Source organism: Caballeronia grimmiae (genome assembly GCF_000698555.1).
GTDB lineage: Bacteria > Pseudomonadota > Gammaproteobacteria > Burkholderiales > Burkholderiaceae > Caballeronia > Caballeronia grimmiae.
Genome location: NZ_JFHE01000008.1, coordinates 1 through 57,671, shown reverse-complemented (window position 1 = coordinate 57,671; position 57,671 = coordinate 1). Strand labels below are relative to the sequence as shown.

48 protein-coding genes and 1 pseudogene are annotated in these 57,671 nt (G+C 61.3%); 27 read left to right on the top strand and 22 right to left on the bottom strand.

What is annotated here, in order from left to right; translation table 11 throughout:
• Positions 1-127 precede the first annotated feature (127 nt).
• The 6 genes from BG57_RS11465 to ehuR all read right to left on the bottom strand — a co-directional run bounded on the left by BG57_RS11465 (position 128) and on the right by ehuR (position 6,315).
• Positions 128-607 carry an Lrp/AsnC family transcriptional regulator gene (locus BG57_RS11465; RefSeq protein ID WP_035963142.1) on the bottom strand — a complete coding sequence of 160 codons (480 nt, stop codon included), beginning with the start codon at positions 605-607 and terminating at the stop codon, positions 128-130.
• Positions 604-1,635, bottom strand: a complete 1,032-nt coding sequence (gene doeB, locus BG57_RS11460; protein WP_035963140.1) for a N(2)-acetyl-L-2,4-diaminobutanoate deacetylase DoeB — start codon at positions 1,633-1,635, stop codon at positions 604-606. Before doeB ends, BG57_RS11465 begins: the two co-directional genes overlap by 4 nt.
• A gap of 4 nt (positions 1,636-1,639) precedes the next feature.
• Positions 1,640-2,857 carry an ectoine hydrolase DoeA gene (doeA, locus tag BG57_RS11455; RefSeq protein WP_035963138.1) on the bottom strand — a complete coding sequence of 406 codons (1,218 nt, stop codon included), beginning with the start codon at positions 2,855-2,857 and terminating at the stop codon, positions 1,640-1,642.
• Between the two features lie 11 nt (positions 2,858-2,868).
• A complete protein-coding gene (locus BG57_RS11450) occupies positions 2,869-3,873 on the bottom strand; it encodes a cyclodeaminase (protein WP_035963136.1) in 1,005 nt (334 codons plus the stop codon).
• Between the two features lie 5 nt (positions 3,874-3,878).
• Entirely contained in the window at positions 3,879-4,841 is a 963-nt protein-coding gene (gene eutB, locus BG57_RS11445) for a hydroxyectoine utilization dehydratase EutB (RefSeq protein WP_035963133.1), read from the bottom strand.
• A gap of 76 nt (positions 4,842-4,917) precedes the next feature.
• On the bottom strand, positions 4,918-6,315 hold the full coding sequence (ehuR, locus tag BG57_RS11440; RefSeq protein ID WP_035963131.1) for a MocR-like ectoine utilization transcription factor EhuR: 1,398 nt from the start codon (positions 6,313-6,315) through the stop codon (positions 4,918-4,920).
• Between the two features lie 233 nt (positions 6,316-6,548).
• Between ehuR and ehuB the strand changes: the two genes are divergently transcribed.
• The 11 genes from ehuB to BG57_RS11385 all read left to right on the top strand — a co-directional run bounded on the left by ehuB (position 6,549) and on the right by BG57_RS11385 (position 18,111).
• Entirely contained in the window at positions 6,549-7,403 is an 855-nt protein-coding gene (gene ehuB, locus BG57_RS11435; protein ID WP_035963130.1) for an ectoine/hydroxyectoine ABC transporter substrate-binding protein EhuB, read from the top strand.
• 50 nt (positions 7,404-7,453) lie between these two features.
• Positions 7,454-8,137: an ectoine/hydroxyectoine ABC transporter permease subunit EhuC gene (gene ehuC, locus BG57_RS11430; RefSeq protein WP_174447210.1), complete on the top strand. Its 684-nt coding sequence runs from the start codon at positions 7,454-7,456 to the stop codon at positions 8,135-8,137.
• Positions 8,134-8,802, top strand: coding sequence for an ectoine/hydroxyectoine ABC transporter permease subunit EhuD (gene ehuD, locus BG57_RS11425; RefSeq protein ID WP_035963126.1), 669 nt, complete (start codon positions 8,134-8,136; stop codon positions 8,800-8,802). Before ehuC ends, ehuD begins: the two co-directional genes overlap by 4 nt.
• A gap of 73 nt (positions 8,803-8,875) precedes the next feature.
• Positions 8,876-9,700: an ectoine/hydroxyectoine ABC transporter ATP-binding protein EhuA gene (gene ehuA, locus BG57_RS11420; protein ID WP_035963296.1), complete on the top strand. Its 825-nt coding sequence runs from the start codon at positions 8,876-8,878 to the stop codon at positions 9,698-9,700.
• A gap of 194 nt (positions 9,701-9,894) precedes the next feature.
• The gene (locus tag BG57_RS11415) at positions 9,895-10,347 is read left to right on the top strand and encodes a monooxygenase family protein (RefSeq protein ID WP_035963123.1); all 453 of its coding nucleotides are present in this window, start codon (positions 9,895-9,897) and stop codon (positions 10,345-10,347) included.
• Positions 10,348-10,995: 648 nt separating this feature from the next.
• A complete protein-coding gene (locus BG57_RS11410) occupies positions 10,996-12,357 on the top strand; it encodes a lysine N(6)-hydroxylase/L-ornithine N(5)-oxygenase family protein (RefSeq protein ID WP_052005736.1) in 1,362 nt (453 codons plus the stop codon).
• Positions 12,354-13,583: an MFS transporter gene (locus BG57_RS11405; protein ID WP_035963122.1), complete on the top strand. Its 1,230-nt coding sequence runs from the start codon at positions 12,354-12,356 to the stop codon at positions 13,581-13,583. Before BG57_RS11410 ends, BG57_RS11405 begins: the two co-directional genes overlap by 4 nt.
• Positions 13,573-14,175 carry a GNAT family N-acetyltransferase gene (locus BG57_RS11400; RefSeq protein ID WP_229753930.1) on the top strand — a complete coding sequence of 201 codons (603 nt, stop codon included), beginning with the start codon at positions 13,573-13,575 and terminating at the stop codon, positions 14,173-14,175. Before BG57_RS11405 ends, BG57_RS11400 begins: the two co-directional genes overlap by 11 nt.
• Positions 14,176-14,195: 20 nt before the next feature.
• Entirely contained in the window at positions 14,196-16,088 is a 1,893-nt protein-coding gene (locus tag BG57_RS11395; RefSeq protein ID WP_075583117.1) for an IucA/IucC family protein, read from the top strand.
• Complete coding sequence (locus tag BG57_RS11390) at positions 16,085-16,879, top strand: siderophore ferric iron reductase (protein ID WP_052005735.1); 795 nt, start codon at positions 16,085-16,087, stop codon at positions 16,877-16,879. Before BG57_RS11395 ends, BG57_RS11390 begins: the two co-directional genes overlap by 4 nt.
• A gap of 38 nt (positions 16,880-16,917) precedes the next feature.
• Positions 16,918-18,111, top strand: coding sequence for an aromatic ring-hydroxylating oxygenase subunit alpha (locus BG57_RS11385; RefSeq protein WP_035963121.1), 1,194 nt, complete (start codon positions 16,918-16,920; stop codon positions 18,109-18,111).
• Between the two features lie 144 nt (positions 18,112-18,255).
• Here the strand turns inward: BG57_RS11385 and BG57_RS11380 are convergent, their stop codons facing one another.
• Positions 18,256-19,110, bottom strand: a complete 855-nt coding sequence (locus BG57_RS11380) for an oxidoreductase (RefSeq protein ID WP_035963120.1) — start codon at positions 19,108-19,110, stop codon at positions 18,256-18,258.
• Positions 19,111-19,741: 631 nt separating this feature from the next.
• Between BG57_RS11380 and BG57_RS11375 the strand changes: the two genes are divergently transcribed.
• Positions 19,742-20,857 carry a purine-nucleoside phosphorylase gene (locus BG57_RS11375; protein ID WP_081850875.1) on the top strand — a complete coding sequence of 372 codons (1,116 nt, stop codon included), beginning with the start codon at positions 19,742-19,744 and terminating at the stop codon, positions 20,855-20,857.
• A 5-nt stretch (positions 20,858-20,862) separates the two neighbouring features.
• Here the strand turns inward: BG57_RS11375 and BG57_RS11370 are convergent, their stop codons facing one another.
• Positions 20,863-21,141 carry a hypothetical protein gene (locus BG57_RS11370; protein WP_152562567.1) on the bottom strand — a complete coding sequence of 93 codons (279 nt, stop codon included), beginning with the start codon at positions 21,139-21,141 and terminating at the stop codon, positions 20,863-20,865.
• Positions 21,142-21,388: 247 nt separating this feature from the next.
• Here BG57_RS11370 and BG57_RS11365 point away from each other — a divergent pair, with 247 nt between their 5' ends.
• On the top strand, positions 21,389-22,495 hold the full coding sequence (locus BG57_RS11365; protein ID WP_035963118.1) for a hypothetical protein: 1,107 nt from the start codon (positions 21,389-21,391) through the stop codon (positions 22,493-22,495).
• Between the two features lie 83 nt (positions 22,496-22,578).
• Here the strand turns inward: BG57_RS11365 and BG57_RS11360 are convergent, their stop codons facing one another.
• From BG57_RS11360 to BG57_RS11350, 3 genes are all read right to left on the bottom strand, one after another.
• Positions 22,579-23,916 carry an MFS transporter gene (locus BG57_RS11360; RefSeq protein ID WP_035963116.1) on the bottom strand — a complete coding sequence of 446 codons (1,338 nt, stop codon included), beginning with the start codon at positions 23,914-23,916 and terminating at the stop codon, positions 22,579-22,581.
• 126 nt (positions 23,917-24,042) lie between these two features.
• A complete protein-coding gene (locus tag BG57_RS11355) occupies positions 24,043-26,553 on the bottom strand; it encodes a bifunctional diguanylate cyclase/phosphodiesterase (RefSeq protein WP_206539426.1) in 2,511 nt (836 codons plus the stop codon).
• Positions 26,543-26,758, bottom strand: a complete 216-nt coding sequence (locus BG57_RS11350; RefSeq protein WP_152562566.1) for a hypothetical protein — start codon at positions 26,756-26,758, stop codon at positions 26,543-26,545. The genes BG57_RS11355 and BG57_RS11350 overlap by 11 nt, the downstream gene beginning before the upstream one ends.
• A 41-nt stretch (positions 26,759-26,799) precedes the next feature.
• On the opposite strand from BG57_RS11350, the gene BG57_RS11345 reads away from it, so the two are divergent.
• The 3 genes from BG57_RS11345 to flhC all read left to right on the top strand — a co-directional run bounded on the left by BG57_RS11345 (position 26,800) and on the right by flhC (position 29,456).
• On the top strand, positions 26,800-27,606 hold the full coding sequence (locus tag BG57_RS11345; protein WP_035963111.1) for a PhzF family phenazine biosynthesis protein: 807 nt from the start codon (positions 26,800-26,802) through the stop codon (positions 27,604-27,606).
• Between the two features lie 960 nt (positions 27,607-28,566).
• Positions 28,567-28,869, top strand: a complete 303-nt coding sequence (locus BG57_RS11340) for a flagellar transcriptional regulator FlhD (protein ID WP_035963108.1) — start codon at positions 28,567-28,569, stop codon at positions 28,867-28,869.
• Between the two features lie 2 nt (positions 28,870-28,871).
• Positions 28,872-29,456 carry a flagellar transcriptional regulator FlhC gene (gene flhC, locus BG57_RS11335; protein WP_035963107.1) on the top strand — a complete coding sequence of 195 codons (585 nt, stop codon included), beginning with the start codon at positions 28,872-28,874 and terminating at the stop codon, positions 29,454-29,456.
• Positions 29,457-30,614: 1,158 nt separating this feature from the next.
• Here the strand turns inward: flhC and BG57_RS11330 are convergent.
• Positions 30,615-32,156, bottom strand: coding sequence for a methyl-accepting chemotaxis protein (locus tag BG57_RS11330; protein ID WP_035963104.1), 1,542 nt, complete (start codon positions 32,154-32,156; stop codon positions 30,615-30,617).
• A gap of 715 nt (positions 32,157-32,871) precedes the next feature.
• Here BG57_RS11330 and BG57_RS11325 point away from each other — a divergent pair.
• Complete coding sequence (locus tag BG57_RS11325; protein ID WP_052005734.1) at positions 32,872-34,107, top strand: RtcB family protein; 1,236 nt, start codon at positions 32,872-32,874, stop codon at positions 34,105-34,107.
• A 355-nt stretch (positions 34,108-34,462) separates the two neighbouring features.
• Positions 34,463-36,541, top strand: a complete 2,079-nt coding sequence (locus tag BG57_RS11320; protein WP_152562565.1) for a TonB-dependent siderophore receptor — start codon at positions 34,463-34,465, stop codon at positions 36,539-36,541.
• A 241-nt stretch (positions 36,542-36,782) separates the two neighbouring features.
• Here BG57_RS11320 and BG57_RS11315 read toward each other — a convergent pair whose 3' ends face one another.
• On the bottom strand, positions 36,783-37,403 hold the full coding sequence (locus BG57_RS11315) for a LysE/ArgO family amino acid transporter (RefSeq protein ID WP_035963099.1): 621 nt from the start codon (positions 37,401-37,403) through the stop codon (positions 36,783-36,785).
• A 112-nt stretch (positions 37,404-37,515) separates the two neighbouring features.
• Between BG57_RS11315 and BG57_RS11310 the strand changes: the two genes are divergently transcribed.
• Positions 37,516-38,406 (top strand): LysR family transcriptional regulator ArgP, encoded by an 891-nt coding sequence (locus BG57_RS11310; RefSeq protein ID WP_035963097.1) that lies wholly within the window; start codon positions 37,516-37,518, stop codon positions 38,404-38,406.
• Between the two features lie 36 nt (positions 38,407-38,442).
• Here BG57_RS11310 and BG57_RS11305 read toward each other — a convergent pair whose 3' ends face one another.
• Positions 38,443-41,931: an indolepyruvate ferredoxin oxidoreductase family protein gene (locus BG57_RS11305; RefSeq protein ID WP_052005732.1), complete on the bottom strand. Its 3,489-nt coding sequence runs from the start codon at positions 41,929-41,931 to the stop codon at positions 38,443-38,445.
• Positions 41,932-42,030: 99 nt separating this feature from the next.
• On the opposite strand from BG57_RS11305, the gene BG57_RS11300 reads away from it, so the two are divergent.
• The 4 genes from BG57_RS11300 to BG57_RS11285 all read left to right on the top strand — a co-directional run bounded on the left by BG57_RS11300 (position 42,031) and on the right by BG57_RS11285 (position 47,446).
• Positions 42,031-42,936 carry a LysR family transcriptional regulator gene (locus tag BG57_RS11300; protein ID WP_035963095.1) on the top strand — a complete coding sequence of 302 codons (906 nt, stop codon included), beginning with the start codon at positions 42,031-42,033 and terminating at the stop codon, positions 42,934-42,936.
• Between the two features lie 11 nt (positions 42,937-42,947).
• Complete coding sequence (locus BG57_RS11295; protein WP_035963094.1) at positions 42,948-43,838, top strand: LysR substrate-binding domain-containing protein; 891 nt, start codon at positions 42,948-42,950, stop codon at positions 43,836-43,838.
• Between the two features lie 95 nt (positions 43,839-43,933).
• Entirely contained in the window at positions 43,934-45,892 is a 1,959-nt protein-coding gene (locus BG57_RS11290; protein WP_035963093.1) for an aconitase family protein, read from the top strand.
• Between the two features lie 102 nt (positions 45,893-45,994).
• Positions 45,995-47,446: an MFS transporter gene (locus BG57_RS11285; protein ID WP_081850874.1), complete on the top strand. Its 1,452-nt coding sequence runs from the start codon at positions 45,995-45,997 to the stop codon at positions 47,444-47,446.
• A 29-nt stretch (positions 47,447-47,475) separates the two neighbouring features.
• On the opposite strand, the gene BG57_RS11280 is transcribed toward BG57_RS11285, so the two are convergent.
• Both BG57_RS11280 and BG57_RS11275 read right to left on the bottom strand, forming a co-directional pair.
• Positions 47,476-47,868 carry a cupin domain-containing protein gene (locus BG57_RS11280; protein WP_035963283.1) on the bottom strand — a complete coding sequence of 131 codons (393 nt, stop codon included), beginning with the start codon at positions 47,866-47,868 and terminating at the stop codon, positions 47,476-47,478.
• A gap of 2 nt (positions 47,869-47,870) precedes the next feature.
• Positions 47,871-48,464 carry a LysE family translocator gene (locus BG57_RS11275; RefSeq protein ID WP_035963282.1) on the bottom strand — a complete coding sequence of 198 codons (594 nt, stop codon included), beginning with the start codon at positions 48,462-48,464 and terminating at the stop codon, positions 47,871-47,873.
• Positions 48,465-48,564: 100 nt separating this feature from the next.
• On the opposite strand from BG57_RS11275, the gene BG57_RS11270 reads away from it, so the two are divergent.
• Positions 48,565-49,452 (top strand): LysR substrate-binding domain-containing protein, encoded by an 888-nt coding sequence (locus tag BG57_RS11270; RefSeq protein ID WP_035963092.1) that lies wholly within the window; start codon positions 48,565-48,567, stop codon positions 49,450-49,452.
• 175 nt (positions 49,453-49,627) lie between these two features.
• Here BG57_RS11270 and BG57_RS11265 read toward each other — a convergent pair whose 3' ends face one another.
• Both BG57_RS11265 and BG57_RS34300 read right to left on the bottom strand, forming a co-directional pair.
• A complete protein-coding gene (locus BG57_RS11265; protein WP_035963089.1) occupies positions 49,628-50,041 on the bottom strand; it encodes a hypothetical protein in 414 nt (137 codons plus the stop codon).
• Between the two features lie 968 nt (positions 50,042-51,009).
• A complete protein-coding gene (locus tag BG57_RS34300; RefSeq protein ID WP_160174723.1) occupies positions 51,010-51,213 on the bottom strand; it encodes a hypothetical protein in 204 nt (67 codons plus the stop codon).
• Between the two features lie 245 nt (positions 51,214-51,458).
• On the opposite strand from BG57_RS34300, the pseudogene BG57_RS34295 reads away from it, so the two are divergent.
• The 3 genes and pseudogenes from BG57_RS34295 to BG57_RS34120 all read left to right on the top strand — a co-directional run.
• Positions 51,459-51,686, top strand: a pseudogene (locus BG57_RS34295) (glycosyl hydrolase); the annotation flags it as partial.
• Positions 51,687-51,782: 96 nt separating this feature from the next.
• Entirely contained in the window at positions 51,783-51,905 is a 123-nt protein-coding gene (locus tag BG57_RS34125) for a hypothetical protein (protein WP_268238007.1), read from the top strand.
• A gap of 251 nt (positions 51,906-52,156) precedes the next feature.
• Positions 52,157-53,827: a methyl-accepting chemotaxis protein gene (locus BG57_RS34120; RefSeq protein WP_075583115.1), complete on the top strand. Its 1,671-nt coding sequence runs from the start codon at positions 52,157-52,159 to the stop codon at positions 53,825-53,827.
• Between the two features lie 70 nt (positions 53,828-53,897).
• Here the strand turns inward: BG57_RS34120 and BG57_RS11250 are convergent, their stop codons facing one another.
• The 4 genes from BG57_RS11250 to BG57_RS11235 all read right to left on the bottom strand — a co-directional run.
• Entirely contained in the window at positions 53,898-54,719 is an 822-nt protein-coding gene (locus tag BG57_RS11250) for a MipA/OmpV family protein (protein WP_229753928.1), read from the bottom strand.
• Positions 54,716-55,597, bottom strand: coding sequence for an alpha/beta hydrolase (locus tag BG57_RS11245; protein ID WP_035963088.1), 882 nt, complete (start codon positions 55,595-55,597; stop codon positions 54,716-54,718). Before BG57_RS11245 ends, BG57_RS11250 begins: the two co-directional genes overlap by 4 nt.
• A complete protein-coding gene (locus BG57_RS11240; RefSeq protein WP_035963087.1) occupies positions 55,594-56,394 on the bottom strand; it encodes a DUF4118 domain-containing protein in 801 nt (266 codons plus the stop codon). Before BG57_RS11240 ends, BG57_RS11245 begins: the two co-directional genes overlap by 4 nt.
• A 594-nt stretch (positions 56,395-56,988) precedes the next feature.
• The coding region (locus BG57_RS11235; protein ID WP_035963086.1) for a serine hydroxymethyltransferase at positions 56,989-57,671 on the bottom strand (683 nt) is incomplete at its 5' end.

Genomic DNA, 57,671 nt, shown 5'->3' with positions numbered 1-57,671 from the left:
TGAGGTCTCCGTCTGGAAGATGCGTTCGATGCATCCACTTTAGGCGTCGGGCGCACTGATTGTTTTTCGTTTCGCGCCTGTTCCGTTGAGGTTTTTTCTGTTTTATCGCGATTGGCTTGCCGATATTTCAGAGCGCTTCTTCAGCCCAATACGGCGGACCCTCGGCGACTTTCTTCACCACCTTCGTGACGATATAAGTGAAGTAACGTTCGATGCCGAGTTCCTCGACCAGCAAGGAATCGATGAAACGCTGATAGTGATCGATGTCCCGGGACACGACATGCAGCACGTAATCGACACCGCCTCCCGTCGCATAGCACTGCACGACTTCGGACGCCGCGTTGACCCGTTCTTCGAAGCGACGCATGTCTTGCGCCGTATGACGCGACAGCGTCACTTCGACGACGATGCGGCTGCCCTTGAACGCAGTCGTCCAGTCGATCTCCGCCCGATAGCCTTCGACAAGGCCGCTCTCTTCGAGCTTTTTCACGCGCTCCCACGCGGGCGAGACGGAGAGGTTGACCTCTTCGGCCAGACGCGACTTCGTAATGCGGCCATCGCGCGCGAGGATGCGCAGGATGGCGAGATCGTATCGGTCGAGCTTCATTGCGCCACGGAGACCGGAATATTGCACTCGAGGATATCGGCGACGACCGCGACCGTATCGCCCATTTGCACGAGACCGGGGAAGTGACGCGCCGCAAGCAATCCGGCGCGCTTCGCCGTGTATTCGACGGGCGCCGCGCCCGAGCGCGTGATGTCATGGATGCGCGCCAGCACTTCGCCCGCTTGCACCATGTCGCCCAGATTGCAGCACATCTCGAGCAGGCCCGTGTGTTCGCTTGTCGTATAGCACGAGCCATCGGGCATATCGAGTAGCGTGCTCGTGCGCGCTTCGCCACTGCGAGCCGTCTGCTTGTCGACGATGCCCGCATGCGCGAGGAACCCGTAGACGCCGCGTTCTGCAATGGCAATGCTGCGCGCCGTCGACGAACCGCCGCCGCCCAGTTCAGTCGAGACGAAGACCTTGCCCGCATCTTCGGCGGCGCTGTCATAGAGACCGATGCTGTCGAGTTCGAGCATGCGCATCGAGTACGGCGCGCCGAATGCGCGCATCGCGGCTTCGCAACGCGCCTGCTGTGACGAGTCATTCAACACGTGAACCGCGGCAAACGGCAGAAAGTCCAGCGTGCGGCCCCCCGCGTGGATGTCGAGCACATAATCGGCGAGCGGCAGCAGGTGACGCTGAAAGTAATCGGCAATCTTCTGCGTCACGGTGCCATCGGGCTTGCCGGGAAAGCTGCGATTCAGATTGCCCGCGTCGATCGGTGATGTGCGCGTGCCTGCACGAAACGCGGGATAGTTCATGTACGGCACGATGATCACCCTGCCGCTCACCTCCTCTTCCTTCAACGTCGATGCCAGCTTGGCCAGCGCGATGGGCCCTTCATACTCGTCGCCATGATTGCCTCCCGTGAGCAGCGCGGTCGGTCCTTCGCCGCGCTTGATCACGGTGACCGGAATCATCACCGCGCCCCACGCGGAATCGTCGCGCGAATACGGCAATTTCAGAAAGCCGTGCTGAACGCCGTTCGCGTCGAAGTCGACGGTCGGGCTGATCGGTGACGCGCGCATCGAGCTACTCCTTCACGAACAGTTGGCGAGGCGTATTGCAGAACGTCTCCACGCCTGTGTCCGTGATCAGGATGCTCTCCGTGATTTCGAGACCCCAGTCGTCGAGCCAGAGGCCCGGCATGAAGTGAAACGTCATACCGGGTTCGAGGACGGTCTTGTCCCCTGGACGCAGGCTCATCGTGCGCTCGCCCCAATCCGGCGGATAACTCGCGCCGATCGGATAACCGCAGCGGCTGTCTTTTTCGATGCCCGACTTACGCAGCACCGCGAAAAATGCATTGGCAATATCTTCTGTCCTGTTGCCGGGTTTCGCTGCAGCAAGGCCCGCTTCGATGCCCTCAACGACGGCTCTTTCCCCATTGATGAAATGCTGCGGCGGCTTGCCGAGATAGACTGTTCGCGACTGGGGACAGTGATAGCGCTTGAAGCATCCCGCGATCTCGAAGAAAGTGCCCGCATTCGCCGTGAATCTGGAGTCGTCCCAGGTGAGATGCGGCGCTGCTGCATCGGAACCGGTCGGCAGCAAGGGCACGATAGCCGGATAGTCGCCGCCGTATCCTTCGATACCGGTGATGCCTGCCTCATAGATATGCGCGACAAGATCGCTTTTTCTCATGCCCGGCTCGACCTTGTCGAGAATGCGCGCATGCATCTTTTCGACAATCCGCGCCGCAATGCGCATGTATTCGATCTCGCGCGGCGACTTCACTGCTCGCTGCCAGTTCACGAGCGCGGTGGCATCGACGAAGCTCGCTTCGGGAAGATGCTGCACAAGCGACGCATACGCCTTCGCGCTGAAATAATAGTTGTCCATTTCCACGCCGATGCGCAGCGCGTTCCAGCCACGCGCGGCGATGACTTCGCTCGACAGATAGTCCATCGGATGACGCACCGTCGACTGCACGTAGTGATCAGGATAACCGATGATATTGTCATGCCCCATGAACACCGTGCGTTTCGCACCGTTCGCATCCTGCCCGCGTCCGTACCAGAGCGGTTCGCCGTCCATCGCGAGCAGCACGCACTGATGCACGTAAAAAGACCAGCCGTCGTAACCGGTGAGCCACGCCATGTTGGTCGGATCGGTCACGATCAGCAGATCGATGCCCGCCTTCTCCATCGCGCGCCGCGTCTTCGCGATGCGCGCATCGTATTCGCCGCGCTCGAACGGCAAGCGCACCATCGGCGTCTCGCCTTCCCGTTGTTGCTTGATCTCGGACATCGTCCTCTCTCTCAGAGCGTCACGTCGTTGTGGAAAATGGTTCCTGCCCGTGCGGCACGCGCACGCTGCAGCGCAAGTGTCGCAATGGCGGTGTCCTGTGCCCCTGTGCCGGTGAGATCGCACAGCGTGATTTGTCCGTCGCTCGTGCGGCCCGGCGCTTGGTTAGCAATGACCTGTCCAAGCTCCGCAAACGACGCATCCGCGTCGACCACGCCAGCCTCGATGGCGTGATGCAGTTCGCCAAGCACGCGCGTTTGCTGAAGGCGATCGCAAACATAGAGCGCTTTTGTGAAGACATCGGGCGCGATCTCGTTCTTGTGCTCGGCATCCGAGCCCATCGCCGTGATGTACAAACCGGGACGCAGATCGCGTGCATGAATCAACGGCTCGCGGCTCGGCGTGGTCGTAATGACGATATCGGCGTACCGGAGCGCATCGCCTACACTGTCGGCCACTTCGCACGGCAGCCCCGTGCATTCGCGTGCGTATTGCAGCGCACGCTCGCGTTCGCGCGCCCATACCGTCACATGCTCGATGTCTCGCACGAGGCGCAAGGCATCGAGTTGCAAGCGCGCCTGCTCGCCCGCGCCGATGATCGCGACGCGCTTCGCATCGCGACGTGCGAGCCATCGTGCGGCCACTGCGCCCGCCGCCGCGGTGCGTACCGCCGTGAGATAACCGTTGTCTAGCAACACCGCTTCGGTCAGTCCCGTATGCGCGGACAGCACGAGCATCAAACCGTTCAGACTCGGAAGGCCCAGCGAAGGATTTTGAAAAAAACCCGGACTCACCTTGATTGCGAAACTCGAAAAGCGCGGCAAATAAGCGGTTTTTACGTCGACTTCGCCTGCGTGTTCCGGGATGTCGAGACGCAGGACCGGGGGCATGGCAACGGCTTCGGTCGCCAGCGAGCGGAACGCGGCCTCGACTTGCTCGATCGCGTCGTGATCGAGCGGCACCAGTTCGCGTAGTTGCGCTTGCGAGAGCAGCACAGTGGATTGATCAATGGCGGCCATGGAATTCACGCGTCTCCGATCAAACGGCGATGGGTGTCGATATCAATGTTGCAGCCGCTGACGACGATCACGATCGGTCCTTGCGAACGAACCGCGCCATCGAGCACCGCGGCCATGCCGACCGCCGCCGCGCCTTCCACGACGAGCCGCTCCTCGCGATACGCATGGGTGATGCCGCGTGCAATCGATACCTCGTCGAGCAACACGACGCGGTCGATCAGTTCGCGCGTCATGTCGAAGGTATGCCGGTTATCGAGGCCGATACCGCCGCCAAGCGAATCGGCAAGGGTTTCGAGTTCATCGACATGGACGGCTCTACCTGCTTCGAGACTGGCATGCATGGCCGCGCCGCGTTCCATCGATACGCCGACCATTTCGGTGGCGCGCGCAATGCTTTTGGCCGCGAATGCAACGCCGCTGAACAAGCCGCCGCCCGATAAAGGCACGACGATGGTCGCGACATCGGGCAGCGCTTCGAGGATCTCGATGCCGATAGTGGCCTGGCCTGCAATCACGCGCGGGTCATCGAACGGCGGCACGAATGCATAGCCTTCTTCGCGTACGAGACGTTGCGCCTCCACCTGCGCATCGTCCTGACTCTTGCCCACGATGACGACGCGCGCACCCAGCGCGGCTACGGCATCGACCTTGTTCCTTGGCACGAGCGAGGACATGCACACGGCCGCTTCGATACCGAGGGCGCGCGCCGCATAAGCGACTGCACGGCCATGATTGCCGGTCGACGCCGTCACGACGCGTTTGCAGCCTTCATCGGCCAGTTGCGCCAGCGCATTGGTCGCGCCTCGCAATTTGAAGCTGCCGGTCGGTTGAACGGTCTCGAGCTTGAGATAGACCGCAACGCCCGCCACCTTGCTGAGCGCCACCGATTGCAGGAGCGGCGTGACGAGCGCGCGGCCCGCAATGCGCTGGCGAGCGCGATAGACATCGGCAAGCGAGAGTCTGGACATGTGGGACTGAGTTGCTATTCGTTGATCAATGCAACTCAGTCTAATGTCCTAAAAAATCGATTTTGAATGTCCTAGTTCAATTGAAGTCGTGCACGTGCGGATATTGTCCGAACACCTCGCGCATCGTTTCCACGGCCCTGCGGAACGTGCGCTCGCCGACCTCCGCGCCGACGCACAATCGCACTGCGTTGGGCCGCTCAGCGCCGCGCACGAGAAAGGGATCGGGCGATGTGACCGCGATGTTCCGATTGCGCAGCTCACGCGTCATGCGCTCTGCTTCCCATTCTTCTGGCACCCGCAGCCATGCGGACAACGCATTCGGATGACTGCCGAGCACGTATTCGCCGAGCAACTCGCGCACGACGGCCTGCCGCGCCGCAAGACGTTCGCGCTGGATCTGCACGAGACGTTGCGCCGTGCCATCCATGATCCAGCGCGCGGTGACTTCCGCCATCGGCGATGTCGCCATCCAGCAGCTCACGCGCAGCACGCTTTCCGCGCGCAAGGCGAGACGGCGCGGCACGGTCATGAAGCCCGTGCGCAGGCCGCTCAGCACCGACTTGGTCATGCTCGTGCAATAGAACGCGAGGTCGGGAATATGGCTGGAGATCGGCGTTTGCGTTTTCGCGGGCAATGCTCCATACACATCGTCCTCGATGACATACACGCCATATCGCTCGGCGATTCGCGCGATGGCGCGGCGGCGCGAGTCGGGCATCAGGGCGACGGTAGGATTGTTCAGCGTCGGCGTGCAAACGAGTGCGCTGACGCGCTCGCTGTCGCAGACTTCCTCGAAATGTTCGGGACGTATGCCGTATTCATCGATTTCCAGACCCTTGAGCGTGAAGCCGAGCACGTTAGCCGAACCAATCACGCCGTGATCGGTGAGGCTTTCGCATAACACCGTATCGCCCGGACCGACAGTCGATGCCAGCGCCAGAAAAATGCCGTGCGCGGCGCCGTTGGTCACGAGCAAGGTGTCGGCGCTTGCGGGCATGTTGAGCGTCGCGAGCCATTCGACGCCCGCCTGACGGTGGTTCTCGAAGCCGGCGATGGGCCTGAACGCGCGAATCCAGGGTTGATCCTCGATGGTCGACAACGTCGCGCAGACCTTACGCCACATCGCATCGTGCTCCGGCGTATGAACGATGCGCGCGATCGAAAAATCCACGACGGAGCGCTCCGCCGTATCGAGCATGTAATTGGACATCGTCTCCGTCACGCGTGCCGTGACGAAGCTGCCGCGTCCGACTTCGCACCGGATGAGGCCCTGCCTCTCCAGTTCCTTATAGGCATTGGTGACCGTCTGCACGCTGATTTGCAGGTCCGCCGCCACGTCGCGCTGCGGCGGCAGGCGCGCGCCCGATGCAAGCGCGCCGCTCTCGATGTCCGCAGCCATCGCCTTGACGAGCCGCTTGTATTTCGATTGCACGCCCTGCCCCGTGCGCACCGCGTCGCGCCATCGTTCGTTCACCTTGTCGCTCTCCTGATGCTCATGTTCGCTTCGCCCATGCCCAATAGTGGCGCAAAAGCGCGTTCGAAAATAATTGTCCTAGAGCAATCGCAACACAAATATGGCTTTGTATTCTGCATCGTGGCTGCGTTGAAAGGCCGCTCAACGGCTTCAGCCATAAGGGTTTCTCCGGTGTCGCGGCGTCATGCGGCCTGATTCTCCGAGCAAAGACCAACCATACGAACGGGAACGATATGAAGACGAAGCGACTGTCTGGAATGCTGGTAGCGGCTTGCGTCGCGACGGCGAGTTTCACGGGCTATGCTGCAAGCGCAAGCGCCGAGACGACGCTGCAGCGCATTCAGCGCACGGGCGAGGTGCGCATCGGCTATGCAAACGAAACGCCGTTTGCCTATACGACGGCCGACGGCACCGTGACGGGCGAATCGCCTGAAATCGCCAAGAAGGTCTTTGCGAAGCTCGGTGTCAAGAAAGTGGATGCGGTGCTGACAGAATGGGGCGCCTTGATTCCGGGCCTCAAGGCGGGCCGTTTCGATGTCATCGCGGCCGGCATGTACATCACCCCGGAACGCTGCAAGCAGGTTGCCTTTGCCGATCCGCAGTACCAGATCCCCGACACGCTTCTGACCATGAAGGGCAACCCGAAGAATCTTCACAGCTATGCCGATGTCGCCAAACAACCGGACACCAAGCTCGCGGTGATGGCGGGAACGGCGGAACTCGGCTACGCGCGCGAGGCGGGCATCAAGGACGATCAGATTCTTCAGGTACCCGACACGACCGCGCAATTGCAGGCCGTGCGTGCACGCCGTGCGGATGCCGCCGTCGGAACCGCGCTGACGATGAAGGGTCTCGCCTCGAAGGGCGGCCCCCAGGTGGAAGCCATCAGCCAGTTCAATGACGATCCCAAACATACGGGCTATGGCGCGCTGGCCTTTCGCCCCGAAGACACCGACTTGCGCGATGCCGTCAACAAGGAACTGCATGCATGGCTCGGCACCGACGATCACTTGAAGACGGTCGGTCCGTTCGGCTTCGACAAGTCCAACGTGACCACCAAGAAAGCGCCTGAGCTCTGCGGCGGATAAACGTTTCAGTCGAGGCGCGCGCTGCATGCACCCATTAACGAGGACCCGTCATGAGTGACCTCAATGAGCTTCTACCCTTGATGATGAAGGGCACGCTCGTCACGATCCAGATCGCGATCTTCAGTATTCTTCTGGCGATCATCATGGCGTGCGTTGCAACCGTGGTGCGCACGGCGCCGTATCGAATCCTGAGATGGGCCGGCAACGCGTACGTCGAGATTTTTCGCGGCACATCGCTCCTGGTGCAGTTGTTCTGGCTATTCTTCGTGCTGCCCTTGCCGCCGTTCAATCTCCAACTGACGCCGTTCACGGTCGCGATCGTCGGTCTTGGCCTGCATTACGGCGCGTACGGTTCGGAGATTCTGCGCGGGGCGTTGCGTTCGGTGCCGGGCGGCCAGTATGAAGCGGCGCTCGCGCTGAACATGCCGGCGTCGGCAAGGCTGCGCCGGATCGTGCTGCCTCAGGCGATGATCTATGCATTGCCGCCCGCGACGAACCTGATGATCGAATTGCTAAAAGGGACGTCGCTCGTGTCGCTCATCACGCTGTCGGACCTCACCTTCCGCGCGCGCCAGCTCGACGAAGCGACCTTCAAGACCGCCGAAATCTTTGCGCTCACGCTGCTCATCTACTTCGTCCTGGCGCAGATCATCGCGACCGTGATGCGCTATTTCGAGCGGCGCGTCAGCAGCCATGTCGCCGTGCGTCGTGCCGTTCCGAGGGCTGCATCATGAGCACACTTAGCCAATTGTTCGATGTGAAGTATGCGCTGCATATCCTCCCCCAACTCGCACGCGCGGCGACCTACACCATCGGCATTACGCTGATCGGCTTCGCGATAGCGCTGGTTCTCGGGCTCGTGCTCGCCATTCTGCGGCGCAGTGACATCGCGCCTGTTGCGAAGATCACGGCCTTTTTCATCGAGTTCATACGCAGCACGCCGTTGCTGATTCAGGTGTATGTGCTGTTCTATGTCGCTCCACTTTATGGGCTGACGATGTCCGCTCTGACAGCAGGAACCATCGGCATTGCGGTTCACTACGCTTGTTATGTGTCGGAGGTGTATCGCGCGGGGCTCAACGGCGTGGCGCGTGGGCAGTGGGAAGCGTCGTGTGCGCTGTCGCTCTCGCCGTGGCGCACGTATAGCGGCGTCATTCTTCCGCAGGCGATACGTCCTGTGATTCCCGCGCTTGGCAACTATCTCGTCGCGATGTTCAAGGACACCCCTGTGCTGTCCGCAATCACCGTCGTCGAGTTGATGCAGCAAGCCAAGAATATTGGTTCGGAGACCTTCCGGTATCTGGAGCCGATCACCATGACCGGCATCTTCTTTCTCATCATCAGCGTGACCTTCGCCTCGGGCGTGCGTCACCTGGAACGACGCGTGCGCTTGCCATGATGCAGGACATCACGCGTGGTGAACACTCGAACCCGGCGGACGGCGCACGGAAATGGATCTTCAGGAGCAGCAGATGAAACGAGACCTCGACCCTGCACTGGGCGCGGCGGCCGCCGCCAATGCCGACACACCGATCGTGCGCTTTCGCAACGTGACGAAACGCTATGGCCCGCTGACCGTGCTCGATGGCCTCGACCTCGACGTCGCACGCAATGAGAAAGTGGCGATCATCGGGCCGAGCGGTTCGGGTAAATCGACGCTGCTGCGCGTGCTGATGACGCTCGACCCGCTGACCCATGGCGTCATCGAAGTGGATGGAGAACCGCTGACGCATGAGATACGTAATGGCAAGCTGATACCGGCGTCACCGCGGCATGTTCGCAAGGTGCGCAGCAAGATCGGCATGGTGTTTCAAAGCTTCAATCTCTTTCCGCATATGACGGCCTTGCAGAACACGATAGAAGCGCCGATCAGCGTGCTGGGTCTGTCGAAGAAGGAAGCCGCCGAACGGGCGCGCGAGCTGTTGTCGATGGTCGGTCTCGACGAGAAGTGCAATCACTATCCGTCGCAGCTATCGGGGGGACAGCAGCAGCGCGTCGCCATTGCACGTGCGCTTGCAATGCGTCCCAAGGTCATGCTCTTCGACGAAGTCACGTCTGCGCTCGATCCTGAGCTGTGTGGTGAAGTGCTCAATGTAATTCGCCGTCTCGGCGCGGAGCACGATCTGACGATGCTGATGGTCACGCATCAGATGGGGTTTGCCAAGGATTTTGCCGATCGCGTGTGCTTCTTTTCGCAAGGGAAAATTATTGAGCAAGCGCCGCCGCAGCAGTTCTTCTCTTCACCGCAGCATGAGCGGACACAACAGTTTTTGCGTGCGGTGACGGAGGCTTTGTAGACGCCGATCGTCGCGCATCGGCGTAATCGGCTTCACATACCGTATGTGAACGACTTCGAGCACGGCCTGGAACGAGCGACTAGTCGTTGCGCGAGAAGGATTGCTTTGCGCCGACGACGAAACCTCTCGCGACTGTCAACGTACAAGCGGATCATCGGCGACTATGCTTACAGCATCAACAGCAAGGAGCCGCCATGCAAGCGTCCGTCGTCCGCAGGTCCGTCGATCTCAGTGCCTATCCGAATCTCGTCGTCGTCTTATTGGGCTTCCGCGTGCGCCGGCTGCGAGGAATTGCGGCGATATCAGGCATCGGCAAAGGGCTGCGGCAGATCGAATCGAATCCGCCCGATGGCTTGCTCTCGAGTCAGCAAGTGTTCTTCGCGCTCAACCATATCGGTATTCGTCAGTACTGGCGCGATCTCGAGAGTCTCGAAGCATTCACTCGCAGCGAGCCCCATTCCCGCTGGTGGCGTGACTTCCTGCGCGATAGCCGCGGCGCAGGCTTCTGGCATGAAACGTATAGCCGGCAAGGAATGGAGGCGGTCTATATCGACATGCCCGAGCCCGCGGGCTTCGACCGCTTCGCGCCCGAACGCCAGCCGACCGGCCCTTTCATGAGCGCGCGGCAGCGGATGGGAGCGGACTAGGCATTCTGGAAACTTGGATCGCTCGCATTAAAGCACTGCGTTTTCCGAATGTGGTGCTTGTCGCCCGAAAGAGGTCGTCTCAGGTGGGATGCGAATGCGCTGGAGGTCGCTGACGGAACGCGTCGACTTCGCGCGCATGCGCCATAACCGACGTGAGCAATAGCATGATCTGGCGATGTTCGCGAAGCCTGCTCGCAGCGCACTCAATCGTTAATCGTCGACTCTTACCGGGCTCGGATGGTACATGTGACCAAGCATTCGGTCGCGTATCCCCTCAGTTATCACAGGGTCTTCGAGCGGGCCAGAAGAATTAATTAGTGGTGGATAACAGAGGGCTCAACCCCTCGGGCTTCGCGTCAGACGTGCGCTAAACCTTTGATCACGCAGACTTCGCGTGAACAAAGGTTGCCTGAGTGCCAGCGCTGGTTCAGCGCTCCCACTCGTCAAATAGCCGAACCGCTAACGAAACCCTCTTGCGTTTCGACACGGCGTTTCCTATCATCCTTAAAAGCGAATGATTCGCATTCACGCATAAGAGATACCGATTCGTGTCGACGACCAATGTGTCTCGACGCGCGCCCTTTTTCACCTTCGTCATCCATGAGGTAGCTGAACATGGCAACGTGCGGTCCAGATAAAACTCACTTCATGTCCGATCCGAGCGTACGAGCAAGCCGCCATGCGTCGCGCTCGCCTGTGCTCGACTTCGTCGCCATAGGCCTCGGGCCGTTCAATCTCAGTCTCGCCTGTCTCGCCGATCCGATACGCGATCTGCGCGGCGTATTCCTAGAACGCAACGAGGATTTCGACTGGCATCCCGGCATGCTGATCGACGACACCACGCTGCAGAACCCGTTTCTGGCCGATCTCGTGAGCCTTGCCGATCCCAAGAGCAAGTTCAGCTTTCTCAATTACTGCAAGCAAGAAGGCAAGCTATATGCGTATTACATTCGCGAGCGCTTCTACCTGAGCCGCGCTGAATACAACCGCTACTGCAAATGGGCGATACGCCAGCTAAAGAGCATTGCGTTCGGCTCGGACGTGCAGCGAATCGATTACGACGAGAACGACAGCCACTATGTAGTCACCGGCAAACATGTACGCAGCGGGGAACCCTTCGTTTATCGCGCGAAGCGGATCGTCATCGGCGTGGGGTCGGTACCGCAGTTGCCGGCCTGTTGCGAGCCCGTGCGGGATCGTTGTGTCCACAGCGCTCAGTACACCTCACAGAAGCCTCAAGTTCAGAAGAAGCGTTCCATCGCCGTGATCGGGAGTGGACAAAGCGCCGCCGAAATATTTTATGACCTGTTGAAAGAGAGCGACGAGCACGGCTATTCGCTAACGTGGATCACCCGCTCGCCCCGCTTCTTCCAGATGGAAAACACCAAGCTCACGCTTGAAATGATCTCGCCGGACTATATCGACTACTTCTTCAACCTGTCGGACAGCGTGCGCGAAAGCATCATCGCGAAGCAGGACAGTCTTTACAAGGGCGTCAACGCATCGCTCATCAATCAGATTTACGACCGTCTCGACGACCGTCGCAGCCGCGGCCACACGAACGCCCGGCTCATCACCAATTCCGAGCTTACTGGTTGTCACTACGACGAAAACGATTGCTATCACCTGCGCTTCGTTCAGCGCGATGAAGGCGTCCAGTACACGCACGTCACCGATGGCGCGGTGTTCGCTACCGGCTATACGCAGAACGTGCCGCGCTTCATCGACGGCATTCGCAGCCGCATTCGCTGGGATGAAAAAGGACGCTATCGGCTCTCGCGCAACTATGCGATCGACCTGAACGAGCGCGAAATATTCGTGCAAAACGCAGGCCTCTACAGCCACGGTCTGACGAACCCGGACCTTGGCATGAGCTGCTATCGCAACTCGTGCATCTTGCGCGAAATTACCGGCGTCGAGCACTACAAGATCGAGCGACGCATCGCATTGCAGGACTTCTCCGTGCCGGACACCGACGCGTTCGTGAAGTCGCCGCTGGAGGCGCAATGAATCTGCGCAATACCATCATCGCGATGACGACGTTCGCCGTCGTAAGCGATGCGATCCTCATTCCGTTCTATCCGCAGTTCTTCGCCGCCCGATATGGCGTGACGAGTCCCTTGCACGCGGGCGCTTACGTGGCGTTCATCTCCATCGTCGTCATGTTGACGCTGCCGCTATGGGCACGCATTGCGAAGCGGCTGGACGCCATGCATCTGCTGGTCTACACGCAATGCGCGGCGGGCGTACTCTCGCTGGCAAGCTATCTTGCTCCGACGGTCGCGCACTTCTGGGTCCTCTCGCTCGCCATGTTCATGTGCAAGAGCAGCTACCTGCTGATGTATCCCTACATGATGCGGCTCGAAGCAAAAGAGTCACATGCGCATACCATCGGCGTGCTGTCCGCCGTCGTGCATTTCGGCGCAATTGCAGGCGCCGCGGCTGGCGGCTTCGTCATGCAGGTGTGGAGCGCGCATGCGTGCATCTTCGCGATGGCCGCTGGCGATTTCGTTCAGATGGCTATCTGCATGAGCCTCATCCGCTCGCATCGCATCGCGCGACGCTGCCGCTTCGCCGACGAAGCGCGGGACGCATCCGTGCGCCCGAGTCTGCGCAAGCGACTGCCGATCCTGCGCCTTGCGTTGCTCATGCTCGTATTCGACTTCTGCGTGTATCTGGTCCGCCCGTTCATGTCCTCGTATTGGCAGTCGGTCACCGGCGGACAGGGCGAACTCGTTCCCGGTCTCGTGTTCGCGATTCCAGGCATGGTTGCGCTGGTGGCCCTGCGCCTCAACAAGCGCATCGCGCAACGCGGCAAGCGGCTGCCGGATCACCTGATTGCAAATCTGCTGATCTGCGCGACCGGCATGCTGTTGCAAGGCATCGAGGCGCCGCTATGGATCATCGTGGGCCGCGTGATGTTCGGCTGGGCGCTGTTCCAGATCGTCGTCAAGCTCGACGTCACCATGTTCTCGTTGAGCACGCCCGCGTCTTATGCGTCGGACTATAGCGTCGTCAACTTCTTCCAGAACGTCGGCGTGCTGCTCGCGTCCTTCGCAGCGGGCGCGATCGTCGACGAGACAGGTCTGCGCGCGCCGTTCTTCGTTGCAGCGGCGGGCCTTGCGGCGACCACGCTCATCAGCGTGTACCTACTCGGCCGCCCGCGTACGGATGCGCCCGCATCCATTCATACCGACCAGCTTTCCGACACAGGAGTCCGCGCCCGTGCGAACTGATATTGCCGCTCACGAAATCGCCCTGCTCGATGCAACGTGCGAGATACCCGACGCTCATATCGATGGCTTCGACATCCGCCCGCTCGACGCGCAACACGACGCCCCGACGCTGCATCGGTGGTTCATCGAGGATCGTGCCGCGTTCTGGAACATGCGCGACTGGAGCGTCGCGCAAGTGGCGGCGTTCTATCAGGATATCGTCGATTCGAATCATGCCGATGCCTGGCTCGCGCATCGGCATGGCAAGGCCGCGTTTCTCATCGAAACGTATGACCCGGCGCACGAAGAGGTCGGCGAGCATTACATCCCCGAGCGGGGCGACCTCGGCATGCATCTGTTCGTCGGCCCGGCAGCGACGCCGATTCCGGGCTATACGCGTCGTGTATTCCGCGCCGTGATGAGGTTCCTGTTCAGCCACCTTCACGCGCAGCGCATCGTCGTCGAACCGGATGCCGGGAATACTCGCATCCATGCGCTCAATCGTTCCGCCGGATTCGTCTACTGGAAAAACGTGGCGTTCCGCGACAAGACCGCATCGCTCGCATTCTGCACCCGCGACGATTTCTATCGCGTTATCAATACGGATCACTAATCAACAAGGAATATATTCTTATGACCATCGACACTCGCGCCACGATGCAACACACGCTTCTTCAGCCCGCCGATGCCGCGCATCATCTTACGCCCGAGGTTTGGGAGCGAGCGAACCGCATGCTGATTCGCAAGGCCATCGCCGAATACGCTCACGAATTGATCGTCGAACCACGCCGTCTTGCCGATGAAGCCAGCGACGGTTATGCGCGGTATGAACTCGAATCGGACGACGGTACGCGCGTCTATCGGTTCGAAGCGCGTCTGCTGGCGTTGCGTCACTGGAGCATTCGCGCAGAAAGCATCGTCTGCACGCAGGAGGGCGTGCCGCAAGCCCTCGACGCACTCGCGTTCATTCTCGATGTGAAGGCGCGTCTGGGTATCCGGGAAGACAACCTTCCCATTTATCTCGATGAAATCAGCAGCACGCTCTACGGTGCGGCCTATAAGCAAGTGAAGGATGGACCCGATACGCCTGCGCTACTTAGCGCCGATTTTCAGGCAATCGAAACCGCGATGAGCGAAGGCCATCCCGGCTTCGTCGCGAACAACGGACGGCTCGGCTTCGACGCGGGCGACTATCGCGCGTTCGCGCCAGAGGCGGCGTCGCCGATCCAGCTCGTATGGCTCGCGGTGCACAAGGACAACGCCGCGTTTCACAGCGCGAAAGATATCGACTATGACCGGCTGATGGACGAAGAGCTCGGCGGCGCGGCCATCTCGCACTTTCACGGCATCATCGAAGCCCACGGTGGCAACCCCGACGACTATCACCTGATGCCCGCGCATCCGTGGCAGTGGTTCAACAAGCTCTCGATCGCTTTTGCGTCGTATGTGGCGACGAATCGCATTATCTGTCTCGGCTATGGCGACGACCGCTATCTCGCGCAACAGTCCATCCGCACGTTCTTCAACGTATCGGACAGGTCGAAGCGTTATGTGAAGACCTCCCTCTCCATTCTCAACATGGGCTTCATGCGCGGCCTTTCGCCTTACTACATGTCGGGCACGCCGGCGATCAACGACTTCATCAAAGGCATGGTCGAAGCCGATCCTTACTTGCGCGGCAAGGGCTTCACGATCCTGCGCGAGGTGGCGTCGCTCGGCTTCAGGAATCGCTACTACGAGGCGGCCGTTCAGACGGATAGCCCTTACAAGAAGATGTTTTCCGCGCTGTGGCGCGAGAATCCGCTCTCGCTCGTCTCCGATGGACAGCGCCTGATGACGATGGCCGCGCTCCTTCACACCGACCGCGAAGGCCGCGCGCTGCTGCCTGCGCTGATCGAGGCCTCCGGACTCGGCGGGCCAGCGTGGATCGAGCGTTATCTGGATGCCTATCTCGCGCCGCTCGTGCATTGCTTCTATGCTCACGATCTGGTCTTCATGCCTCACGGCGAGAACCTGATTCTGGTGATGGAGAACAACGTGCCGGTGCGCGCGATCATGAAGGACATCGCCGAGGAATCCGCAATTCTCAACAAGGACGCGAACCTGCCCGCCAACGTGCAGCGCCTTGCCGTCGATGTGCCCGAGAACGTCAAGCTGCTCGCGATTTTTATCGATGTCTTCGACGGCTTTTTCCGCTACGTGAACCAGATTCTCGTCGAGCACCGGGTGTGCAGCGAAGACGACTTCTGGAACGCAGTGGCGCGTTGTGTCGCGCGCTATCAGGACGAACATCCGCAACTTGCGGCGAAGTTCGCCAAGTACGACCTCTTCGCGCCCGAGTTTCTGCATTCGTGCCTGAACCGCCTTCAGCTCGGCAACAACCTGCAGATGGTGAATCTCGCCGATCCCGCTGCTAATCTGAAGATGGCGGGCAACCTGCGCAATCCGCTTGCCGGACGTCGCGCCGCGCTGAGTGCAAGGCCGACTGCGGTGGCTCATGCGAACGCGGAATCCGTCGACGCATGAGCAAGCGCACGAACTGCACGTTGGAGAATCTGCTCGATGTCGCGGCGCGACTCGTACCGGGGCTGAGCGGTATCGTCGACGACACCGCACGGAGCGAAGGCGTCGGCGATCACGTGCATGTTCGTGGCGGACCACATGCGCCGAACCGCGCCGCGCTTGACGCGCTGCTCGCTTACTGGGCGAACGCATATCCCGAAGCGGGACGTGCGTACTGGGCGTCGCGCTGCTGGGGCGTTCTAATCTGGCAGCCGGTCTATCTGAGCGTGATCGGCGTGCATGCAGCGGGCGCGTCGTTATCGCTTGCACGCATCGCGCAGCCAATCGATCGAGGATGGACTCGCGAAGTCCGCATGCCCGATCACGCACCCGAGCACTGCGCAGGCGCGGCACTCATCACGCATGCTGCCAGCGAGATCGCCGCGTGCTCGCGGCAGATGCGCGATGACCTCATGCCGGTCATCCGCCTCAATCCCGCGATGGTGAACGGCACGCTGGCCGATGTCGTGCTTGCGGCGTTGCTGGCCGCTCGCAAGGCGCGGCCCGATTGGAGCGACACGCACGTGCAAGCACTCGGCCTGCGATGGCTCGACGCGCTTGCCCTCGACGGGCACGGCGGCTATTTCGCGTTCGAGCGCACCGACGGTTCATGCGCGCTCGCACTCGACCGGAAGACCTGCTGCTATCACTATCGACGCGGCGAGGGCGACCTGTGCAGCACCTGTCCACGCCTCGCGAAGCATGAGCGCATCGTGCGCCTGAACATGGAACGGGACGCTGCACTCGACGCCTGATCGCAGGTGCGCAGCGTCCGCGCAAAAGGGATTCATCGATGAACGACATCAGCAACCTCACGCATCTCGCGCTGCCCGACGATGCGCAGGACGCTCGCTTGCAATTGCCCGCGAGCGCCTATTTCGACGAGGCGCTTTTCGAGCGGGAAATGACGCACATCTTTGCGCAATCGGCTCGCTACGTCGCGCATGAGCAGACGGTGCCGAACGCGGGCGACTGGCGCCGTCTGCCTCAGGACGATGGCGCGCGCGTGCTCGTGCGCGGCCAAGACGGCGTGCAGTTGCTGTCCAACGTATGCCGTCACCGGCAAGCGTTGATGCTTGGCGGCGAGGCGGGCAACGTCGGCGTCATGTCAGGCGGCGATGCGAAGTCGATCACGCTCACGCGCGGCAATCTGGCAGCGACGGGCGGCAACATCGTGTGCCCACTGCATCGCTGGACCTACGATGGCCACGGCGAATTGATCGGTGCGCCTGAATTTGATCGAAAGCCATGCCGCAATCTGGAGCGGTTCCCACTGCACGACTTCCACGGTCTGCTATACGAAGGCCCGCGCGATCCAGCGCGTGACCTGGCGGACGTTTTCGCGCGCCCTGAATTCGATCTATCCGGCTATGTCCTCGATCACGTGGAAACTCACACATGCCGCTATAACTGGAAGACCTTCATCGAAGTCTATCTGGAGGACTACCACGTCGCGCCCTTTCATCCGGGGCTGGGCCGCTTCGTGACTTGCGACGATCTCGAATGGGATTTCGGCGAGACCTACAGCATGCAAAGAGTCGGCGTGAACAACGCGCTCGCTCAAGCCGGCTCCGACGTTTATGGAACATGGCACGACCGGCTGCTGGCATTCGACGGCGGCGAGCCGCCCGCTTTCGGCGCGATATGGCTCGCGTATTTTCCGACTCACATGATCGAGTTGTATCCGCACGTGCTCGTCGTTTCGACGCTGTATCCCAAGGGGCCGCAGGAGACGCTCAACGTCATCGAGTTTCATTATCCCGAGGAAATCGCGGCGTTCGAGCGCGAGTTCGTCGATGCGCAACGCGCCGCGTATCTGGAAACGATGATCGAGGACGACGAGATCGCGGAGCGCATGGATGCGGGTCGCCTGAGGCTGCATCGTCGTGGCGTGAGCGATGCCGGTCCGTATCAGTCGCCGCTAGAAGATGGCATGCGGCACTTTCATGCGTGGTATCGCCGGGCGCTTGGTGAGGGGTGGGAGTGACAGCGTATGCGCAACGAAGTCGTGCTGGCAGCGTGTCTCAGCAAGCAGATACGCGAACCGTGGCCGAGCGCCAGGCGCACGCTCCGAACGCGTCAGCAAGGCAGGACCGGCGACGGTACTGCCCCCTGCTGCGGAACGACGCGCTTACCCCTGATCGTCGGGAAAATCCGCGCTTAAAGTCGTCTTCTCCCACGCGTCGAAGTCGCGTTTGAGCGTATCGAGCTTCTTGCGCGCCAGTTCTAGCGCAGTCTTTCCCAGCAGCAGACGCAGCGGCGGCGCGTCCGCGGTCGCCGCTTCGATGATCGCATGCGCCGCGCGCACCGGATCGCCAACCTGATTGCCATTGCGCGCCGAGGTCTGCTTGCGGCGCTCGCCGGCCGTCGCGGCATAGTCGGCAATTTCGATCGCCGATGCCTTGATCGACGGCCCCGCCCAGTTCGTGCGGAACGGGCCGGGCTCGACGATCAGCACGTCGATGCCGAGCGGCTTCACCTCCACCGCGAGCGATTCGGATATGCCTTCGACCGCGTACTTCGTGCCGTGGTAATACCCTGTCGCGGCAAAGCTGGCGAGCCCGCCGATCGACGAGACATTGATGACGATGCCGCTCTTCTGCGCCCGCATCACTGGAAGCACTGCCTTGGTCATGTCGACGAGACCGAACACGTTCGTCTCGAACATGTCGCGCACGGCATCGTCCTCGCCTTCCTCGATCGCCGCGAGATAGCCGTAACCCGCGTTATTGACGAGCGCGTCGATGCGGCCAAAGCGTTGCTTCGTCTGCTCGACGACGCTCGCGATCTGATCGGCCTTCTGCACGTCGAGCGGCAACGCGATCGCGCGGTCCTCGTACCCCTCGACGATATCCCGCACTTTCGACGCATCGCGGGCCGTCACGACCGCGCGCCAGCCGCGTTCGAGCACCGCCTTCGCCAGTTCACGGCCAAAGCCGGTCGAACAGCCAGTGATCAGCCAGACGGGGTTGTCGCGATTCATCATGTTCGAGCTCCATTGAGTGTGGATAGCGTCCGGTCGTCGACCGTGGGGCTTTATGCTATCCGTTTCGCGGCGGCTTCGCCGAACTCGGCAGACCTCTATCCTCTTCGTCTCATCCGATGAAAGGCAGCTTCTTCGCGCGTGCCTCGCTCAGCATCGACACGTGATATGCGCGCGCAACAGCATGCCCGCTTCGCCGTACTTGCCGCGATCGAATAGGCGAGGCATCTCCGCGTGCTCGTCGTGATTCGCGCTGTGGTGATGCGGCTTCAATGAGTCAGGCGGCGCACGATGCCGATGCGCTCCGTTACCTCGTTGTAAGCGCGCACGAGTCCGCGATGTAAATGCCGCACTTCGCAGCGAGTTTCTAGCACTTGGGTCAGCACGGCCTGTCCGTGCCGAATCGAGCCTGATCCATTCGAGGTCATGAATCAGCAAGGATGGTGCTTTAAATCCCGCCGACGGTGCCTGACAACGAGCTTGCTTGTGGGACGCGCGGCCTGCCGACAGGGCACATTTGTCCACCGCAGCTTTCCTTCGCGATGCCGACTATAATCGCTCGGCGCGCCACAAGGGTCGCTTGCTCGTGCGGCTTTCCTTCGAAGTTCGAACCTCCAAGAGGACGAACCCTGCCATGAGAATAGTTGCCGCGTTTCGACGGAACGTCTATGCAAGGCACGCCCGCAAAGCTCTCACCTCAAGGAACGCCGCCGTCGCGCTGACGAGTCTCTCGGTCATCACCGGCTGCGCTTCCGCACAGGACGACTCCGACCGCGGCTACGACCGGCATGACAACGGTGGCCGGCACGTCAAGGTCATGATCATCTCCATGTTCGGCCCCGAAGGTCAGGTCTGGCTCGACAACCTCGGTCCATGGCAGCCCGTCAAGGTGCCTGGGTTATCGCCGGATTACCCAAATGTGAACTGCAATCGCGACGATGTCTGCGTGATGACGACGGGCATGGGCCACACCAATGCGGCGGCGTCCATCATGGCGCTGGGCTTCTCCGACCAGTTCGATTTGCGGCACACGTACTTTCTGGTCGCGGGAATCGCGGGCATCGATCCGGCTCGCGGCACGGTCGGCGCGGCGGCATGGGCGAAGTATCTGGTGGATTTCGGCATTCAGTGGGAACTGGACGCACGCGAGAAACCCGCCGACTGGGAAACCGGCTTCACGGGCATCAACACCAAAGGCCCGAAGGAGAAGCCGCCGCTCGATTACCGCACTGAAGTGTTCGCGCTCAACGCATCCCTCGCGGACGCGGCCTACGCGATCTCGCGCAACGTCAAGCTGTCCGACAGCGATGAAGCCAAAGTGGCCCGCGCAAAATTCAGCTACGCGCCAGCGAACCAGCCGCCCGCCGTGATCCAGTGCGATACGCTCGCCGGCGATACGTGGTGGTCGGGCAAATACATCGGCGAGCGAGCGCGTGACTGGACGCGTCTTTTGACCGACGGTAAAGGCGTCTATTGCACGACGCAGCAGGAAGACAACGCGACGTTCGAAGCGCTCAAGCGCGCGGCCAGCGTGAACCGGGTGGACTTGTCGCGCGTGGCGGTGCTGCGTACCGGATCGGACTTCGACCGGCCGTATCAAGGACAGACGGCTGCGGACAATCTACTCAACTACGCTTCACAGGGCGGCTTCGCGCCGGCGATACAGAATCTGTATCTGACGGGCGGGCCAGTCGTCAAGGAGATCGTCACGCACTGGGGCGCTTGGCAAAAAGGCGTGCCGTCGCACTGAAGAAGTCATCCGTTCAGGACAGGCCGCGAACGGTTGGCGAGGCCGTTCGCTGCCCGGTCCGCATCGGCAGCCGGCTGATGCGCCAGAAGCGATACAGCCGGTTCACCGAGACCTAGAATCGAGGACACCGCCGCCGTACTGCGCGAGAACGACGAGGCGAAACTGAGGCTCTTCGTCAGCATGTTTCGAAAGCGATCGCTGCGCGCCGGCCGGCGCACGATCTTTACCCGCTGCTGGGCCACGATGCGATCGTACGACAGCGACGAGGCGGACCACGCTGCCACGCCGTTTTGCAAAAGGCTAATGCTTTCCCATCCATGCCGCCGTGATCGAACGGCCGACCATCGGTCCATACGTCGTCTAAGCCCGTACCTTCGCGGCTGTCAGCCTGTCCCGGCGCAACTTCCAAACATAAGACGAATCATCGCGATAAGTGGAACAGCGCACAATCGCTTTGCGCCACATTCGATAACCTCGTGTCTCATCGCCTCGGAGCAGGCGAGCAACTACGAAAAGACCACGGGGAAAATCATGAAATCACGCATGGCGGTTGGACTGAGCGTTGTGCTTGCGGCATGTGGCGGCGGCGGTGGCGGTGAAACCAGCGCGACGTCTGCAGCGTCAGCCGCGCCTGCGTCCAGCTCGACTGCCGCCGCATGTTCAGGCGGCCCCTTCACGACGGACCCGGCCAAGGTCTGTTCCGATGCGTCCGGCAAGCTCGTCACCGCCTACGTCTACGCACAGCCGCAAACGGTCATCGCTGACGGCACCGTGATTTCGGCCGACACCACATGGCCGGCGAGCGGATCGCCCTATTACATCGCCGGCACGGTGCAGGTAGCCAAGGGCGCTACGCTCACGATCCCGGATGGCGTCATCGTCGAGAGCATGAAGCCGGTGCCATGCACGGCCGACTGCATCGGGAAGATTCCGACTAAGGGAATCATCAACGTCGCCGGGAAGCTGAACGTGGGTGGCAGCGATCAGTCGCAACTGCTGGGGGTGACGGTCAGCAACGTCGACGCCAATGTGGGCGGCGGCACGGTGAGCATCCAGCATGCGCGTCTCGAAGACGCGTTCGTGCAGATCAGCCCCGCTGCGCCGTTCTCGATGACCTACACGCAGGCTTACCGCCTGAACGTGACGCCTATTGTTCGCGCCGGTGTGACCACCTACGAGGCGGGAACGAACGGCTATCCGAGTTTCAAGAACTCGACGGTCAAGTACAACACGTTCGTCGATTCGGCTGCCTTCGCCTTCGATCCTTCGGTGATCGTGCAGAACAACCTGTTCGTGAACATGGTCGATCCGCTCGTGCTCATCGACAATTTCCCGGCGAGCGGCGCGCCTGCCGGCATCGCGAAGAACAATTCGTTCCTGTTCAAGAAGACTTCGCCGAATACGAACCGCATGGTGATTGCGGCTCACGGCACGTACGCTGCATCGGCGATTCATACGCTCGACTTCTCGAACAACTTCTGGGGCGTGACCGATACCACGACGATTCAGTCCCGCATCCTCGACAGTACGAACTCGAGCAATCCGCGACTGCCGAACGTCGTCAACTATGCGCCCGTTGCGGTGAGTCCCGATCCGGCGACGCCCGCCGATCCGCAAATCGGCGTGCCGAACGAGTAACGTACGCTGCGGCTTGCGACGGACGCCGTTCATGCATCGGCGATGCTGAACAGCGTCCGCAACGCGCCGCCCTCGTGTCGCAGTCAGTGCGCGGCGGTCACGAGCGACGCGTCCGCTTCGCGCGCGTTCGTGCGGATCGCGATGACGGCGAGCAGCGCCGCCGCGAGCGGCACGGCGAGCGTCAGATAGAAGCCGCTCGGCCCGCCCATGTTCAGGAACGTGCCGCCGACGGCCGATCCGGCGATCGCGCCGACGCGTCCCATGCCGATGGCCCAGCCGGTGGCGGTCGCGCGCAGCGTCGTCGGATACGCGCTCACGACCAGGTAGTTGAGCGCGATCTGCTGCCCGCCGATGCCGAGCCCCGCCGCGCCCGCGAGCGTAAACACGAGTCCCCACGAGGTATCGGCGTAAGCGAGCCCGATCGCAATCGCGATGCCGAGCAAAAGCAGCGCGATCAGCAGCCGCCGCGTGCTCACTTTCGGCAACACGCAGGAAAGCGGAATCGCGCAGACGATGAACACAGCATTCACGACGACCGTGCCGAGCGGCGCTTGCGCGGCGGGCAGGCCTGCGGCTTTCAGTACCGTCGGCAGCCACGACAGGAACATGAACCACGCGATCCAGTTGAAGAAATAGACGGCCCAGATCGCCACGGTGTTGCGGGCGTTGCCCTCGCGAAACAGCGCGGCGACACTCGCGCGCCCGGCGGCTTCCTTCACGGCGAAGCGCGTGTCGTGCGCGAACGGTTGCGGCACGATGCGCGCCAGCACCGCAGTCACCGCGCGATGATCGCCGCGCGTGCGCGTCACGAGATAATGCAGCGATTCGGGCAGCACGAACCAGAGCACCACGAGTAGCGCGAGCGGCGCCGCGCCGCCGACCACGAACACGCCTTGCCAGCCGATTACCGGCAGCATCCGCGCCGCGAGCAGTCCGCCGAGCATCGCGCCGGCGGGCAGGCCGAGCAGCACGCCCGTCATGATGGCGCCGCGATGCCGCGCCGGACCATACTCCGCCGCGAGCGCGAGCAGCACCGGCGTGCAACCGCCCATACCGAGCCCCGCGATGAAGCGCAGCGCGATGATCTGCGTCGTGCCGGTCGCGAATGCTGTCGCCAGCGATGCGATGCTGAACAGCGCGACGCCGCCGAGCAACGCCGGACGCCGCCCGACGCGATCGCCGACGAGCCCGAGCGTCATCGCGCCGATGGTCATGCCGAGCGTGCCCGCGATGAGGATCGGCGCGAGATCGCCAGGGGCGAGATGGAATGCCGCGACGATTGCAGGACCGGTGTATGCGATGGCCTGCGTATCGAAGCCATCGAACAGCGTGGTCGCGAAGCACAGCAGAAAGACCGTCCATTGAAACGGACGAACGCGTTCGCGATCGATCAGCGACGCGATATCGAGAGGCGTGCTCATGGTGTCTCCGTTGTGAGTTATGCGTCGGAGCGTAAGTGAGCGGCGCGCGGCGCGTCTAATACCGATGCGGACTGAGGCTATACCGTGGGGGTATGGCGATCGTTGATTGCTTGTCGTGCGTGTCTGTTAGGCGTATCGGTTGATGCTCCGGTCAGTAGCCGAATGCTGCAAGACCAGTTCATCGCTCGATGCACTGTCCAACCCTTCGTCGCGCGAATCTGCAAGGATTGAACGCCCGACACCATCACCCTCCACGCTCGCACATAACGTGTCGTGTCCCAACAGCGTGCGAAGTTGAGCAGCCGGAACCGGGCGACTGACAAAATAGCCTTGTATCGCGCTGCAGCCTTCAGACACAGCGAAGCCGAACTGTTCGGCTGTCTCCACGCCTTCCATCGTGGTCGGAAGCCCAAGACATGCGCTCATCGTGATGATCGCCCGCACGATCCCGACACTCTCTGCGTCGTGAGGAATGTTGCGAACGAATGACTGGTCGATCTTGATCTTGTCGAATGGAAACTTGCGGATGTAGCTCAGGGACGAGTAGCCCGTGCCGAAATCGTCCATCGAGATTCTCACGTGCATCGCACGCAGATGGTTCAGCGTATGAAGCGTGCGAGCCTCGTCCATGAGCAAGACGCCTTCAGTGATTTCCAGTTCGAGTCGCTGTGGCTCGAGTCCGGCCTCCTTGAGTGCCGATACCACATTCGACGCCAGCGCCTTGTCGCGGAATTGCACGGGCGAAAGATTGATCGCCACGCCGATGTTCGCAGGCCACGTCGCCGCTTCGGCACAAGCTGTTCGCAGCACCCAGTTGCCCAGTGGAATGATGAGGCCCGACTCTTCCGCGATCTCGATGAACTCCGCTGGAGAAACGAGCCCGCGCTCGGGATGCCGCCAACGCACCAGCGCTTCCGCGGAGGCGATGCGACCGGTTTTGGCATCGACCAGCGGCTGATAGTGAAGCTCCAGTTGTCCGTCCGTCAGCGCGCGCCGCAGCCCGGCTTCCAGCGCCTGTCTTTCCTGCGTCTTGTCGTTCAACGCGGACTCGTAACGCCGATACGTTCCCTTGCCGTCCGCTTTCGCCGCGTAGAGCGCGAGATCCGCGTTGCGCAGCAGTTCAGCGGGCGCGCCGCCGTCTGCCGGGTAAAGCGCAAAGCCGACGCTTGCGCCGAGGTGAATCGACTGACCGTCCACGACGAATGTCCCGCTGTTGCATGCTTCGACGATGCCGACGCACAGCGCGCACGCCGCTTCCGCCTGGGCGCCGCTGTGCATTACCGCGAACTCGTCGCCGCCGAGGCGTGCGACCACGTCGCCGGCCTTGACGAGCGCCCGCAACCGATCAGCTATCTGCATCAGGACGGTGTCGCCGGTGAGATGACCGAACGTATCGTTCACTTGCTTGAAGCGATCGAGGTCGACCAACACCACGGCGAAGGGCTTGTCGGCATCGGCAGGAACAGCGGTTTGCAGCGTAAGCAGCTCATAGAAGCTCGCGCGGTTGGGCAGGCCCGTGAGCGAATCGTTAAAGGCGAGCGCGCGCATCTTCGCCTCGGTGCGCAGGCGTTCCCGTTGGTCGCGCACCGCGATGACGGTCTGCAGCTTGTGGCCCAGTGGTACTTCGGAACGAAGCACGCGAACCGGAATGCGCTGCCCTGTCGCGCCGACCAGTTCCGTTTCGCGCTCCTCCTTCTCGGGCAAGCCGGCGAGATCGAAGTGCGGAAGCAGCGCGCTGACATGCCTCCCTGCAAGATCGTCCTGTGCAAAGCCCGACAGGCGCTCGATGCTGCTGTTCGACGTGACGATCACGTTGCTTTGGGTGATGAGCAGGCCTTCCAGTGCAACGTCGGCGAGGTCGCGCAGCCGTCGCCTGTCTTGCCGGAGCCGCGCTTTCGCCGCAAGGTCGAATCGCCAGCCGAGCACCGCCAGCATGATCAGCGCGAGCGAAACGCCGGCGACGACGGGCGTAACGGCCTGGGGAGAAACGGCATCGGAGGGAAAGGCAACGCTGGGATCGTAGCGCAACGTCATTGCCGCCATGCCGCAGAAATGCAGCAGCGCGATCGCGAAGAGCATTAGCGGAGCGGCGCACTGCCTGATGCGCCGGTTGCGATTGGCGATCGCCACCATGGACAGGCCGAACAACGGCAGACTCACTGCAATCGACGACACGACCAGTTCCAGGTCCCATGACACCGTGCCCTGTACCAGATAGGCGCTCTGTCCGATGTAGTGAAGGGCCGCCACGCCGGTACCGATGATCATCCCGGCCAGGAACTGTCGTGGCGAGCGCGGATCGGTGATCGACACGGTTGCGCCCGCGCCGATGCCGATGATCGCGCACGCCAGCGACACCGCCGTCAGGAATGGTTCGAACGCCGCAGGCATGTGCGGCTCGAAAGCGAGCAGCACGATGAAGTGGGTCGCCCACGCCGTGCATCCGCTTGCCACGACATTGACGACGCCCCAGTGAATCCGCGCTTTGCCCGACGCGCGGGCGGCATGTCGTCCGACCGCGAAGGATGCGTAAATGCCGATAGCGCATACGATGCAAGCGAGCAGCATGAGCCTCGTGTCGTGCGCGTGAAGCATGCAGTCGATGACTCGGAGGCCCGGTGCGTTCTTATGTTCCATTTTTGTCCGGTTCTTGTAGCTGGTGCCACTGCAGCGCGAGGGTGTTGTAAAACGAGTTAAGCGTTATGTCGGCGTGTGGGTTTGGAAACTTGAGGGATTGAGTGTCTTTGAAGTGGCGAAGCTCTTTCATCGGCGCATTGCTGTCAATTATCGGCGTGTGCGCTTCAAAGTGTGTCTGTTTGCAGAGCGTGTTGGTCGATACCATGCGGATCACTTCCCATACCGTCCGCTTGCCCGAGTGTGCCTATGAAACTGAAGCTCTATCAGATCGACGCGTTTACAAGCGACTTGTTCAAAGGAAATTACGCAGCAGTCGTTCCGCTCGACTCATGGCTTTCCGCTTCCCTGATGCAAGCGATCGCTAGCGAAAGCAATCTGTCGGAAACGGCGTTCGTCGTGCGCCGGGATGATGGAGGGTTCGACATCCGGTGGTTTTCTCCGATCAAGGAAATTGCCTTCTGTGGACACGCGACGCTGGCAAGCGCCTTCGTTCTATTCAAGCACCTTCCTCAAGCCACCCACATCGATTTCCATGCACGAGCGACCGGGGCGTTCTCGGTGTACCGGTCACAAGGTCTGATAGAAATGAACTTTCCACGGCGCGAGTACGAGCCAACGAAGGACGTTCCCGGCGACCTTGTGCGCGGTTTATCGATTCAACCTAAAGCGGTCTTCACGAGCGAGCAGGCCTACATTGCCCTGTACGACACGGAGACCGATGTACGCGCGGTCGTGCCCAAGCTCGAACTCATTGCGCAGCTTGGTCCACGAGACGTCGTGGTGACTGCGCGCGGAGACCGTCACGACTTTGTGTCTCGCTACTTTTGGCCGGCAAACGGCGGCGCTGAAGACCCGGTGACCGGGTCCATTCACGCGGCTCTTGCTCCGCTCTGGTCGACATTGATCGGTAAAAGAAAACTCGTTGCGCTACAGGCTTCCGAGCGGAGCGGCGTTCTGTATTGCGAGCTTGAAGCGGACAGAGTGCTGATTTCGGGTCACGCGGTGCAATATCTGGAAGGAACGATCGATCTGTCGGCTGCACAATTGTCGTGAGGCGCTATTCGATCCGCGCCTCGCCATTTCACTGCTGAGCAAGAAGTGATGCCTGACTTAACGAGTTTGAGACGCTTGCGATCGTAACGCCGCGAATCGTCGCGATACCGGCAACTGATTTCAGTCCTGATCTCTCGTTCCATCTTCCACGGTACGCGCGCCGATTTTGTTTGCTGGGCGGGATCGCCTTGAGCTTTGTCTTGTTGCGCGCTGTGCGCGGCCCCTAAGCTTCACGGCTTTCATATGCGCGGCACTCTATGCATACGACGCGCTTCGCTTAGTCGGCGCTTCGGGTCTCTGGTATGGGCTTGGCAGGCGCATATACAAAGGGCCGATTCTTTTCGTCGTGCGCGACCTGTAGGCCGCAGATTGGTCACGCGCGCTGCGGCTGAATCGGTTACATGCCGGCCGTTTTCAAATGAGCCACTCGCTCGTACCCGTAAAAACAAAACGCTCGTTCGCCGAAAAAAGGCCGCGAGCGAGGCGCGCGAACGCGTGAGATGCCTGCGGCCTTGCCTTCATGCGAGTCGCGAACGCTTACCGAGGGGTGACGGATAGAAGAAGGTTCGCGGTCGGCGTAACGTACCGACCACAACTTTGCCGACAGAAGTAACTCTGTCGTTTTCTCGCATCAGTCGGGTAACACCTTATCGAGTAGCTGTTACCGATTTTCGCCTACACGCCCCTGATGCATGCCAAGAATCAACATTCAGAATCCGGCGCAACGCAGGAAGAAAAATGAAAGCTTGTGCCGTCTATCAGCATTCAATCACGCGCTAACCCCCGAACTGAAGAAAATATCCCTCTCTTCGCGCACGATTGCGTGCGTTGGATTTTCTGTAGCAAACGATTGCTCGATGTAACTAAATGTTGCAAATCCCGGTGCGTAGTCAGACAATTTGCTTGCGCCTCAACGATGCGGCGCGATGAGCAAGTCGAACTTCTAACTGGTCCGCCGCCATGATCCACGCTTCCTCCGACCTCGGTTCCATCCGCGAGTTGAATATGTCGTATCTCATGCTCGCTCAACGCGTTCTGGCGGCCGACCGCGAGGCGGCACAGGCGCATCTGGGCCTGTCGTCGGAAATGGCGGATACGCTGCTCAAGCTCTCGCCGGCGCAGACAGAAAAGCTCGCGTCGTCGTCGCAACTGCTGTGCTTCTTCCGCCTGAGCGCCGATGCGATGCTGGGTGGCCTCGCGAGCCGCGGCCACGAAGCGACGGCTGCGGCGTCCGTGTCCAATCACGTTCTTCTCGCAGCCTAACCATGAGCACGACCACGTCCCCCAAGCGCCTCGCTGATGACGCCGCCGACGTACTGCGCGCGGTCAAGCTGATTCAGCTTGGCGCTCGCATGCAGGTGCTGGAGTCCGAGTTCCCGAAGCTCTCGCGTGAGCGACTGATCCGCCTGTATCGCGAAGTTAAAGGCGCATCGCCGCCCAAGGGCATGCTGCCGTTCTCGGAAGACTGGTATTTGACATGGGCGCCGAACATCCATACGTCGATGTTCGCCAACGTCTATGCCTTCCTCGAAGCGAACAGCGAAGGAATGGATCGCGTCGACCTGCTGACTCGCGCCTATGCGCTCTACGCAGAGCATTTCCAGATGAACGGCGAGCCGTTGCAGATGGACCTGACGCGCGCCTGGACGTTCATCCGCTTCAAGGATGCCGGGATTCTGCGTCTCGCGGGTTGCACGCGCTGCCGTGGCAAGTTCGTCGCGCACGCGCATGAGCCGTCGCACTCGATGGTTTGTGGGATTTGCCAGCCGCCGTCGCGAGCAGGAAAAACCAAGGCTGCCGCAAAAGCAGCGCTCGAGCGAAGCGCGGCATTACAGGCACAGGCGGCCTGAACATTTTGCCGGCTGCAAGCGGCTCTCGGCAGGTTGGAGAGCCGCAGAAACTCATCCCGAAGCGCTTTTGCGCGCTAAGTCGGATGTCGAACGTGGCGGGCCCGGCTTATCGTTCTTCGGATTGCAGAAGGTGAGTACTTGCTGCTCACACATACAGCAGCCGCATTCGTCCAACACGAATCGACCGTCGACGCTCCTGGAGTGGAAGCCGTTGACGATCCACACGCGCTCCATTCAGATTGGCTCGCCCGATAGATGTCGAAGCTAGTGGGCTTGGCCTATTGATCCTCACATCTGGAAAGTCGAATACTTGCTGCGCCCGCGTGGGCTCAACGTACAACAGCCGCATTTAGTCAAACTTGAATCGACCGTCGACCCTCCGGAAGCGGAATGTCGTTGACGATTCGCTCGCGCTTTCATTCAAGTCCTCTCGCCCGATATCTGTCGAACGTGGCGGACTTGGCTTGTTGATCGTCACATCGGAAAGGCTGAGTAAGTGCTGCACCCGCTAAGCGCAACGTACAGCAGCCGCATGTCATCTAACGTGGAGCGATCGTTGCCCTTCTTGGAGCGGAACGTCGATCCGCACGCGATTCCATTCCAATTCCCTCGTCCGATGAACTGTCGATATGACATCGAAGGCGCGAGCCTCGAGCGTTGACATCGAGCGAGCGCACACAAGTAGTCGATGCATTCGATAACACGGAATAGGTCCGCGCGCCAATGCCTGAGCTTCCCGGCACTTCCGAATAGCGACAAAGCGGTTCAACTGGCTTGATGCTTGCCGAGAGCGAAGCCCCCGCACTCCGTAGCTCGATAAGCAGTGGAAACGGTCATCTCCCCAAACTCGGCGTTTCATGCTTAGCAGCCCTTCCACCGCCAAGACGCTCTCGCCAAGGCTCGGCCCGATCTTCTCAACCAACAAGCCCTGATCAAGCAACTCCGTCACGGCGCGCAAAATTCTTCCCTGCATCGCTTCGCGCCGTCGGCTACGGGGTTATCGAAACGCCGTGCGCGTGCCAATGGCCCCGCCCAATGACGCCAGCCGCGCCGCGCAGACAACGCCTGCTCAACCAGCGGTCTTGAACACACCCATCGTCGCGCGCAGCGTTTCGCGCCTGATCTCGGGCTGAACCTGCAGCAGCCTAAAACGCCACCTCAAGCGGCCGTCTTGAACACGCCCATCGTCGACCGCAGCGTTTCAGCTTGATCTTGAAGCGAACCCGCCGCAGCCGCAGCCTGCTCGACGAGCGCCGCGTTCTGTTGCGTGACTTCGTCCATCTGGCTGATCGCCTGATTCACCTGCTCGATGCCACGGCTTTGTTCGTTGGACGCAGACGCGATCTCATCCATGATGTCCGTCACTTTCTGGATTGCCGAGCCGATCTTCGCCATCGTCTCTCCGGCCTGACCGACAAGCTCGGTGCCCGCGTGAACGCGCGTGCTCGATGCTTCAATCAGTTCGCGAATCTCCTTCGCCGCCGTCGACGAACGCTGCGCCAGGCTGCGCACTTCGCCCGCGACCACTGCAAAACCGCGCCCCTGCTCGCCGGCACGCGCGGCTTCCACCGCCGCATTCAGCGCCAAGATATTCGTCTGGAACGCAATACCTTCGATCATGCCGATGATCTCCGCGATCTTGTGCGAGCTTTCCTCGATCTCGGCCATCGTGCCGACGACGTTCCCGACGATAGTCGCGCCTTCGTGAGCAACATCGCGTGCGGTTCCAGCCAGCCCGCTCGCCTGACGCGCGTTTTCGGAATTGTGCTTCACGGCTGCGGTCAACTCCTCCATGCTCGCCGCTGTCTCCTCGAGCGATGCGGCCTGCTGCTCGGTGCGTGAGGACAAGTCCGTGTTGCCGACCGCAATTTCGCGGCTCGCGCTTGCGATCGCGTTGGCGGACGTCTTCACACTTTCGATCGCAGCCAGCAACTGACCGCGCATACGAGCCATCGAATACATCAGGCTCGAACGGTCGTCGGCTGCCGTTGCGACCTCAACGGCGAGGTTGTTGTCCGCAATCTGATTCGCCACTTCAGCGGCGTATGCCGGTTCGCCGCCCATCGAGCGAAGAATGCCGCGATTGAGGCGCGACACGACAAGGCTCAACAACACCGCGATCACAGCCAGCACGCCGAGACTCCAGCCAAGCGAGCTATAGAACGCCGCATCGATGTCGTCGATATAGACGCCCGTGACGATCAACCAGTCCCACGGCTGATACCACGACACGTAGGACATCTTCGGCAGGATCTCAGTGCTGCCGGGCTTCGCGAACGAATAGTACGTGTAGCCTGCGCCCTGGCGCTTGCCCACATCGATCAGATCGCGATACAGATAGACGCCATTCGGGTCCTTGAAGTCCATCATCGTCTTGCCGACGAATTCGGGTTTCATCGGATGCACCAGCACCTTCGCCTGCGAATCAAAGACACTGAAATAGCCGTTGTCGCCGAACCGGATATCGCGGATTGCGTTCAGCGCGCCTTGCCTGGCCTGCTCTTGCGTGATCTCGCCGGTAGTCGCCTGCTGGGCGAATTCGCGGATGATGCTGTTCGCAACCTCGGTGGCGTGCTTGATGCCCAACTGGGTCTGTTCCATGCGCACCGCTCGCATGCGATAAGCGTCAGCAATGGAGATCCCTGCAAGGCATACGAGGCTAAGCAGCAGGGGCAGCCAAAGTTTTCTAGAGAAAGTCATGCGTCGTTAGTCGTTGAATGTCGTTGATTTCGATGGAAGCCGTCGTAGGGTCTTGGCGTACATTCGCATTAACGGCTGTGATCTGCGTGACTTGACAGGGGACGCGCGCTCGATCGCCAGGCGAGACAGCTTTCGGGCGATATGCGGCTATCGGGGCGAAGAAATGCGACGCATGTAGCCAACTGGTTCGGCTTCATCGACCGACGTTAATAAGCATCGTTTGATGGCGTTCGATAGAAGGTTCTGGTTCGTCGGAACTGGCTTCGCACGTGGTTGTTCGGTCAGCTTGCCTATTGAGCTTTCGCACGCGGCCGCCGTTATATATGTCAGCCTGAGAGCCAGAGGCAATCGGCAAGACTTCACCTTGGAGGCAGTGGCGGTCAGAGCGCGCAACAGGATACGACTGCGGGCAACTAGACCGCAGCGCTTTAGAAGTGCGCGGACAAGCGTTGCGGAATCGACGCATTGCGGAGGCGTCGGATCGAACGATCGTTCGACAACAACTCACGCGTACAGACGTGATTATCGTGTCGGCGTTATCAGCGTTCGGATGATCGCTACATGATGCATAAGCGTACGCTGGCCAACACTACTAAGCGTCCGCCGTAAGCTGGACCATAAGCCGCCATACGCCGACGCGCGCCGCAAAACAGCAACCGGAATATCTCATCGCCCGCTCTCGTCACCTATCATTCTGGTTTTGAGAAGAACCACGATGAAGCACGACGAATACGACGTAATGAACGTCGACGGCGCCCGCCCGGTAAAGATGTGGACCAAGGGCGTACCCGTCGAAGACGAAGCCAGGCGACAACTGAGCAACACGGCCCGGATGCCGTTCATCTACAAGCACATCGCGGTGATGCCCGATGTTCATGTCGGCAAGGGATCGACGATCGGCACCGTGATCCCGACGCTCGGCGCGGTGATTCCGGCCGCCGTCGGTGTCGATATCGGGTGCGGAATGATGGCAGCCAAGACGACCTTGAGCGCGAACGATCTGCCGGACAATCTGGGCACATTGCGCAGCGCCATCGAGAAGGCCGTTCCTCACGGCATGTCGCCGAAAACGCGCGGGTTCAAGGGCCGGGACAAAGGATCGTGGGAAAAGCCGCCGCAGCCAGTCGATCAGGCCTGGGCGAAGCTGAAAGACCAGTTCGATGTCATCGTGCAGAAGACTCCGAGGCTTAGGAACACGAACAACTACGCGCATCTGGGCACGCTTGGAACAGGCAACCACTTCATCGAAATCTGCCTCGACGAAGAAGCCTTCGTGTGGCTGATGCTGCACTCGGGGTCGCGAGGCGTGGGGAACGCCATCGGTTCGCACTTCATCGAAGTCGCAAAGCAGGACATGCGCACGCATTTCGTGAATCTTCCCGATCAGGACCTCGCCTATCTGCCGGAAGGAACGCAGCACTACGACGACTACGTCGAGGCTGTCGGCTGGGCGCAAAAGTTCGCTCGCATGAACCGCGAAGTGATGATGCTCAACCTGATCGCCGCCGTTCGCACGGTCATCACGAAGCCGTTCGAACCGCACGTCGAAGCGGTGAATTGCCACCACAACTATGTGCAGAAGGAACATCACTTCGGCAAGGACGTCCTTTTGACGCGCAAAGGCGCAGTGTCGGCGCGACAAGGTGAACTCGGCATCATTCCCGGTTCGATGGGCGCAAAGAGTTATATCGTTCGCGGCAAGGGTAATCCCGAGAGCTTCCATAGCTGCAGCCACGGCGCCGGACGCACGATGAGCCGCACGGAAGCAAAGCGCCGCTTTACCATCGACGATCAGGTGCGGGCGACGCAAGGCGTCGAATGCCGCAAGGACGTGGACGTGATCGATGAAATCCCGATGGCCTACAAGGACATCGACGCGGTGATGGAAGCGCAGCGGGATCTGGTCGAAGTAGTCCATACCCTCAAGCAGGTCGTTTGCGTGAAGGGTTGAGGGCGGCATGCGGCTCGAATACATGCACGTGCGACGGCAGCAACGTGTACTCGCGTCGCACCGAACAGAGTAATTCGACAGAAGAAAGCTGAACCACCGCCCGTCCACTTCGCAGCAAGACGCCACGACGCAATGGTTCGCCGGCTTAACGCCCTTCCAACCGCCGCCGACGAATTTCCATCCACCGGTTTACAAAGTTTTGTCGCTCCGTCAGAATGCGTCCTTCAAATGCGAATGGTTCGCATTTCACACACGTTCACGACGAAGAAAAATGACCACAGCAGCATGCGGCGGATGGACCCTCCGGCCCTCGACCTTGGCGGTACTGCTCCTGTTCGCCACGACCCACTGCGCAATGGCGCAAGAAAACGATGCCGGGGCATCGCCGTCATCGCCGGGGGCGGCCGATGCGACGCTTCCCGCCGTCTCCGTCACCGCGACCACTGAAAGAGACCAGGGGCAGCACTTGCAGAGCGATGTCAGCTCCGGCGCGCTCGGCACGCGCACGCAGCTCGACACGCCCTACTCGACGACCATCGTCACCGGCGAAGAACTCGCGGATCGGCAGGCGAAGAAGCTCGGGGATGTCTTCTCGCAGGACGCGTCCGTATCGGACAACAGCAATCCGTATAACGCATGGGCAAGCTACATCACCGTGCGCGGCATGCAGCTCGACTGGCAGAACGGCTTTCGCATCGACGGTCAGCCGTTCAACGCCTACGGCATCACGATGCCCTACGAGCAACTCGAAAGCGTGCAATTGCTGAAGGGTCTCTCCGGCTTCATGTATGGCTTCGGCGCGCCGGGCGGCGTCGTGAACTACGTGACGAAGAAGCCGCCGCTCACGGACCGGCAGATCGCGAGCGTCGACGTCGGCTATGCGTCCACCAACGTGTGGTCCGAGCATATCGATCTCGGGGGGCGCGTCGGACCCAACGCCATGTTCGGTTACCGTTTCAACGCCACGCATGAGGAAGGCAAGACCTACAACGACGGCAACGTGCGGCGCGATTCATTCTCGCTGTCCGCCGACGCCCGCCTCACCCGCGACCTCACCGCGACATTCGGCGCGTTGTACCAGGAGCGGCATGCATCGGGCATCACGACGGCGATATCGACCGCTGAACTCACTGGGAACACGCTGCCCGTGCCGTTGAGCGGTGGCAGCAGCACGCTCGTCACACCCGATCAGCACCTCAACACGAACCTGCAGCTTTATACGGCCGGCCTGCGCTACAACCTGAATCAGGACTGGACGATCTCGGCGACTTATAGCTTCAGCAAGAGCACGCGTTATCGCAATGAGAGCACCTTCTACCTGACCGATCCCGCCGGCGACTACAACGATATGCGCTACGAAGGCAAGGAGGGGCATCAGCTTAACGCGTGGCAGATCATGGCCGAGGGCCTGGTGAAGACGGGGCCGTTCCAGCATCAACTCGTGTTCGGCGCGTCGTATCAGAAGCAGACGAACGACAACACCGCGAACTCGTTCTACGATCAGATCGGCATCGGCAACATCTATCAGCCGAACACGAACCGCTACAGCGGCGGCGGCTACACCACATATCGCAATGCGGACATCGTGCAGAAGGCGCTTTTTGCGAGCGATACGATCGCGCTGACGTCACGCTGGTCCGTGCTCGGCGGCGTGCGCTTCACGAATTACGAACAGCACGGTTACGGTGTCGACGGCGCGACGACTTCGACGTATTCGAAGAACGGGATCGCCACACCGTCGGTCGCGTTGATGTACAAGCTCACGCCCGGCACGACCCTTTATGCGAGCTACGTCGAATCGCTCGAAGCGGGCAACGTCGTCGGCACGACATACGCGAATTCGGGCGCGGTGCTGAATCCGCTGCGCAGCAAGCAGTACGAAGTCGGCGTCAAGACGCAAAACGAACGCTGGAGTGCGACTGCCGCACTGTTCCGCATCGAGCGCGGCGCGCAGTACGCGAATAGCGACAACGTCTTCGTCGAAGATGGCGAGTCCGTGTTTCAGGGCGTGGAAGCAGGCGCGGACGTGCGGCTAAGCCGCGACTGGACCGTCGGCGGCGATGTGATGTGGATTGCGACGAAGTACAAGAAAGGTTCGGACTACGACGGTAATCGTGTGGCGGGCGCGCCGGGCTTCGTTGCGACTGCGCACGCGGCCTATTCGGTGCCGGTGGTGCCGGGTCTGACGCTGGGTGCATCGGCCAAGTTCACGGGCAACACGAGCCTGCGTCCCGCGGGCGACATCAAGGTTCCGGGCTACATGATCTACAGTCTCGGCGCAACTTACACGACGAAGATTGCAGGACATAACGTCGGCGTGCGTGCGGCGATCGATAACCTGACGAATCATCGCTATTGGGAATTCCAGTACGCCGACTATATCCAACCGGGCGAACCGCGCACCCTGGCGGTCAATGCTCGCGTGGAGTTCTGAGGACTGTAACTCGTCTGGATTCGGGAAGGGTGGTCGTGCGTGGGCGGCGCGACCTCCTTCTTTCCATCGGCGTCGACATGGAGTATTCCAGAATCGCCTCGCAGATACCTTCGAGCGCGAACAAACTCTCACAGTAGCCCGCGATACCGGGCCTTGTGACCAAGCCGCCCATCGATGCAATATGCAGAATGCTCCGCCTCTGAGATAGCGATTGCATCAAAGACATCCAATAACGCACCCCTCAACGCATCTGCGTCACCGCGATGCCAATCACCATCGCCCCAATCGCGCCATCGAACAAACGCCACGCACCTGCACGCCGAAACAGCGGCGCCAGCAACCGCGCGCCGTAGCCGAGCGCGATAAACCACACCAGACTCGCAGCCATTGCACCGATGGCGAACGCCAACCTCGCATCGGCGGGTTCGCGAGCGCCTGCCGTGCCGATCAGCAAAAAGGTGTCGAGATACACATGCGGATTGAGCCACGTCAACGCAAGCGTCGTCAAAATGGCCGCACGCGCACCGACCGTCGACGCCGTCTTGCCGCCGGCCGTGGCATCCATCGTCGCGTGTGACGGCTTCCATGCGCGCCACAGTGCATTCAGACCGAACCACAGCAAGTAGGCAAGCCCGACGTAGAGCAGCGCATGCACCACGCGCGGATAGCTTTCGACCAATGCCGATGCCCCGCCAACCCCTGCTGCGATCAATGCGAAATCAGACAGTGCGCACAAAGCGACGATCTTGCCGACATGCGAGCGCATGATGCCCTGCCGAAGGACGTAAGCGTTCTGCACGCCGATGGTGACGATAAGCGACGCGCACAGGACCGCGCCGTGAGAAAAGGAGAGCCAGTTCATGGATGCAATGCAAATCAGAAGAGAGTTGGACAGACCCGACGAGTTGCGCTAGATTGCCCGACAGCTTCGACGAAGCAAAGCTAATTTCCTTTAATCCGATTAAGCAACGCTAATGCTCGACTACGCCCTGTTCGATGCCCTGTGCGCCGTCGTTCGTCACGGCTCCTTCGAGCGGGCGGCGCGCGCGCTCAACGTGACGCCGTCGGCGGTCTCACAGCGCGTCAAGCTGCTGGAAGAGCGAGTCGGCACGGTGCTCGTCAAGCGCGGCACGCCCTGTGTCGCGACGCCGTCCGGTGCGCTGCTGTGCCGCCATACCGAGCGGGTGCAGATTCTCGAAGCGCAGCTTGCGGGCACGCTGCCCAATGTGCCTGGACTCGACAACGGGCGGCCTACATTGCGCGTCGCCGTCAACGACGACAGCGTCGGAACCTGGTTCGTCGATGCGGCTGCGCCCTTCTGTGTCGAGCGGCAGATTCTGCTGGATCTCGTCATCGACGATCAGGATCACACGGCGCAACTCATCCGCGAAGGCGCGGTACAGGCCGCCGTCACCACGCAGGCGGAGCCGGTGCAAGGCTGCCGCTCGACGCATCTCGGACGCATGCGTTATTTCGCGGTGTGTTCGCCGCACTTCCACGAGACGTACTTCTCCAACGGTGTGACGCGCGAAGCGTTGCGCGCCGCGCCGTGCGTTTCTTTCAATGCAAAGGACGAGTTGCAGCAGCGCTTCATCCGGCGCGTGACACGTGCGGAAGTGAATCCGCCGCTGCACTGGATTCCGCATGTCGCGGGCTTCCTGCGTGGATGCGTGGCCGGACTCGGTTGGGGCATGTGTCCGGAGCGCATGATCGGCGAACATCTGGAGCGCGGGGAACTCGTGCAGATGGCGCCCGGCCGTCACCTCGACGTGGCGCTGTACTGGCAAAGCTGGCGGCTCTCCATCGGCTGGCTCGACGAGTTCGGCGCGATGCTGCGAACACGCGCCGCCGAATGGCTCGGGTAGTGTCCGATTCGATTTCTCGGCGCTCAGGTCCCCGCTTCAAGCCGCCTCTTTCGTCACCGCATGCTCCCGCTCAAATTGCTCCATCAACGCCGTACGCTTCGCTTCGGCCATCTCGGCGTTACGCTCCTTCACATGCCCGAAACCGCGAACGCTTTGCGGCAGCTTCGCAAGCTCGACAGCCGTCGCAAGCCGTGGTGCATCGAGCGATTCAAGCACCTCGCGCATCGATGTTTCGTACACTTCGATCGCCTTTCGTTCCCGCCGACGCTCTGCCGTATATCCGAACGGATCGAGCACGGACCCTCTCAGCACTTTGCCTTTCGCCAGCATCCTGAACACGGTCAGCATCCAGCTTCCGTATTCCTGTTTGAGCAATCGCCCTTGCTTGTCCTTCTTTGCCAGCAACGGTGGCGCGAGATGGAATCGAAGCCTGACATCACCTTCGAACATCGCCGTCGCGCGCTGGGCGAAGTCCGTTTCCGCATACAGCCGCGCGACCTCGTATTCGTCCTTGTACGCCATCAGCTTGTATAAGCTCACGGCGATCTCCCGACTGACTTTCTCGCCGCCCACGCGCTCGCGTTCTCTCTGAGCCGCTTCTCCGACATAACGCTCGTAGCGATGCGCGTATGCGGCACTCTGATAAGCCGTCAGCCTCCGCACGCGATCAGCAATGATCTGCTCCAGCGATTCTCTCCTCGGCGGCATCGAAACGATGCTTACTGGGTCGCCGATACCCGCTGCTGCTTTTACGGTGTTCAAGTCGAGCGCCGCTTGCCGGCCCCACGCGAAAGCCGTCTTGTTCATCTCGATGGCCGCGCCATTCAGTTCGATCGCGCGCATCAACGATTCTTCTTCGAGCGGAACGAGCCCGCGCTGCCATGCAAAGCCAAGCAGGAACATGTTGGTTGCAACAGCGTCGCCCATGAGCGCGGTTGCAATGCGCGTCGCTTCGAGCGAATCCGTGCGCAGCGAATGCGCTTGCACCTGCGCGAGCAAGCCTTCCGGCGACGCGGACCAGTCCGGATCGCGGGCGAAGCTGCCGGTCGGAGCGACATCGGTATTCGCAACGGACACCGTGCGAGCCGAATCGCATAGTGCAACCGCATCCTTGCCCGCAGCCACCATCGCGTCGCAGGCGAGGATCAAGTGCGCTTTCCCGGATGCAACCCGCGCAGCATGCAGCGCGTCGGGCGCGCGTGCGATGCGGATGTGCGACATCACCGCACCGCCCTTCTGCGCCATGCCCGCCATATCGAGGACGAGCACGCCCTTGCCTTCGATATGCGCCGCCATTCCCATCAGCGCACCGATCGTCACGACACCCGTTCCACCGACACCGGTCACGACCACGTTGTACGGCTCGCTCAAGTCAGGCAGCGTCGCCGCCTGAAGACCGGACGGAATGGCGATTTCCGCCTTGCGCGGCCTGCGCAACGTGCCGCCTTCCACCGTCACGAAGCTGGGACAGAAGCCCTTCACGCACGAGAAGTCTTTGTTGCAGGAGCTTTGGTCGATGGTGCGCTTGCGGCCGAGCGGCGTTTCGAGCGGCAGGATCGACACGCAATTCGACTGCGTGCCGCAATCGCCGCATCCCTCGCAGACTTCCTCGTTGATCAACACGCGGCGTGCAGGATCAGCCAGTTTTTTCTGCTTGCGGCGTCTGCGTTTTTCAGCGGCGCACGTCTGCGCATAGACGATGACCGTCACACCCGCCACGTCGCGTAGCTCGCGTTGCAGCTCGTCCATCTTGTCGCGATGCAGAAGCCGCGTGCCGACTGGCAACGCAGCCGCGTCAAACTGCCCCGGGTCGTCCGTCACGAGGTGAACCTGCTTCACGCCCTCGGCGGCGACCTGATTCACGATCTGCAGCACGCTCGGCCCGCCCTCCACCGGCTGTCCGCCCGTCATGGCGACGGCGTCGTTGTAGAGAATCTTGTACGTGATGTCGACGCCCGCCGCGACCGCCGCCCGAATCGCCAGCGAACCGGAGTGCATATACGTGCCGTCGCCGAGATTGGCGAAGATATGGCGCGTCGTCGTGAAGGGCGCCTGCCCGATCCACGAAGCGCCTTCGCCGCCCATCTGCGTGAACGTCTCCGTGCTGCGGTCCATCCACATCGACATGAAGTGGCAACCGATGCCTGCCACCGCCCGGCTGCCCTCGGGCACCCTGGTGGACGTGTTGTGAGGACACCCGGAACAGAAATACGGCACGCGCTGCGGGAGTTTCATGTCCAGCGCAGGACGCGCCGTGTTGCCTGCGAGGGTTTCGAGAAAAGCGTGAACGCTCGCCGGCAAGCCGTCCGGTCCGAAGACGCGCGCGAGCCGCGCCGCGATGGTCGCAGCAATCGTCGAAGCGTTGAGTTCTCCGTTGGGCGATAGAAGAATGCCGTCCTTGGGGACCTGCACCCATTCGCCCATTTCGGCGTACTTGCCGACTACGCGCGGACGCGACGACACCGGCTCGTTGTACAACTGCTCCTTGATCTGATATTCGATGATCTGCCGCTTCTCTTCGACGACGAGAATCTCCGATAGACCGTCCGCGAACGCTCGGACGCATTGCGGCTCGAGCGGCCACGAGACGCCGATTTTCAACAGGCGAATGCCGAGCGCGCTCGCGGCATCCTCGTCGAGCCCGAGTAGCGCGAGCGCCTCGCGGGTGTCGAGGTAGCTCTTGCCCGTCGTCACGATGCCGAAGCGTGCCCGCGGCGCGTCCCAGAGTTGTCGATTGAGCCGGTTCAATCGCACGTATTCGAGGAGCGCGTAAAGCCGTTCGCGCTGCAGCCGGTTCTCCTGTTCCAGCGGCGCGTCGGGCCAGCGCAAGGAGAAGCCGTCGGGCGGAACGGGATAGCTGTCGGGGATGTTGATCTCGACCGACGCCGGATCGACTTCGAACGACGACGACGTTTCGATCGTGTCCGTGATGGTCTTGAAGCCGACCCAGCAGCCCGAATAGCGCGACATCGCCCAGCCGTGAAGACCGAATTCGACGAATTCCCGAACGCCGGACGGATTCATCACCGGCATCATCGCGGCGATAAACGCATGTTCGCTCTGATGCGGCAAGCTCGACGACTTGCAACTGTGATCGTCGCCCGCGATGACGAGTACGCCGCCGTGCCGCGATGTCCCCGCGATGTTGCCGTGCTTGAACACGTCGCCGCTGCGGTCGACGCCCGGCCCCTTGCCGTACCACATCGCGAACACACCGTCGACCGTCGCGTTGGGATCGAGGTTGACCATCTGTGTGCCCCAGACCGCCGTGGCCGCCAGTTCTTCGTTGAGGCCCGGCGTGAACCGGATGGTGTTCGCATCGAGGTGTTTCCTGGCTTTCCACAGTTCCTGATCGACCGCGCCCAGCGGAGAGCCGCGATAACCGGATACGAAGCCTCCCGTCGTCAAACCCTGAGACTCGTCGCGCTGTTTCTGGGCTAGCAGCATCCGCACGAGCGCCTGAGTGCCGGTCATATAGACGCGTCCGTGCGGCTTCACATACTTGTCTTCCAGCGAGATGAACATCGTCGAGTCTCCGGGTATGTCTTTGGTTTCCACGGAGTGTAGGAAGCGCCTCGCTCATCGTAAAATCATAAATTCGGAAACCCGCTATGACTTTTTCGAATGCCGAGCGACATCACGATCCGTCAATTGCGGTACTTCGTCGCCGCCGCGCAAAGCGGTCAGATTTCGATGGCCGCGGCAAACGAGCATGTGTCGCAGTCGGCCGTGACGAACGCGGTGTCGTCGCTCGAAAGCGCGCTCGGGACCAGGCTCTTCGAACGCTTGCCCCATGGCGTCGCGCTGACGCTGGACGGCCACGACTTCTACAATCACGCGCGGCACGTGCTCGACTCGCTCAGTGATGCGCTCCACAAGTCCCGCTCCCGCTCGAAAGAAGCTCAGGGAACGGTGCGTATCGGGGCTTCGTACACGGTGCTCGGATACTTCCTTCCCGAAGTGCTCGCGCGCTTTGCCGCGAGTTATCCGCAAGTGCACTTCGAATTGCACGACCTCGACCGGGCGACACTGGAAGCGTCGGTGGCGTCGGGCGGCATCGACGTGGGCGTGGCTATCCTGTCGAATCTGGAGTCTATCGGCCGATTCGAGCACCGCAGCCTCGTCATTTCGCCAAGAAAGCTGTGGGTCGCGCCTTCGCACCCGCTCGCAAAAATCCAGCGGCCGACTCTTCGCGATATCGCAGCGCATCGCTACATCATGCTGACCGTCGACGAGGGCGAGGAATCCGCACTGCGCTACTGGAAGAAGGTGACGCCTCAGCCGGACGTCTTCCTGCGCACGGGATCGATGGAAGCCTTACGCGGACTGGTGTCGCACGGATTCGGCGTGACGATTCTCTCGGAGATGGTGTTCCGGCCGTGGTCGCTCGAAGGCAAGCGCATCGAGGCGCGCGAGATCGCCGATCCCGTTCCGCAGATGGACGTAGGCATGTTGTGGAAGAAGGGCTCGCCGTTGTCTCCTGCGGCGAGCGCGTTCGTCGATTTCCTCGGCTACGGGCGCGGAGTTTAGGGGGACGCCAGATGCGAATCGATCACTACAGCCTCGAACTCTTCATCTCCGTTGCGGAAACCGGCTCCATCGCGCGGGCGGCGAGCCTGAATCACATCGCTGCATCCGCACTGAGCAGGCGGCTGACCGATCTCGAAGCAGTCATGGGCCTGCCGCTGCTCATCCGCTCGGCGGCCGGCGTCGAGCTGACCGAAGCGGGACGTCATGCGCTTTCGTGCGCGAAGTCGGTCGACGGCCAGTTGCGGCAGATGGCGCGCGAGATACAGTCGCTCGGCGGGCAAGTGGCCGGGACGGTGCGGCTATTCGCGAACGCTTCAGCGATCGTGGGCTTCCTGCCGGAGCTGCTGAAGGGCTTTCAGGCTGCGTATCCGCTCGTGGAAATTGCGCTCACCGAGCAGATCAGCGACGAAGTGGTCCGCGCATGTCTGGACGGTCGCGCCGACGTCGGGATATCGGCGAATCCCGAGGCGCCGTCACAACTGCAAACGTGGCACTTCGCCGATGACCCGCTGATGGTCGTGCTGCCGCCGGGGCACGAACTCGAGCAGCACGATACGGTCGCTTTCGACGATGTGATCCGCTACCCGGTGGTCGCATTGCAGGCGGGCGGCTCGCTGGATCAGGTCCTCAAGGAGCGGGCGGAAGCGGGCAGAGCACCGCTGAAACTCGTCGTCACCGTGAACAGCTTCGACGCGCAGTGCCGGATGGTCGAAGCCGGTCTCGGCATTGGCGTCGTGCCGACGAGCGCCGCGTCGGCCTTCGCCGGATCGCGCAATTTCGTCCGCAAGCCGCTCGATGAAGCGTGGGCGCGCAACCGCTCGCTGCAAGTCCACGCGCACCGGAAGACGCCGGCACTGCGCGCGGTTCAGGCGCTCGTCGATTTCCTCACGCATAAGGGTTAATTCCGATCTCGCAATCTGCGAGAGGGCCCTTGCTCAATCAGCACTTCCACCGTGGCGCGCTTGCCGTCTACAGTCTGCTCCCAAGGAGACGTTCGATGGCAAGCCTAACCCTGACGGGCCGGATTCTTTTTCTCAGCACGGACCCGGACCTCGTGCAACGACAGCTCGAAGGCCACGACCTCACGCTCGCCACGGCGGGCGCGCTGAGAGACGACATCTCGACCGACGAGATCACGCCGGTGAGCGTCCTTACGCGCTTCGACGAACGGCTCGGCGCGGTGCCTTACGTCGGGTTTCATACGGGCGAGCGCAATCCCATCGGCCAGAACGCGGTCCGCGACGGCAAGTTCTGCGTGACGGTCGGCGGGAATCGTTACGGCAAGGGATCGTCGCGCGAGCATAGTCCGCTCGCCGAGTACAGCGCCGGCATTCGTCTCGTCATCGCTCACAGCTTCGAGCGGATCTATCGGCAAAATGCGGACAACCTCGGGCTCTTTACGTCGACAGACTTCGGTTTGATCGAGCGCATTCAGCGCGGCGAGGCGATCGACATCGAAGAGCTGGTCGGTTCCCGCGACGCTCTGGCAGCCGCGATCCTCCGTAACGGCGGGCTTCTGCGATACGGCGCGGCGCACATGAAGGAGATCGTTCCGGTATCGGCCGAACCGAGCAGCGGGCCGCGCACGCTGACCCAGAAGATACTCGAGCGTCATGCGCTGAAAACCGAAGGAACCGACGGGACGCTTGCTCCCGGCTCGGGGACGTTCGTGCGCGCCGACTGGCGCTTCATCCACGAGTACTACACCGGCATGGCCGCGCACATGCTGCACAAGACTTTCGGCCGTCCGCTGACTTTGCATCAGCCGGAAACGATCCTTGCGTTCGAGGATCACCTCTCTTATTCACATAAGAGCGAGCTTCATATCAGGAACGGCCTGCTTCCCAACGTGCGAGAACTATCGAGCGCGCATCGTCAGTTCGCGAGGGACTACGGGCTCGTCAATCACGGCTATCTGAATGAACGCGACGGCGGCATCGAAGAAGGCTCGGAGGGCATCTCGCACGCGATGATGGCGGAGCAGTACGCGCTTCCGGGCCAGGTCGTCGTCGGAACCGATTCGCATACGCCGCACAGCGGCGCGCTGGGTTGCGTGGCCTTCGGCGTCGGCACGACCGACATGTCGAATGCGTTCGTCACGGGCGCGGTCCGCCTGACCGTGCCGCAGTCGCTGCGTGTCAATCTCAACGGTCGCGTGCCGGCAGGCGTGACAGCCAAAGACATCGTCCTGCATCTTCTGGCCGATCCCGGGATTCGAAAGGGCTCGGGCGTGGGCAAGGTTTTCGAATTTGCAGGCCCGGCCATCGCCGACCTGACGACGGACGAACGGACCACGCTGACCAACATGACCGCCGAACTCGGCGGCTTCACCGGCATCGTCGCACCCGATCAGGAGACGGTCCGCTTTCTGAAGGAACGACGCGGCATCGACTTCGTGCTCGAACCGTGGATGTGCAGCGACGACGGCGCGGCCTACGCAGCCGTGATCGATATCGACTGCTCCGGCATCACGCCGATGCTCGCGGCGCCCGGCGATCCCGGCAACGGTGTGCCCTTGTCCGCGCTCAGCGAGCGGCCGGCGGTGGACATCGCCTACGGCGGATCGTGCACGGCCGGGAAGCGCGAGGACTTCGATCACTATCACGAAGTGCTTTCGTGGGCTGCCGCTCGCGGGCTGTCGGTGCCATCGAACGTGCAGCTTTTCCTGCAGTTCGGAACCTCCGACGTGCGCGACTATTGCGTCGCGCGTGGCTATCTGAAGGCGTTCGAGCAGGTCGGCGCGGTATTGCTGCAGCCCGCTTGCGGCGCGTGTGCGAACTGCGGCCCCGGCTCGTCGACGGAGTCGTCGCAGGTCACGATCAGCGCGATCAATCGCAACTTCAACGGCCGGTCGGGACCGGGGAAAGTGTGGCTCGCGAGCCCGCCTACCGTCGCGGCAAGCGCGATCGCCGGCAAGGTAACGTCGTTCGACGAGTTGCAACGAATCTACGCGTGACGCATTCGTTGCGCGCTTCGATGCAGCAACGAGGCGCGCAGTCGCTCCGCATGCTTCAGTTCCAGCGCACCCGACCACCACAATACTATTCAGGAGACACCTATGGCCATCGCGGAAAGTACCCCGAGCTTTCGAGCGCCAGCCGAAGGCGCGTCAGGCGAAGCGATCACCCGCATAAGCGGCGGTGAAGTCGGTGAAATCTCCGCCCGGCTGGATCGGCTGCCCGCGACGAAGGCGGTATGGAAACTCATCCTGCTTCTGAGCCTCGGCTTCTTCTTCGAACTGTACGACCTGCTCTTCACAGGGTACATCGCGCCGGGACTGGTCAAGAGCGGCATCCTTTCATCGACCACGCACGGGCTGTTCGGCACATCGGGCGTGGCGAGCTTCATTGCGGCGCTGTTCTCCGGCCTGTTCATCGGCACGGCGGCATGCGGCTTTCTCGCCGACAAGTTCGGCCGCCGCGCGATCTTCACTTACTCGCTGCTCTGGTACGTAGCGGCCAACACGATCATGGCGTTTCAGGACACCGCGTTCGGGCTGAACCTGTGGCGCTTCATTTCGGGACTCGGTATCGGCGTCGAATTGATCACCATCGGCACTTACATGTCCGAACTCGCGCCGAAGCATTTGCGAGGCAGGGCCTTCGCGGTGTGTCAGGCCATCGGCTTCTCGGCTGTGCCGGTCGTCGCTTACCTGTCCTACTTGCTCGTACCCGTCGCGCCGTTCGGCTTCGACGGCTGGCGCTGGGTCGTCTTGATCGGCGGTGTCAGCGCGCTGTTTGTCTGGTACTTCCGCCGCAACCTTCCCGAGAGCCCGCGATGGCTCGCGAGCAAGGGCCGCGTCGATGAAGCCGACGCCGCCCTGAAGAAGCTGGAGGCGCAAGTAGAAAGCCAGTTCGGGCAGCCACTGCCGCCGCCGGGTCCATCCGAACCTGTTCCGCGACGCGCGAGTTTCGCCGATATGTGGAAGCCGCCCTATCGCCGCCGGACCTTGATGCTCATCATCTTCCACATCTTCCAGACAGTGGGCTTCTACGGCTTCGCGAACTGGGTTCCGACGTTGCTGGTGAAACAAGGCATCACGGTGACGTCTAGCTTGCTGTACACCACGGTCATCGGACTCGCGGCGCCGATCGGCCCGTTACTCGGCTACTGGATCGCCGACCGCTTCGAGCGCAAGCACGTGATCGTCGCGATGGCATCGGTGAATATCGCCGCTGGTTTGCTCTTCAGTCAGGCAGGCTCGCCCGCCACCATCGTCGTCCTTGGCGTGCTTCTCACGTTGGCCGGCAATATCATTTCATTCACGTATCACACCTATCAGCAGGAGCTTTATCCGACGACGATTCGCGCCCGTGCCGTTGGGTTCGTGTACTCGTGGAGCCGCCTGTCCGCCGTCTTCAGCTCGTTCGTGATTGCGTTCGTCCTGCGAGATTTCGGGGTTCACGGTGTCTTCGTGTTCATTGCGAGCGCGATGTTCTGCGTGATTCTCGCGATAGGCCTGATGGGTCCCCGAACCTTGGGCAAGTCTCTCGAAAGCATCTCCCACTAGCGAACCGGCGGCAAGCGCGCTGAACCTTCTCAGCGCGCTTGCCCCAGCTGCTCGTCGATCGTCCTCGTCAGCGGCGATTCCACGTCGCCCGTGTGCTTCGTCTGCACCGGCTCGATGAGCACGATCCAGCATTCTTCATCGGCGACGGGATTGTGCAGCGTGCCGCGCGGCACGACGTGCATCGAACCAGCAGGCAAGTCGACGACGCGGCCGCCATCGTACTCGATCTTCAAATGCCCGCGCACGACGAAGAAGAGCTCGTCCTCGTGCTTGTGGTCGTGCCAGACGAGCTGGCCGCGCACCTTTGCGACCTTCACGTATTGATCGTTGACCTGCGCGACGACTTTGGGCGACCAGTATTCGGACACATCGCTGAATGCGGCTTCGAGGTTGAACGATTCGGCAAACGCAATAACGGACATCATCATCTCCAGATGGACAAGACGGATGCGGCCAGCAGCGCACCCATCGCAAGATTGAGCACGCGCCAGTGAGCCGGCGTTCGCAGCACCCGCGCAAGCAATGCACCGAGCGCGCACCAAAGCGCCAGCGACCCGCTCGCCGCCACGCCGAACGCCGCGCCAAGCAGGACCGCGAGCTGGCGAGGACTGCTCGCAAGCATCGCGAACGAAGCCGCCGCGCCGACGGTCATCGCCCAGCTTTTAGGGTTCAGCCACAATAGCAGCATGCCGTTCGCGAGCGTGACCGGCTGCGCGGGACCGCTATTCGCAGTCGGCGGGCCGCTTCGAGCCACGCGCCATGCCAGCCACAGCAAGTACGCCGACCCCAGCATCTTCACGACGATTTGCAGCGCGGGCATCGCGAGCAGCATGCTGCCTAGACCGAGCGCGGCGACGGCGGCGAGCAAGGCAAGACCGATCGCGATGCCGAGCATCAGCGGAATCGAGCGCCTGAAGCCGAACCTTGCTCCCGACGCGGTGGCGAGCGTCGTCGCACCGCCGGGTGTGATGGTCGCGACGACTGCGAACAAGAGAAGCGAGAGATCGAGGGAAGCCATCGGTGCGAATGCGAGTGAGCCAGCCTGCACTCTATCGGTCGCGGATGCATCAGCAAATCCAATAATATTGATGCCGCCCATTACGCCGCATAATGCATGTATGCCTCGAAACCTCGATCTCGATCTGATCCGCACTTTCGTCACCGTCGCCGACAGCGGCAGCATGACGGTCGCCGCCAATCGGCTGCACCTCACGCAAGGCGCTGTCAGCCAGCAGGTCAAACGTCTCGAAGACGTGCTGGACTGCCTGTTGTTCGTGCGCAAGACGCGCAAGCTGGAACTAACGCGACAAGGCGAGCAGTTCCTCGTCAAGGCGCGTCAGTTGATGCGGCTAAACGATGAAATATGGGGCGACCTGACCGGGCAGTCGCTGAGCGGCAGTTTGCGCGTCGGCGTGCCGTACGATCTCGTGACGCCGCTCGCCCCGGCGATGAAAGCGTTCGCCGAGACGCATCCGCAGGTGGAAATCTCACTGGTCTGCGGCGCGTCGCCCGAATTGCGCGAGGCGCTGGATGGCGGGCGCGTGGATGTATCGCTGGCGGAATACCCTGCAAGCGAGGCCGAGGGCGAAGTGATTCGCGTGGAGCCGCTCGTCTGGGTGACGGGGCGTGACAGCGACGCGTGGCGGAAGCGGCCCTTGCCTCTATCGATGGTGGACGAACGCTGCGCCTTTCGCCCGGTCGTGCTCGGTGCACTCGCGGACGAAGGCATACTCTGGCGCACCGTGTTCGAGAGCGGCAACATCGAAGCCACTGCCGCCACGGTGCGAGCGGGCCTTGCGATTACTGCGTGGCTCGTGTCGACGGTGCCCGCCGACCTCGAGACGCTCGCGCCTCGTGTAGCCGGTCTGCCTGCGCTCCCCTCGTTCGCTATCTGCCTGCTGTTGCCGAAGTCGGTTCAGCCGGCGGCGCTTGAGTTCGCACGCTGCGTGCGGGAATCGATGGCGGGTGACGTTGCCTCGAGCGGGCAACTGGCGAGCGTTGCGTGAGAGTCGATTGCGAGCGCGATCGACTCATGCTGAAACGCCTTCCGGTGATACGCGTTAAAACCCAAAAGGGAAAAGCTCTGCATTGCACCTAAACGCTTCAGCCATGATCGAACTCGCCCTGCTGCCGCTTCTTCCAAGCATTTTCTCCAATCGGCGCGCGAAGCGATTGAATCCTTCAGTGCGCGCGGGAATGCAGAACACGGTTTAGCGCCCTTCGCACGCGAACGGCGCGGTCTTCGAACACGTAAGAAGCAATTAGCGCGAGCACACCCGCGATTGCGCCGGTGAGGACGTGCTCCAGATAAGGGACGCGATAGTGGCTCGCGTGCGAATAGGCATCGCCCAACATACTCAGCACGGCGACAACGGCCGCATTGCCATAGCGATTCGTATAGAGCTTGCGCGCGGGAGTGAACGTGACGAGCACCGCTAACAGGCCAGTGAGGAGACCGGTCCTGAGCGCTATCGTCCAGTGCGCGAGACTCATGATCTGGCTCCAGCTGCCCGGCATGCATGTCATGCAAGCGCACGTCGGCTGCCAGAAACGCTGAATGAACCGTGCGGCGCGATGCTTCCAGTCGTTGGCCATGATCGTCCTCGAGTGCCCCGTTTGTGAACTATACGACTCTCCGTTGACAAAGTGCATGCGGCTCCACGTTGCAACAAACGACCCGGTCTCGGTGCCGCAAGTCAGATCCAGGAAACGATTTCGACTGCAAGTGTCGATCCCGTAAATCTGAGTTGTCGTTCGCATTGCGGCGAAGCGCGGCCGATTCACCCAAACTTGACTAGCTACTAAATGCACGGGTCCGCGTCTCAAAGTCCTGTTTCAACAAGATCCATATCGTTAGTTTTCCTTTTTATTCATCCGGAAGTTAATCCGACCGCATCGATATAAAAGCAAAAGCGTGCATGGTTCAACTCATTGCATACGCATCGCTCAATGAACAAGCGCAGCAAAGACGTTACTCGGTTTTCACCCGACGCATCTATCCACCAAATCTTGTCTCGCCGTGACTTCCTGCGTCTGCTGATGGCGGGAGCGGGTGGCGCTGCGTTGTCGTCATGCGGAGGCGGAGGCGGCGGGGACCAGCAGCCCGCGACGCAAGCCGCAAACGGCGTATCTGGACCAGCGAACGCAATCAACCCGCCCACTGCCACGGTCTCGGGAGATGCCATCCGTCCGCCCGTTACCACCGTCTCGGGAGATGCAACTCGTCCGCCCAGCACCGGGGTTTCGGCGGCCGCAACCTATTCGCCCGGCATTACCATTCCGCCCGCCGCATCCATCACTGACAGCGCGGGCGATATCTGGACGCTGGTCAGCGGCCGTGTAATGAGAAATGGCATCAACGTCCTGACTGGCTCGAGTGTCACGCTAGCGTTGATTCTGTATCTCAACGGCATCGTCTTCGCACGGAATTCGCGCGGCGTCTGGTATCAGAACGGCGTGCCGTGGAAAAACATCGGCACGATCGATCCGCGCAACGTGGTGAAGCCGTCGAACACGTCGCTGTTCTATGGCATCAACGGCCACATGGCATGGGGCTCGGGCATCTACAACACGATGACTGCCGAGCAGCAGCTCGCCATTCTGAAGGACCTCGGCGTGACGATGTATCGCTGCGACACGGCCGATGCCGGCATGTCCACCACGCTCGCGATGGCGCTGCGCGGCGCGTTCGCAGGCAGCGGCGTCGGCATCATGCCGGTGCTCAATCCGCGTTCGTCAGACTGGAATCCGAGGGGCACGGAAGCCACCGCGTATTCGCTCGGCTATGACCTTGCCGTGCGCTGCACGCAACCGTTGAAGGGCCTCGTCACGCATATCGAATGCGGCAACGAACTGGATACCGTCGGCCTGCAAATCGGCGGCGACGGCAGCCACACGTCGGACTGGAACCCGGCTGAGTGGCCATCGTTCCGGGGCGTGATCCGCGGCATGATCGCCGGCGTGAAGGCGGTCGATCCGACCATCAAGTGCGGCGTAAACGTTCGGTACACCGATGGCTTATCGCGCGCTGCAAATGCTCTGGAACGGCATCACGCCGAACGGGACGGCAACGGGCGTATCGGGTGCGGCGACACTCCGGTGGGACAACACGGCTTATCACTGGTATCACAGCTCGGGCAAGATCGAGTGCGGCGGGCGCGACAACGCGTGCATCAATGTGCTGCAAGTTCTGAAGGACTCGTTCAACGTGCCGATCTGGCTCACGGAATGGGGCTGGTCCGGCTCGGAGGATGCACCGGCGGCGCAATCGGCTTATGTGCAGGAAACGATGGCGTCGTACTACGCAATTAAGGATACGTACAACCTTGAAAGCATCATGATGTTCACGATGATCGACGTCGACTACGGCCTGATCCTCGCCGACGGCGTGAAGAAGGGCCCGGCATATGAAACCTTCAAGAACTTCATCGCGGTGAATCCTGTGAGAGCGTTGTGGTGAACCATCGGGTTGAATAGTTCGTCCACCATTTGTCTGCGCTGGCGTCGCATCCACCAGCCACGAGAAAATTCATGTATTAGGTATCTATTACATACCTCCGGCTGAAAATTAACCAAATAGATAAAGTTTCCTCTTGAGCCGTCGATAACTGAAAGGACATCGACAGGTAGCAGCAACCCACTGTTAGGTTTTTGTCGAGTGGTCCGTCCTGCGTCTGCCCTAATACCAATAACCGGCTCTGGGATTCATCAATGTTCAAATTGCACCATCTCAAGGTCGGCACGCGGCTGACCGTTGGCTTTGGCGTCGTCGTTGCGATGCTCGTGATCGTGGCTGCGATCAGCTTCTTCAACATGCGCACGCTCAACCATGGAATCACGCTTATCACCGAAGACCGGATGGTCAAGGCGGCCGAGATATCCAAAGCCAAGGACTCGGCAAGTCAGACCGTTCTGCGATTGCAGCGCGCCGCAATCACGGGACGTCAGGAAGACATTCAGGCGATGAAGGCCGGTATTACTGAGGCATCCGAATCAACTTCGAAGCGCCTTGAACACGTTCGACGGATGATTTCGTCATCACGCGGTCATGAACTGTTCAACGCGCTTGTCGAAGCGCGTGGCCGTAACACCGCCGCGCGCAATGTCGCCGTCGACATGTTGACCGCAGGTCAAGTCGACCATGCCCGGGCGTATATCGCCGGACCGCTCACAACAGCCCAAGGCCAGTATTTCGCGGCGTTGGACGCGATGGTTGCCTACCAGTTTCAGTTGGCCGACGAGTCCGCGAAGGAAGCGAATGCCGCCTACGATCGCGCGTGCCTGCTCTCGTTTGGGGCAACCATCGCGGCCGTGCTCATGGCGATTGCCGCCATGCTGGTCATCACGCGATCGGTGACGAAGCCGGTCAAGGACGCGCTCGATGCAATGACCGCATTGGCGCAAGGTGATCTGACTCATCGCGTCGAAGCCGCTGGCCGCGATGAACTCGCCACCCTGATGCGTGCAATACAAGCCGCATTCACCAAGCTGTCTTCGCTCGCGAACGGAATCAAGCAGTCCGTCGACGTCATTCGAACGGCATCGGGTGAGATCGCGGCTGGAAGCACGGATTTGTCGTCACGCACCGAACAGCAAGCCGCATCGTTGGAAGAGACCGCGGCGAGCATGGAAGAACTCACTGCAACCGTCAAGCAGAACTCCGAGAACGCGATGCAGGCAAGCGGCCTCGCCGACAACGCGAATGGCGTCGCAAACGAAGGCAGCGCGATCATCGGGCAAGTCATTCAAACGATGGACGCGATCGAGCAAAGCTCGGGCAAGATCGGGGAGATCATCGGCATGATCGAGGGCATCGCGTTCCAGACCAACATTCTCGCGCTCAATGCCGCAGTCGAAGCCGCGCGCGCGGGCGAACAGGGCCGCGGTTTCGCAGTCGTCGCGAGCGAAGTGCGCAGCCTCGCGCAGCGATCATCGACTGCTGCGAAAGAGATCAGAGAACTTATCGAAGCGTCTGGCGATCGCGTGCAGACCGGTACGGAGTTAGTGGCAAAGGCAGGCGAAACGATGCAGCGGGTCGGTACTGCCATTCAGCGCGTCACTGACATCATGGGCGAGATTGCGTCGGCATCCAATGAGCAGACGCGCGGTATCGAGCAGGTGAATCAGGCCATCTCGCAGATGGACGAGGTGACGCAGCAGAATGCCGCGTTGGTCGAAGAGGCGGCGGCCGCGGCTGGATCGATGGAGGATCAGGCCAAGCAACTGACCGAAGCGGTCGCGGTGTTTCGCACCGGCCAGACGTATGCGGTGGCGCCACAAGTCACGCGAACGCTGCTGCGTGACAAGCCACTTAAGGCAACGGGCGCCGTGAAGCCGCCGGTGACACCGGCGTTGTCCGGCGCGGACTGGTCGGCCTTTTGAACTTCGACAGGAGCGCCTGGATCGTCGCGGCGGAAACGCGCTGTCTTAACGCCATTCCGCAACGAACGTTTTAAAACCGATAGACCGCCGACGCCATTCCGTTGACATCGAGTCGCCGCTGCGTAATCGGGCTACCAGCGGCGGATTTCTCGAGGCGTCCGACTACGGCCGCAACATTCGCGGACCAGTGTGAGTCGATCTCATACGTGGCGTTCACATTCAGATGGACGTCACGCAGGCCCGATCGAGTGGCGTATTGCGGCAGCCCCGACGCGGCGCTTTCCTGCGCGTTCACACCAAAAAACGTCTCCGTATACGTCGCGCTGGCCCATGTGATGCCCGGCCCCATCGACACGAGCCATTTGCCGAGCGGCGCGGACATGTAGAAATCGGCCATGGCGGTCATGCCTTGGCCGGTTCCGGCGATGTCCTGATAGACCGCCGCCGCGCCGGTGAACGCCCACCAGGTGTAATCGGCAAAGATGCGCAACTTCGGCCCGTAGTGCACATCGGGCAAGCCTTTGAGCCGGGCATCGTCGGATGCGCTGCGTGACTGGAAATCGAAACTCAACGACGTGCCGACGTGATAGTTCTCGCCTTGCAGCATGTTGATGCCGAGCACATCTGGTCCCTGAGAGAAGATGCGATCGCGCCACGAGATGTCTTGCGCGGGCAGCGGAAACAGCTTGAGCCGGGAGGAGCCGGGATACGCCGGGAAGACGTACAGCCCTGGCCCGACCGCGACTTTCCAGTCACCTTGCGCTTGTGCTTGTCCTTGCGCTTGTGCTTGCGGTTCGGCGGCGCTGACGCTGCCGCAGCCCCATAACAATGCATGAGCAACGCACCCTGCAACGCGCGCGCGAACGCCGCGTGACATGACGGTGCGCTTCACGCCTTCTCCGCAATTGAAGCCAGTTGACGCAGCCGCCGCGCCAGCGCGCGCGACACGACGGGCGTGGGATTGTCGGCGCAAGTGCTGGCAGCCGCGCTTTCCCGCAAGAAAAGCGCGCATTCGCGTGCCACGACCTCGCGCTCGTTATCCGATGAGATCATGTGATAGGAGTCATCGAGCCAGATCGTTCGGAGGAATGAAGCGCCGATGTTCGCCCCCACAAATTCCGCATTGTGCGGGCTCGACGTTTCATCGTCGATCGCGTGAATGATCAGGCAATCGCTCGAAATTTCCTTCGTTGTCCTTTTTACCAAAGAAGCGAGACGGCTCGCTTCGTGAAGCGCGGGCATCGCGATCGACGCGGCCCCGACCTCGCTGATACCGCTCTTCTGCATCGCACGTGCAATCTTCGACCGCAACGCTTCGTTCTTGAGGCCATAGGGTTCGTGCTCGCGATACTTGTACCGCGAGCGCAGTGGCGTGTAGTAACACCAGTCCACTAGGAAGTGGTACCACGGAATCGCCCAGCCGTCATAGTCGAGCGTGATCGAAAGCAGCAGTAGCGCACGTGCATCCGGCCGCTGGTGCGCCACGGCTGCCGCGAGCGTGGCTCCCATCGAAAGTCCGCATATCGATACATGCCGATAGCGGACGGCGAGTGCGTCGAACTCACTCACCGCTGCGCTGATCCACTGTTCCATCGACAGGTGTCCGGTGCCCGCGCTGTAACCGGGCAACTCCGGCGTGTGCGTCGCGAAACCTTCGTCGCCAAGAAAGCGGGCAATGAAGCGCAGTTCGAGCGGCGAACTCGAAAGCCCATGCAGAAGGAGAACAGCGTGATCGCCGCTTTGTGATGTCTTGAAGCTGGGCTGCGTCACGATCGCTCTTCCATTCGCAGAATAAGAAAATCGCCAGGCGGCGTAGTGAATCTTTCACAAACGCATTCGGCCGGGCGCCAGTCATGGCCATCCGAACGAAAACGCATGCGATGCCGCCCGGGAACCAGTCGGTCGGCTACGCGAGCGAGGTCTTCCTGATGCACATGTGCATGCTTCCGGCCGAACACGACGCCTGCGCTGAACGACTGCATGTCGATAGAAGCATCGGCAGTCACAGGCGACGACGCAGCCAGGAGGCTTCCTTCAACGCTGGTGGCTGCGTCGAGTGCCTTGATCAGAATGAGTGAGCGGTTGTATTGAGCGATGTGATGCAGCAGGCGATGCATCTCATCGGTCGACCGTTGAGCCAGCAGCCGCTCGTTGTCGTGACGCAGCAGCATTTCATAACGCGACTGCGCCACTGCGGCAAGCAGCTTCGCGCGGTACTGCGCGCGCCTGAGCCGCTCGACGAGCGTGATGAATAGAACTGTAATGAAAGGGTAAGAGACCAACAGAACGATGTCGGACTGATCAATGAAATCGAGGCGTCCGTAAGGCGGAACGAAAAGATAATCCGCGATGCACAAGCCAGCCAGCATGACAGAGACAGCAGGCGCGAGCCCGCAATAGTACTGCACGAGTACGGCTGCGATGAGAAAGGCCGTCCCCGGCATGACCGGGCCGAGTACCGGATGCAACAGTGCGCGAACGACAGCCGCGGCAAGAAGCGCGGCCGCCGCGATGATCCATCGCCTGACACCACGAGGCGCCCAGCGCCGGGAATTATTGACTCGCATTCACTCGAAAAAAAAGAATTGCTGGCAGACAGATACGCACGGCTTGAAGCAGAGCGAATCCGCATGACTGGCAGATAAACTGCGTTCATCGTTATGGCAATCGTTGCGTCTGTGCTTTCACCGAACGCACTAAAGGCGGTAAAGATGATCGCGGATCGCGAGCCTCGTTATCACTTTGGCTTGCCGTCCACGCCAACAGCACGCTATTGCAGCTTTGCTTAAGGCGCGCTTATGACTTGCTTCGGGTCTACCCGGTGACGAGTCAGTTCAGCGGCTTACAGACGGCTTCCGTTTGTGACGGGCCTCGGATTGTCCAGGAAGAATGTCGAACGACAAATGGCTGAATTCCGAAAAATCCTCACAGTGACGCTCTGGGCAGGAACGTGCCGCGCGTTGTATGGAGAGGAGACGGAATGAGGCGCGGATGCGCCGAGATGAATGAGCGCAGCTTTCGCTAGCTCGTTGCGATTTTGCCCGCATAGTAAGCCGGACGTAGGCGGGACGGACGATTTGAAGAACAGCGGGATGTCGAGCGTAGGAGCTCGTTCGTGAGAGCGGCGGCGCCAATGCCACAGGCGCCGCCGCGCACTCGCATCAACCAGTTTGTTTGCCCGAGTAAACCGGGAAGCGGCGCGTCAAGTCCGCGACGGTCTGTCTCACGCGAGCGAGCGTGCCCTCGTCTTCCGGCGCTTCAAGCACGTCCGCAATCAGATTGCCGACGATCTCCGCTTCCTTCGTGCCGAAGCCGCGCGTGGTCATCGCGGGCGAGCCCAGACGCACGCCGCTCGTGACGAACGGCTTCTCCGGATCGTTCGGGATCGCGTTCTTGTTGACCGTGATGTGCGCGTTGCCGAGCGCGGCTTCCGCTGCCTTGCCGGTAATCTTCTTCGCGCGAAGATCGACGAGCATCACGTGGCTCTCGGTGCGGCCCGACACGATGCGCAACCCGCGCTTGACCAGCGTTTCAGCGAGCACGCGCGCGTTGTCGATCACGGCTTGCTGATACGTCTTGAACTCGGGCGCGAGCGCTTCCTTGAACGCGACGGCCTTCGCCGCAATCACGTGCATCAACGGGCCGCCCTGAATGCCGGGGAAAATGGCCGAGTTGATCTGCTTCTCAAACTCCGCCTTCATCAGGATGACGCCGCCGCGCGGGCCGCGCAGGCTCTTGTGCGTGGTGGTCGTGACGAAGTCCGCATGCGGCACCGGGTTCGGATAAAGCCCGGCGGCGATGAGACCCGCGTAATGCGCCATATCGACCATGAAGTACGCGCCGA

Coding starts and splice junctions, on each gene's coding strand:
- BG57_RS11465 (WP_035963142.1), bottom strand. CDS start 607: ATGAAGCTCGACCGATACGATCTCGCCATCCTGCGCATCCTCGCGCGC.
- doeB (WP_035963140.1), bottom strand. CDS start 1,635: ATGCGCGCGTCACCGATCAGCCCGACCGTCGACTTCGACGCGAACGGC.
- doeA (WP_035963138.1), bottom strand. CDS start 2,857: ATGTCCGAGATCAAGCAACAACGGGAAGGCGAGACGCCGATGGTGCGC.
- BG57_RS11450 (WP_035963136.1), bottom strand. CDS start 3,873: ATGGCCGCCATTGATCAATCCACTGTGCTGCTCTCGCAAGCGCAACTA.
- eutB (WP_035963133.1), bottom strand. CDS start 4,841: ATGTCCAGACTCTCGCTTGCCGATGTCTATCGCGCTCGCCAGCGCATT.
- ehuB (WP_035963130.1), top strand. CDS start 6,549: ATGAAGACGAAGCGACTGTCTGGAATGCTGGTAGCGGCTTGCGTCGCG.
- ehuC (WP_174447210.1), top strand. CDS start 7,454: ATGAGTGACCTCAATGAGCTTCTACCCTTGATGATGAAGGGCACGCTC.
- ehuD (WP_035963126.1), top strand. CDS start 8,134: ATGAGCACACTTAGCCAATTGTTCGATGTGAAGTATGCGCTGCATATC.
- ehuA (WP_035963296.1), top strand. CDS start 8,876: ATGAAACGAGACCTCGACCCTGCACTGGGCGCGGCGGCCGCCGCCAAT.
- BG57_RS11415 (WP_035963123.1), top strand. CDS start 9,895: ATGCAAGCGTCCGTCGTCCGCAGGTCCGTCGATCTCAGTGCCTATCCG.
- BG57_RS11410 (WP_052005736.1), top strand. CDS start 10,996: ATGTCCGATCCGAGCGTACGAGCAAGCCGCCATGCGTCGCGCTCGCCT.
- BG57_RS11405 (WP_035963122.1), top strand. CDS start 12,354: ATGAATCTGCGCAATACCATCATCGCGATGACGACGTTCGCCGTCGTA.
- BG57_RS11395 (WP_075583117.1), top strand. CDS start 14,196: ATGACCATCGACACTCGCGCCACGATGCAACACACGCTTCTTCAGCCC.
- BG57_RS11390 (WP_052005735.1), top strand. CDS start 16,085: ATGAGCAAGCGCACGAACTGCACGTTGGAGAATCTGCTCGATGTCGCG.
- BG57_RS11385 (WP_035963121.1), top strand. CDS start 16,918: ATGAACGACATCAGCAACCTCACGCATCTCGCGCTGCCCGACGATGCG.
- BG57_RS11380 (WP_035963120.1), bottom strand. CDS start 19,110: ATGATGAATCGCGACAACCCCGTCTGGCTGATCACTGGCTGTTCGACC.
- BG57_RS11375 (WP_081850875.1), top strand. CDS start 19,742: ATGAGAATAGTTGCCGCGTTTCGACGGAACGTCTATGCAAGGCACGCC.
- BG57_RS11365 (WP_035963118.1), top strand. CDS start 21,389: ATGAAATCACGCATGGCGGTTGGACTGAGCGTTGTGCTTGCGGCATGT.
- BG57_RS11360 (WP_035963116.1), bottom strand. CDS start 23,916: ATGAGCACGCCTCTCGATATCGCGTCGCTGATCGATCGCGAACGCGTT.
- BG57_RS11355 (WP_206539426.1), bottom strand. CDS start 26,553: ATGGAACATAAGAACGCACCGGGCCTCCGAGTCATCGACTGCATGCTT.
- BG57_RS11350 (WP_152562566.1), bottom strand. CDS start 26,758: ATGGTATCGACCAACACGCTCTGCAAACAGACACACTTTGAAGCGCAC.
- BG57_RS11345 (WP_035963111.1), top strand. CDS start 26,800: ATGAAACTGAAGCTCTATCAGATCGACGCGTTTACAAGCGACTTGTTC.
- BG57_RS11340 (WP_035963108.1), top strand. CDS start 28,567: ATGATCCACGCTTCCTCCGACCTCGGTTCCATCCGCGAGTTGAATATG.
- flhC (WP_035963107.1), top strand. CDS start 28,872: ATGAGCACGACCACGTCCCCCAAGCGCCTCGCTGATGACGCCGCCGAC.
- BG57_RS11330 (WP_035963104.1), bottom strand. CDS start 32,156: ATGACTTTCTCTAGAAAACTTTGGCTGCCCCTGCTGCTTAGCCTCGTA.
- BG57_RS11325 (WP_052005734.1), top strand. CDS start 32,872: ATGAAGCACGACGAATACGACGTAATGAACGTCGACGGCGCCCGCCCG.
- BG57_RS11320 (WP_152562565.1), top strand. CDS start 34,463: ATGGCGCAAGAAAACGATGCCGGGGCATCGCCGTCATCGCCGGGGGCG.
- BG57_RS11315 (WP_035963099.1), bottom strand. CDS start 37,403: ATGAACTGGCTCTCCTTTTCTCACGGCGCGGTCCTGTGCGCGTCGCTT.
- BG57_RS11310 (WP_035963097.1), top strand. CDS start 37,516: ATGCTCGACTACGCCCTGTTCGATGCCCTGTGCGCCGTCGTTCGTCAC.
- BG57_RS11305 (WP_052005732.1), bottom strand. CDS start 41,931: ATGTTCATCTCGCTGGAAGACAAGTATGTGAAGCCGCACGGACGCGTC.
- BG57_RS11300 (WP_035963095.1), top strand. CDS start 42,031: ATGCCGAGCGACATCACGATCCGTCAATTGCGGTACTTCGTCGCCGCC.
- BG57_RS11295 (WP_035963094.1), top strand. CDS start 42,948: ATGCGAATCGATCACTACAGCCTCGAACTCTTCATCTCCGTTGCGGAA.
- BG57_RS11290 (WP_035963093.1), top strand. CDS start 43,934: ATGGCAAGCCTAACCCTGACGGGCCGGATTCTTTTTCTCAGCACGGAC.
- BG57_RS11285 (WP_081850874.1), top strand. CDS start 45,995: ATGGCCATCGCGGAAAGTACCCCGAGCTTTCGAGCGCCAGCCGAAGGC.
- BG57_RS11280 (WP_035963283.1), bottom strand. CDS start 47,868: ATGTCCGTTATTGCGTTTGCCGAATCGTTCAACCTCGAAGCCGCATTC.
- BG57_RS11275 (WP_035963282.1), bottom strand. CDS start 48,464: ATGGCTTCCCTCGATCTCTCGCTTCTCTTGTTCGCAGTCGTCGCGACC.
- BG57_RS11270 (WP_035963092.1), top strand. CDS start 48,565: ATGCCTCGAAACCTCGATCTCGATCTGATCCGCACTTTCGTCACCGTC.
- BG57_RS11265 (WP_035963089.1), bottom strand. CDS start 50,041: ATGGCCAACGACTGGAAGCATCGCGCCGCACGGTTCATTCAGCGTTTC.
- BG57_RS34125 (WP_268238007.1), top strand. CDS start 51,783: ATGATGTTCACGATGATCGACGTCGACTACGGCCTGATCCTCGCCGAC.
- BG57_RS34120 (WP_075583115.1), top strand. CDS start 52,157: ATGTTCAAATTGCACCATCTCAAGGTCGGCACGCGGCTGACCGTTGGC.
- BG57_RS11240 (WP_035963087.1), bottom strand. CDS start 56,394: ATGCGAGTCAATAATTCCCGGCGCTGGGCGCCTCGTGGTGTCAGGCGA.